52 protein-coding genes, 1 tRNA gene and 1 pseudogene (1 of these 54 running past the window's edge) are annotated in these 57,671 nt (G+C 67.0%); 35 read left to right on the plus strand and 19 right to left on the minus strand.

The genetic code is table 11. From position 1 onward, the window contains the following. The first annotated feature begins 66 nt into the window (after positions 1–66). Positions 67–1,539, plus strand: a complete 1,473-nt coding sequence (locus F8178_RS04400; RefSeq protein WP_317493328.1) for an NAD-dependent succinate-semialdehyde dehydrogenase — start codon at positions 67–69, stop codon at positions 1,537–1,539. 80 nt (positions 1,540–1,619) lie between these two features. Here F8178_RS04400 and F8178_RS04405 read toward each other — a convergent pair whose 3' ends face one another. The 3 genes from F8178_RS04405 to F8178_RS04415 are packed head-to-tail and all read right to left on the minus strand — an operon-like array spanning position 1,620 to position 3,886. Then, a complete protein-coding gene (locus tag F8178_RS04405) occupies positions 1,620–2,333 on the minus strand; it encodes a GntR family transcriptional regulator (protein ID WP_317493329.1) in 714 nt (237 codons plus the stop codon). After that, the gene (locus F8178_RS04410) at positions 2,323–3,063 is read right to left on the minus strand and encodes a maleate cis-trans isomerase (RefSeq protein WP_317493330.1); all 741 of its coding nucleotides are present in this window, start codon (positions 3,061–3,063) and stop codon (positions 2,323–2,325) included. Before F8178_RS04410 ends, F8178_RS04405 begins: the two co-directional genes overlap by 11 nt. Positions 3,064–3,121: 58 nt before the next feature. Beyond that, a complete protein-coding gene (locus F8178_RS04415) occupies positions 3,122–3,886 on the minus strand; it encodes an Asp/Glu/hydantoin racemase (protein ID WP_317493331.1) in 765 nt (254 codons plus the stop codon). Positions 3,887–4,338: 452 nt separating this feature from the next. Between F8178_RS04415 and F8178_RS04420 the strand changes: the two genes are divergently transcribed. Beyond that, the gene (locus tag F8178_RS04420; protein ID WP_317493499.1) at positions 4,339–5,265 is read left to right on the plus strand and encodes a D-2-hydroxyacid dehydrogenase; all 927 of its coding nucleotides are present in this window, start codon (positions 4,339–4,341) and stop codon (positions 5,263–5,265) included. 46 nt (positions 5,266–5,311) lie between these two features. After that, the gene (locus F8178_RS04425; protein ID WP_317493332.1) at positions 5,312–6,724 is read left to right on the plus strand and encodes an amidase; all 1,413 of its coding nucleotides are present in this window, start codon (positions 5,312–5,314) and stop codon (positions 6,722–6,724) included. Between the two features lie 33 nt (positions 6,725–6,757). Here F8178_RS04425 and F8178_RS04430 read toward each other — a convergent pair whose 3' ends face one another. Together F8178_RS04430 and F8178_RS04435 are read right to left on the minus strand one after the other, a co-directional pair. After that, complete coding sequence (locus tag F8178_RS04430; RefSeq protein ID WP_317493333.1) at positions 6,758–7,717, minus strand: alpha/beta hydrolase fold domain-containing protein; 960 nt, start codon at positions 7,715–7,717, stop codon at positions 6,758–6,760. Between the two features lie 103 nt (positions 7,718–7,820). Beyond that, positions 7,821–9,182, minus strand: a complete 1,362-nt coding sequence (locus F8178_RS04435; protein ID WP_317493334.1) for a wax ester/triacylglycerol synthase family O-acyltransferase — start codon at positions 9,180–9,182, stop codon at positions 7,821–7,823. 311 nt (positions 9,183–9,493) lie between these two features. Here F8178_RS04435 and F8178_RS04440 point away from each other — a divergent pair, with 311 nt between their 5' ends. After that, the gene (locus F8178_RS04440) at positions 9,494–11,086 is read left to right on the plus strand and encodes a peptide chain release factor 3 (protein ID WP_317493335.1); all 1,593 of its coding nucleotides are present in this window, start codon (positions 9,494–9,496) and stop codon (positions 11,084–11,086) included. 6 nt (positions 11,087–11,092) lie between these two features. Here F8178_RS04440 and F8178_RS04445 read toward each other — a convergent pair whose 3' ends face one another. Then, complete coding sequence (locus tag F8178_RS04445) at positions 11,093–12,559, minus strand: NAD(P)/FAD-dependent oxidoreductase (RefSeq protein ID WP_317493336.1); 1,467 nt, start codon at positions 12,557–12,559, stop codon at positions 11,093–11,095. 129 nt (positions 12,560–12,688) lie between these two features. Between F8178_RS04445 and F8178_RS04450 the strand changes: the two genes are divergently transcribed. The 7 genes from F8178_RS04450 (at position 12,689) to F8178_RS04480 (ending at position 24,531) form a co-directional block, all read left to right on the plus strand. After that, on the plus strand, positions 12,689–13,738 hold the full coding sequence (locus F8178_RS04450; RefSeq protein ID WP_317493500.1) for an AraC family transcriptional regulator: 1,050 nt from the start codon (positions 12,689–12,691) through the stop codon (positions 13,736–13,738). An 815-nt stretch (positions 13,739–14,553) separates the two neighbouring features. Further along, positions 14,554–16,275 carry a methyltransferase domain-containing protein gene (locus tag F8178_RS04455; protein WP_317493337.1) on the plus strand — a complete coding sequence of 574 codons (1,722 nt, stop codon included), beginning with the start codon at positions 14,554–14,556 and terminating at the stop codon, positions 16,273–16,275. A 145-nt stretch (positions 16,276–16,420) separates the two neighbouring features. Then, positions 16,421–17,623 carry a methionine adenosyltransferase gene (metK, locus tag F8178_RS04460; protein WP_317493338.1) on the plus strand — a complete coding sequence of 401 codons (1,203 nt, stop codon included), beginning with the start codon at positions 16,421–16,423 and terminating at the stop codon, positions 17,621–17,623. Positions 17,624–17,746: 123 nt separating this feature from the next. Beyond that, on the plus strand, positions 17,747–18,724 hold the full coding sequence (locus F8178_RS04465; protein ID WP_317493339.1) for a carbohydrate kinase family protein: 978 nt from the start codon (positions 17,747–17,749) through the stop codon (positions 18,722–18,724). Between the two features lie 68 nt (positions 18,725–18,792). Continuing rightward, positions 18,793–22,341, plus strand: a complete 3,549-nt coding sequence (metH, locus tag F8178_RS04470; protein ID WP_317493340.1) for a methionine synthase — start codon at positions 18,793–18,795, stop codon at positions 22,339–22,341. Positions 22,342–22,392: 51 nt separating this feature from the next. Next, entirely contained in the window at positions 22,393–23,862 is a 1,470-nt protein-coding gene (ahcY, locus tag F8178_RS04475; RefSeq protein WP_317493341.1) for an adenosylhomocysteinase, read from the plus strand. Between the two features lie 231 nt (positions 23,863–24,093). Beyond that, positions 24,094–24,531 (plus strand): DUF4282 domain-containing protein, encoded by a 438-nt coding sequence (locus tag F8178_RS04480; RefSeq protein ID WP_317493342.1) that lies wholly within the window; start codon positions 24,094–24,096, stop codon positions 24,529–24,531. 74 nt (positions 24,532–24,605) lie between these two features. On the opposite strand, the gene F8178_RS04485 is transcribed toward F8178_RS04480, so the two are convergent. After that, a complete protein-coding gene (locus F8178_RS04485; RefSeq protein ID WP_317493343.1) occupies positions 24,606–25,229 on the minus strand; it encodes a PadR family transcriptional regulator in 624 nt (207 codons plus the stop codon). Positions 25,230–25,358: 129 nt separating this feature from the next. Between F8178_RS04485 and F8178_RS04490 the strand changes: the two genes are divergently transcribed. The 6 genes from F8178_RS04490 to F8178_RS04515 all read left to right on the plus strand — a co-directional run bounded on the left by F8178_RS04490 (position 25,359) and on the right by F8178_RS04515 (position 32,623). Further along, positions 25,359–26,048: a DUF4386 family protein gene (locus F8178_RS04490; protein ID WP_317493344.1), complete on the plus strand. Its 690-nt coding sequence runs from the start codon at positions 25,359–25,361 to the stop codon at positions 26,046–26,048. A 59-nt stretch (positions 26,049–26,107) separates the two neighbouring features. After that, positions 26,108–27,109, plus strand: a complete 1,002-nt coding sequence (locus F8178_RS04495; protein ID WP_317493345.1) for a glutathione S-transferase C-terminal domain-containing protein — start codon at positions 26,108–26,110, stop codon at positions 27,107–27,109. A gap of 320 nt (positions 27,110–27,429) precedes the next feature. Next, entirely contained in the window at positions 27,430–29,691 is a 2,262-nt protein-coding gene (locus F8178_RS04500) for a hypothetical protein (protein WP_317493346.1), read from the plus strand. A gap of 21 nt (positions 29,692–29,712) precedes the next feature. Further along, a complete protein-coding gene (locus F8178_RS04505; protein ID WP_317493347.1) occupies positions 29,713–30,027 on the plus strand; it encodes a hypothetical protein in 315 nt (104 codons plus the stop codon). Between the two features lie 171 nt (positions 30,028–30,198). Beyond that, positions 30,199–31,107 carry a diiron oxygenase gene (locus F8178_RS04510; protein WP_317493348.1) on the plus strand — a complete coding sequence of 303 codons (909 nt, stop codon included), beginning with the start codon at positions 30,199–30,201 and terminating at the stop codon, positions 31,105–31,107. A gap of 4 nt (positions 31,108–31,111) precedes the next feature. Continuing rightward, complete coding sequence (locus F8178_RS04515; RefSeq protein ID WP_317493349.1) at positions 31,112–32,623, plus strand: FAD-dependent oxidoreductase; 1,512 nt, start codon at positions 31,112–31,114, stop codon at positions 32,621–32,623. Between the two features lie 50 nt (positions 32,624–32,673). Here the strand turns inward: F8178_RS04515 and F8178_RS04520 are convergent, their stop codons facing one another. The 4 genes from F8178_RS04520 to F8178_RS04535 form a co-directional block, all read right to left on the minus strand. Next, positions 32,674–33,426, minus strand: a complete 753-nt coding sequence (locus F8178_RS04520; protein ID WP_317493350.1) for an alpha/beta fold hydrolase — start codon at positions 33,424–33,426, stop codon at positions 32,674–32,676. A gap of 102 nt (positions 33,427–33,528) precedes the next feature. Next, positions 33,529–34,026: a general stress protein gene (locus tag F8178_RS04525; protein ID WP_317493351.1), complete on the minus strand. Its 498-nt coding sequence runs from the start codon at positions 34,024–34,026 to the stop codon at positions 33,529–33,531. A 114-nt stretch (positions 34,027–34,140) separates the two neighbouring features. Next, entirely contained in the window at positions 34,141–34,596 is a 456-nt protein-coding gene (locus F8178_RS04530; RefSeq protein WP_317493352.1) for an Hsp20/alpha crystallin family protein, read from the minus strand. A 538-nt stretch (positions 34,597–35,134) separates the two neighbouring features. After that, positions 35,135–36,505, minus strand: coding sequence for a peptidoglycan DD-metalloendopeptidase family protein (locus tag F8178_RS04535; RefSeq protein ID WP_317493353.1), 1,371 nt, complete (start codon positions 36,503–36,505; stop codon positions 35,135–35,137). Positions 36,506–36,849: 344 nt separating this feature from the next. Between F8178_RS04535 and F8178_RS04540 the strand changes: the two genes are divergently transcribed. Together F8178_RS04540 and F8178_RS04545 are read left to right on the plus strand one after the other, a co-directional pair. Then, the gene (locus tag F8178_RS04540; RefSeq protein ID WP_317493354.1) at positions 36,850–37,812 is read left to right on the plus strand and encodes an ATP-binding cassette domain-containing protein; all 963 of its coding nucleotides are present in this window, start codon (positions 36,850–36,852) and stop codon (positions 37,810–37,812) included. Continuing rightward, a complete protein-coding gene (locus tag F8178_RS04545) occupies positions 37,809–38,642 on the plus strand; it encodes an ABC transporter permease (protein ID WP_317493355.1) in 834 nt (277 codons plus the stop codon). The genes F8178_RS04540 and F8178_RS04545 overlap by 4 nt, the downstream gene beginning before the upstream one ends. Positions 38,643–38,663: 21 nt before the next feature. Here the strand turns inward: F8178_RS04545 and F8178_RS04550 are convergent, their stop codons facing one another. From F8178_RS04550 to F8178_RS04560, 3 genes are all read right to left on the minus strand, one after another. Next, positions 38,664–38,933, minus strand: a complete 270-nt coding sequence (locus tag F8178_RS04550) for a GlsB/YeaQ/YmgE family stress response membrane protein (RefSeq protein ID WP_317493356.1) — start codon at positions 38,931–38,933, stop codon at positions 38,664–38,666. 83 nt (positions 38,934–39,016) lie between these two features. Next, on the minus strand, positions 39,017–39,394 hold the full coding sequence (locus F8178_RS04555) for a hypothetical protein (protein WP_317493357.1): 378 nt from the start codon (positions 39,392–39,394) through the stop codon (positions 39,017–39,019). Positions 39,395–39,597: 203 nt separating this feature from the next. Continuing rightward, on the minus strand, positions 39,598–40,308 hold the full coding sequence (locus tag F8178_RS04560; protein WP_317493358.1) for an MBL fold metallo-hydrolase: 711 nt from the start codon (positions 40,306–40,308) through the stop codon (positions 39,598–39,600). A gap of 632 nt (positions 40,309–40,940) precedes the next feature. Between F8178_RS04560 and sfnG the strand changes: the two genes are divergently transcribed. The 9 genes from sfnG (at position 40,941) to F8178_RS04605 (ending at position 49,757) form a co-directional block, all read left to right on the plus strand. Beyond that, positions 40,941–42,074 (plus strand): dimethylsulfone monooxygenase SfnG, encoded by a 1,134-nt coding sequence (gene sfnG, locus F8178_RS04565; RefSeq protein ID WP_317493359.1) that lies wholly within the window; start codon positions 40,941–40,943, stop codon positions 42,072–42,074. Continuing rightward, entirely contained in the window at positions 42,071–42,226 is a 156-nt protein-coding gene (locus F8178_RS04570) for a hypothetical protein (protein ID WP_317493360.1), read from the plus strand. The genes sfnG and F8178_RS04570 overlap by 4 nt, the downstream gene beginning before the upstream one ends. After that, positions 42,223–43,440: an SfnB family sulfur acquisition oxidoreductase gene (locus F8178_RS04575; protein WP_317493361.1), complete on the plus strand. Its 1,218-nt coding sequence runs from the start codon at positions 42,223–42,225 to the stop codon at positions 43,438–43,440. The genes F8178_RS04570 and F8178_RS04575 overlap by 4 nt, the downstream gene beginning before the upstream one ends. An 11-nt stretch (positions 43,441–43,451) precedes the next feature. After that, complete coding sequence (gene ssuE / locus F8178_RS04580) at positions 43,452–44,003, plus strand: NADPH-dependent FMN reductase (RefSeq protein WP_317493362.1); 552 nt, start codon at positions 43,452–43,454, stop codon at positions 44,001–44,003. A 20-nt stretch (positions 44,004–44,023) separates the two neighbouring features. Continuing rightward, the gene (locus F8178_RS04585) at positions 44,024–45,184 is read left to right on the plus strand and encodes an LLM class flavin-dependent oxidoreductase (protein ID WP_317493363.1); all 1,161 of its coding nucleotides are present in this window, start codon (positions 44,024–44,026) and stop codon (positions 45,182–45,184) included. Then, entirely contained in the window at positions 45,181–45,786 is a 606-nt protein-coding gene (locus F8178_RS04590; protein WP_317493364.1) for an alpha/beta hydrolase, read from the plus strand. The genes F8178_RS04585 and F8178_RS04590 overlap by 4 nt, the downstream gene beginning before the upstream one ends. A gap of 59 nt (positions 45,787–45,845) precedes the next feature. Then, entirely contained in the window at positions 45,846–46,619 is a 774-nt protein-coding gene (locus tag F8178_RS04595; RefSeq protein ID WP_317493365.1) for an IclR family transcriptional regulator, read from the plus strand. A 567-nt stretch (positions 46,620–47,186) separates the two neighbouring features. Continuing rightward, the gene (locus F8178_RS04600) at positions 47,187–48,683 is read left to right on the plus strand and encodes an MFS transporter (protein ID WP_317493366.1); all 1,497 of its coding nucleotides are present in this window, start codon (positions 47,187–47,189) and stop codon (positions 48,681–48,683) included. A gap of 63 nt (positions 48,684–48,746) precedes the next feature. Next, positions 48,747–49,757, plus strand: coding sequence for a sigma-70 family RNA polymerase sigma factor (locus F8178_RS04605; RefSeq protein WP_317493367.1), 1,011 nt, complete (start codon positions 48,747–48,749; stop codon positions 49,755–49,757). Between the two features lie 224 nt (positions 49,758–49,981). On the opposite strand, the gene F8178_RS04610 is transcribed toward F8178_RS04605, so the two are convergent. After that, positions 49,982–50,146 carry a hypothetical protein gene (locus F8178_RS04610; protein WP_317493368.1) on the minus strand — a complete coding sequence of 55 codons (165 nt, stop codon included), beginning with the start codon at positions 50,144–50,146 and terminating at the stop codon, positions 49,982–49,984. A 276-nt stretch (positions 50,147–50,422) separates the two neighbouring features. Continuing rightward, positions 50,423–50,766, minus strand: a pseudogene (locus tag F8178_RS04615) (winged helix-turn-helix transcriptional regulator). 88 nt (positions 50,767–50,854) lie between these two features. Between F8178_RS04615 and F8178_RS04620 the strand changes: the two are divergent. From F8178_RS04620 to F8178_RS04635, 4 genes are all read left to right on the plus strand, one after another. Then, positions 50,855–51,037 carry an NAD(P)-binding domain-containing protein gene (locus F8178_RS04620; protein WP_317493369.1) on the plus strand — a complete coding sequence of 61 codons (183 nt, stop codon included), beginning with the start codon at positions 50,855–50,857 and terminating at the stop codon, positions 51,035–51,037. 86 nt (positions 51,038–51,123) lie between these two features. Continuing rightward, complete coding sequence (locus F8178_RS04625; protein ID WP_317493370.1) at positions 51,124–51,765, plus strand: hypothetical protein; 642 nt, start codon at positions 51,124–51,126, stop codon at positions 51,763–51,765. 31 nt (positions 51,766–51,796) lie between these two features. After that, positions 51,797–52,231, plus strand: coding sequence for a VOC family protein (locus tag F8178_RS04630; protein WP_317493371.1), 435 nt, complete (start codon positions 51,797–51,799; stop codon positions 52,229–52,231). Between the two features lie 48 nt (positions 52,232–52,279). Further along, a complete protein-coding gene (locus F8178_RS04635; protein WP_317493372.1) occupies positions 52,280–52,402 on the plus strand; it encodes a hypothetical protein in 123 nt (40 codons plus the stop codon). Positions 52,403–52,530: 128 nt separating this feature from the next. Here F8178_RS04635 and F8178_RS04640 read toward each other — a convergent pair. Further along, positions 52,531–52,603 (minus strand) — tRNA-Arg (locus F8178_RS04640). Between the two features lie 210 nt (positions 52,604–52,813). Between F8178_RS04640 and F8178_RS04645 the strand changes: the two genes are divergently transcribed. After that, positions 52,814–53,728, plus strand: a complete 915-nt coding sequence (locus tag F8178_RS04645; RefSeq protein WP_317493373.1) for a cation diffusion facilitator family transporter — start codon at positions 52,814–52,816, stop codon at positions 53,726–53,728. A gap of 18 nt (positions 53,729–53,746) precedes the next feature. On the opposite strand, the gene F8178_RS04650 is transcribed toward F8178_RS04645, so the two are convergent. Together F8178_RS04650 and F8178_RS04655 are read right to left on the minus strand one after the other, a co-directional pair. Next, positions 53,747–54,469, minus strand: a complete 723-nt coding sequence (locus tag F8178_RS04650; RefSeq protein WP_317493374.1) for a DUF305 domain-containing protein — start codon at positions 54,467–54,469, stop codon at positions 53,747–53,749. A gap of 42 nt (positions 54,470–54,511) precedes the next feature. After that, entirely contained in the window at positions 54,512–55,381 is an 870-nt protein-coding gene (locus tag F8178_RS04655) for a DUF3105 domain-containing protein (RefSeq protein ID WP_317493375.1), read from the minus strand. 250 nt (positions 55,382–55,631) lie between these two features. On the opposite strand from F8178_RS04655, the gene argS reads away from it, so the two are divergent. Both argS and lysA read left to right on the plus strand, forming a co-directional pair. After that, a complete protein-coding gene (gene argS, locus F8178_RS04660) occupies positions 55,632–57,302 on the plus strand; it encodes an arginine--tRNA ligase (RefSeq protein ID WP_317493376.1) in 1,671 nt (556 codons plus the stop codon). 4 nt (positions 57,303–57,306) lie between these two features. Further along, positions 57,307–57,671 carry the beginning of a diaminopimelate decarboxylase gene (gene lysA, locus F8178_RS04665; RefSeq protein WP_317493377.1) on the plus strand. It continues 1,072 nt past the right edge of the window, so 365 of the gene's 1,437 nt are visible here — the first part of the coding sequence; the start codon lies at positions 57,307–57,309; its stop codon lies off the right edge, out of view.

The raw sequence follows: 57,671 nt of genomic DNA on the forward strand, positions 1-57,671 counted from the left end.
GAAAGCCACGGGCGCGCGGGCCGAATGAGCGGGTGAACGAGCACGGCGAGGACGAGGAGGTCAGTCATGACCGGCGCGGCGGCTGAGACCAAGGTGATCGACGGGGTCGCCAAGGAGCTGTATATCGGCGGGGCTTGGCAACCCGCCTCGGGGGGTGGCACGTTCCCGGTGCTCGATCCCGCGACCGGGGCCGAGCTGTGCTCGGTGGCCGACGCGTCGCCCGCGGATGGCATCGCCGCGCTGGATGCAGCGGTCGCCGCGCAGCGCTTCTGGGCGAAGCACCCGCCGAGGGAGCGTGGCGAGATCCTGCGCCGTTCCTACGAAATCATCACCGAGCGGGTGGACGACTTGGCGTTGCTGATGACGCTGGAGATGGGCAAGCCGCTGGCCGAGTCGCGGGGCGAGGTCGCCTACGCCGCGGAGTTCTTCCGCTGGTTCGCCGAGGAGGCCGTGCGGATCGACGGCGGCTACGCGGTGTCGCCCAACGGCACCGGCCGCGTGCTGGTGACCAGGCAGCCGGTCGGTCCGAGTATCTTGATCACTCCGTGGAACTTCCCGATGGCCATGGGCACGCGCAAGATCGGCCCGGCCATCGCGGCAGGCTGCACCTCGGTGATCAAGCCCGCCGCGCAGACGCCGCTGTCGATGCTCGCGCTCGCGGGCATCCTCGCCGAGGCAGGCCTGCCGGACGGCGTGGTCAACGTCGTCACCACCAGCAGCTCAGGTGCGGTCATGGAGCCGATGATCCGCGACGGGCGGGCACGCAAGCTGTCGTTCACCGGTTCCACCGCCGTCGGGCGCACGCTGTTGCAGCAATCCGCCGATCAGGTGTTGCGGACCTCCATGGAACTCGGCGGCAATGCCCCGTTCATCGTCTTCGACGACGCGGATCTGGACGCCGCCGTGGAAGGGGCGATGCTGGCCAAACTGCGCAACATCGGGGAGGCCTGCACGGCCGCGAACCGCTTCTACGTCCAGCAAGGGGTGGTTGACGAGTTCGCGCGCCGGATGACCGAGCGGATGGAATCGCTGGGTATCGGTCGGGGCACCGAAGAGGGCGTGACCATCGGACCGCTCATCGACCAGGCCGCTGTGGACAAGGTGGACGCACTGGTGAGCGATGCGGTCAACCGGGGTGCGACGGTGCTCACCGGTGGTTCCGGGCTCGACGGTCCAGGCCACTTCTACCGGCCCACGGTGCTGACCGGCATCCCGGACGACGCACGGATGACGGACGAGGAGATCTTCGGCCCGGTCGCCCCGATCTCGTCGTTCGCCACCGAGGAGGAGGTGCTGGCCAAGGCCAACGACACCCAGTACGGGCTGGTCTCCTACGTCTACACCACTGATTTCGACCGAGCGCTGCGCGTGTGCGAGCAGCTCGAGGTCGGCATGGTGGGGTTGAACCAGGGCCTGGTGTCCAATCCGGCCGCCCCGTTCGGCGGGATCAAGCATTCCGGCGTCGGCCGGGAAGGCGGCACCGTCGGCATCGACGAGTTCCTCGAGACCAAGTACCTGGCGGTGGGCTTGCGCGAGTAGCCGCGGGGGTGCGAGCCGAAGGACTCCTTCGGTACATATTCGGCACCGGAGAGGCCCTTCGGCTCGCACCCTGCGACCGCTCAGCCGGGGATGTCCATCCCGCCTTCGGATAGCGTGGGTGCCGCTCCGGAGCGCAGGCTCGTGCCAGGGGCGAGCCTGCTGACGGCGTCTTCCATGTGCGCCTCGATGCGGGACTGCGCCGCGGCCTCGTCGCCGTGGCGGATGGCCTCGACGATGGCGGCGTGCTCCTCGACGCGTGACGCCGGGTCCGGGTAGTGGTGCTGGAGCGCAGCCAGGCACATCCGGGTCTCGATGAACAGCGTCCTCGCCACGCGGCTCAGTCGTCTGCTACCGGACTCGTGGACGAGCACCTCGTGGAACCGGAAGTCCGCATCAGACAGCGCGCGCGGCTCGTCACGCTCGGCGGCCTCGCGGATGCCCTCCACTGCCGCCTCCAGCGCTGCCACGGCGTCAGTGTGGTGGCTGCGGATAATGCGCACCGCCGCGGCGTGCTCGATGGCAGCGCGGGTGGCGTAGATGTCGTAGACGTCGCCGGGATCCAGCTCGATGACGAACAGCCCGCGATGGCGCTCGCTGCGCAGCAGACCTTCCGAGACGAGGCGCTGCATGGCCTCGCGCAGCGGGCCCCTCGACACCTGGAACCGCGCGGCCAGCTCGGCCTCGCCGAGCTGCTGGCCCGGTTCGAGCACACCGGAGGTGATCGCCTCCCGCAGCTGCCTCGCGATGATGGCCGCGGTCGATTCGCGTGCGATGGGCCGGATGTCACCAGCCATGCGGCGTCCCGTCGTCGGGCCAGTGGCGAAACAGCTCGCCGAGCGCGTCCGAGCGCGCGGCGACGCCTGCAATGCGCAGGCCTTCCCAGATGCTGACCTGGTTGGCGGTCAGTACTGGTTTGCCGAGCGCGTCCTCCATCGCGCCGACCAGGCTGATCGTGCGCATCGCCGTGTCCGGGATCAGCACGGCGTCGGCGTCGGGGTGGTCGCCGCTGAGGGCCAGGTCGAGCACGTGCTGGTCGGTGAGACCGCCGACCTCGGCTGCGGTGTCGAAGCCCGCGCTGGACATCCTGATGACGTCGATGCCCTCGACCGTCAGGAACTGCACGAACAGCTCGGCGATGTCGTTCGGGTAGCTGGCGGTGACGGCGACCCTGCGTAGCCCGAGCCGCTGTGCGGCGCGGACGAAGGCGAACGAGGTGCTGGAAGCGGGGGTTCCGCTGGCGCGGGACAGCTTGGTCACCTGCTCGGCCGCCCCGTCGTGACCGAAGACGAAGCTGCCGCTGGTGCAGGCCCACACCACGGCACTTGGCGAGTGGGGGGCGAGTTTCGCCGCTCCCTCCGCCAGCCGCTGCTCGCTGCCGAGATCGCGGAGCTCGTCGACGGCATGCAGGTCGGTTCCGTAGATGTGGGCGACCGGTAGTTGCGCGACCTCACCGAGCAATCGCTGCGCGAGTGGGTAGTCGTCCTCGGCCGCGTGGTCAGGGTAGATGAACCCGATGGTGGTCATCGGCGCGCCTCCGGATCGCATGGGGTGTGGGATTGTCGACAATCCGAGTCAAGTCTACCTACTCGGGCGTAACCGTCTCGGTCATGCCGTGATGCCAGCTACCCGGTCCGACGATCGGTAGCCCCATCCGGTCCAGCGAGGCCCACATGGTGAGTTGGTTCGCGGTCAGCACGGGCTTGCCGAGCATGCTCTCCAGCGGGTCGATCAAGTCGAAGGTGGGCAGGTTGGTGCAGCTCACGAAGATGGCCTCCGCATCGGGGTGGTCGGCGTTGAGGATGTGTTCGGCGATGGTCCGGTAGTTCACCCGCCAGATGCCGCCGCCGAGGCCGAGATGATCGCTGGATACCGTCGCGACCCCGAGCTCGGCGAGGAACTCGTGGAGCTTGCCGGTCAGGTCGGCGTCGTACGGCGTGAGCACCGCGATCTTGTGCATGTTCAGGTGATGCAGCGCCTCGGCCAGCGCACCGGAAGTCGTGACCGCATCGGGCGCCCCCGCGTCACAGATGATCTTGCGCAGCTCGCGCTCGGCGTCGACGCCGTTGATGAAACTTCCCGATGTGCACAGGTAGGCCACCACCTCAGGCTCGACGTGCAGCACGGTCTTGGTCGCCGCCTCGAGATGCTGCTCGTTGCTGACCAGTCGGGCCATCTCCATGCTGACCGGAACCGGCTCGTACGGTGTCCGCGCCAGGTGCAGGGAGACCTCGACGGGAACCCATCGCCACAGTTCGCGTTCCAACGCGAGGTCGAACGGGGCGATGATCCCGATGCCGCGTTGCGCGAGCGGACCCTCGAACGGCAGGTCCAGCGATGAAAGTTCCACGTCGGTACTCCCACGACTGCCACATAGACGGTGCAGGGTCGGGCATCGGTAGCGGTACGGCGGTGCGCGCTATCCACGCATTCTCCCTACCGGCGCTGATTGTTGACAATCATACGATTCACTCCTACCGTGTCAACGCAACTCTGACGACCTCGGCGATGTCGCCCGCACAGTCACCGGCGCCCATCGCGACTCGCCCGCGGCCCGCGGACGGGCCGGTCGGCAGGCTCCCGACTCGTGTTCGGCCGTGCGGCCACGTAGGGTCGGGCGCGGGCTCGGGCAGCGGTGAGATGTGCACAGGAGTCAAGGTAGGGGATGAGCGGATCGTGCAGCGTCCGGATAGCGACACCGGTTCCGACGAGTCGACCGCGGCTCGTGGTGATACGCGAAGTGACAGGCAGGATGCGCGGCCGGTAGTGGCGGTGCTCTGCGGTGAGCATCGGCCCGCTGGGATGGACCGGGTGGAGCGCGCCGCGGAGGTGCGCTACGCGTCGGCGGCCGAGCTACCCGACGCGTTGCGTGGCGCCGACGCGCTCTTCGTCTGGGACTTCCTGTCCACGGCGGTGCCCGACGCCTGGCACGCGGCCGACCGGCTGCGGTGGCTGCACATCGCCAGCGCCGGGGTGGACCCGGTCATGTTCGACGAGCTGCGCGCAGGCGACGTCGTGCTGACCAACTCTCGCGGCGTCTTCGACACCCCGATCGCCGAGTACGTCCTCGGGGCGATCCTGGCACTGGCCAAGGACCTGTTCCACACCAGGGACCTGCAACGCGAGAAGCGCTGGGTGCACCGGGAGACCGCGCGTGTGGCGGGCACCAGCGCCGTGGTCGTCGGTACTGGTCCGATCGGCAGGGCGATCGCGCGGCTGCTGCGCGCCGCCGGGATCCGGGTGAGCGGCGCGGGCAGACGTTACCGCGAGCACGACTCCGACTTCGGCGTGGTGTACCCCAGTGACAGCCTCAGCGAGCACGTCGGCGGGGTGGACTACGTGATCGCGGTGGCGCCACTGACCGAGCAGACCAGTCGCATGTTCGACCGGCACGTCTTCCGGGCGATGCGCAACGACGCGTGGTTCATCAATGTCGGTCGCGGCGAGCTGGCCGAGACGTCTGACCTGATCGAGGCGCTGGACACTGGGCAGTTACGGGGCGCGGTGCTCGACGTTTTCGACACCGAGCCGCTGCCTGCGAGCAGCCCGTTGTGGACGATGCCGAACGTGCTCGTCTCGCCGCACATGTCGGGGGACGTGGTGGGATGGCGCGACGCGCTCGTGGAGATCTTCACTGATAACTTCGCCCGGTGGGTCGACGGCAAGCCGCTGCGCAACGTGGTCGACAAGGAACTGGGATACGTGCCGAGCGAGACGCCGTCAGGGTGATCGGACGCGGCAGTAGTCGGTGTGGCACGCACGAAGGAGTGAGAACATGGCACTGCTGACGGCCAGCGAGTTGGCTTCGGCCTACGCCTCAGGGGAGCTGTCCCCCGTCGAGGCCACCACGGCCGCGATCGACGCGATCGAACAGCGCGACGGCACCTGCAATGCGTACTGCCTCGTCGACGCCGAGACGGCGCTGGATCAAGCGCGGGCCTCAGAGGCACGGTGGCGTGAGGGGAACCCGATCGGCCCGCTGGACGGCGTGCCATCGTCCATCAAGGACATGTTTCTCACCCAGGGGTGGCCCACGTTGCGCGGATCCCGCTGTATCGACCCGCAGCAGCCGTGGGAGCTCGACAGCCCGATCACGGCGCGGATGCGGGAAAGCGGGCTGGTGCTACTGGGCAAGACGACCACGCCCGAGCTCGGCTGGAAGGGCACCACGGACAGCCCGCTGACCGGCATCACACGCAACCCATGGGACCCGACGAAGACGGCTGGTGGATCCAGCGGTGGCTCCGCGGCGGCGGTGGCCGCTGGCATGGGGGAGCTGTCGGTGGGCACCGACGCTGGCGGTTCGGTCCGTATCCCGGCGTCGTTCTGCGGCATCGTCGGGTTCAAGCCGACCTACGGCAGGATCCCGCTGTTTCCCGCGAGCCCGTTCGGCATGCTCGCCCATGCCGGGCCGATGGCCAGGACCGTCGATGACGTGGCATTGCTGCTCGACGTGCTGGCGTTGCCCGACTACCGCGACCCGACCGCGCTGCCTCCGCCGTTCGGCGCCTACCGGGAGGCTACCCGCCGGGACGTGCGCGGCATCAACGCGGCGTACTCGCCAACGTTGGGCTACGTGGACGTCGACCAGGAGGTGGCCGCGCTCGTCGACGACGCGGTGCGGCTGCTCGGTGAGACCGGGGTGCACGTGGACGAGGTGGATCCCGGCTTCGAGGACCCGCTCGAGCCGTTCGACGTGCTGTGGAGCGCGGGCGCGGCGAAGTGGCTGAGCAAGTTCCCCGAGGGCTCGGCCGAGAAGGTCGATCCGGGGTTGCGCGCGTTGTGGGATCGCGGCCTGACGCACTCGGCACTGGACTACCTCGGGGCGAACGAGGCTCGTGTGGAGCTGGGGATCGCCATGGGCGAGTTCCACTCCCGTTACGACGTACTGATCACACCGATGATGCCGATCCGGCCCTTCGAGGCTGGACACGATGTGCCGCCGGGGTCCGGCTACCGGAGCTGGCCGGAGTGGACCCGGTTCAGCTACCCGTTCAACATGACGCAGCAGCCGGCGATCAGCGTGCCCACCGGTTTCACCTCCGACGGACTGCCCGCTGGGTTGCAGATCGTTGGTCCTCGCCACTCCGACGACCTGGTGCTCGCGGTCGCTCGGCTGGTGCAGGAGATCCACCCATGGCCGACAGAGCGCGCCGCCCCGGTGGCAGGCGAGGGCAGCCGAACGTGACGTCCAGCGCCTGCTACGGAAGGAACGTGGCGTTCAGTGCCTTCCCGCGTCGACAGTCTCGCGCACGAAGCGGGTGACCTCGGTCAGGGCGGCCTTGCTTTCCGGCAGCATGTGGCCGAGGACGGGGAAGGCGTGGATCTGCCCTCGCCAGAGGTGCAGCGTGCAGGGTACGCCCGCCTCGGCCAGCCGCTGGGCCATCAGCTCGGAATCCAGCCGCAGGACCTCGGATTCGGCGGCGACGAGCAGCGTGGGTGGCAGCCCGGTCAAGTCGGCGTCCACGGGGGACAGGGCAGGGCGTCGGTCGCCTGCCGCGAGCTCGCCGTCGCCGGACCACCAGCGCGACAGGGTGGGTAGGTGCCGGATCGGGATGTAGGTCTCGCTGCGGGTGTTGGCGTGCAGTAGGCGAGCGGTCGAGTCGATCTCGAACAGCGCGGACATCGCCACGATGCCCGCGGGAACGGCCAGACCGGCCTCGCGGGCACGCAGCGCGGTGGCCACCGACAGGTAGCCGCCAGCCGAGTCACCCGCGAACACGATCCGGTCCGCGCGGTAGCCCTGATCGAGCAACCAGCGGTAGGCGGTGAGGCAGTCGGTGATCGAACCGTGCAGGTCGGTAACGGGCAGCTGCCGGTAGGCCACGTTGAGTACGGGCATCCCGCTGCCCGCTGAGATCCGGGCGGCGCAGCGGCGGTGGGTGTTGAGTCCGCAGAAGAAGAAGCCGCCTCCGTGGAAGTACAGCACCACGCCCTCGCCGGTAGCCCGGTGGCCGCGTACCCACTCACCGTCGAACTCGCCGAACGAGACCGGGCGGGTGTCCGCGTACCGGGGACGCGGCGCCCGCCCGGCCAGCGGGTCGATCCGCTGCGCGGCGTGCATGCCACGCTCGTCGAGCGGGAGCATCCGAAGTACCGATCGGCCTGCCACCCAGGCCGCCGCGTAGACCAACCGCGAGCGGTAGCTCGGTCGTTCGGGTGTGTGCACGGTGTCTGGCATCCGCGGTAACCTCCTGCCGGACCATGCGCGCGGCCCCGCGCATCGGTCACTCGGATCTATCGGTGGGTACCTACGGTATGCCAGGTACTGCTAGTATCTCAACTTATCGCGTGGCGCAATCGAGCTCGGTCAGCGCGGTGTCCAGGTGCAGTAGTAGGCGCTGCAAGTGGGGAACGCTGTGCCTGCAGCCGATGATGCCGAAGTCGATCTCCTCGGCCCGGTTGGTGAGCGTGATGTTGAGGGCCTGCCCGTCCAGCAGCAGCGATGCCGGGTAGACGCCGTCGAGCTCGGCACCGTTCCAGTACATCGTGTTGCGCGGCCCTGGGACGTTGGAGATGACCAGGTTGAACGGAGGGGGCATGTAGTTGGTCATGCCGGGCACCGGCGAGAGCGCGAGCGGGGAGACGTTCATCGCCGACAGCAGCAGGATCTCCGCGGGGCTCAGCCCGGAGAACAGCTGCTTGCCGTCGGCCATCGAGCGAGCGATGCGTTCCAGCCTCCGCGCCGGATCGGGTTCGTTGGTCGCCAGGTCGCAGAGGATCGCGCCGATCGCGTTGCCGCCGCGTTCGGCCGCGGCCGGCTGGCGGAGGGTGACCGGCACCATGGCGGTGAGCGGAGCGTCCGGCAGCGCGCGTTGCTCGATGAGGTAGTCGCGCAGCGCCCCCGCGCACATCGCCAGAACGACGTCGTTGACCGTCGTGCCCGAGGCCTTCTTGATCGCGCGGAAGGTCTCCATCGGCCAGGACTGCGCGGCGAACCGCCTCGCCCCGCCGATGGGCACGTTGAGCATGGTCTTGGGTGCCTGCATCGGCAGCGTCAGCCGCTGTTCTCGGAAGGCCTGGTTGGCGGTCTTGACGGCGGCGCGGGGGAACGAAGCCAGGTCGGCGACGGTGCGGCCCGCGGTGCGCGCGAACGCCAGCGGGTCGGCCGAGGTGGGCTTGCGCCGTTCGGCGGGCATCGCCCACGGTGCCGGGCAGTCGCGGGCGTCAGGGTCCTCGGTCAACGCCGTGGTCATGTGCCGCAGCGCCGAGATCCCGTCGAGAACGGCGTGGTGCACCTTGGTGTACACGGCGAAGCGGCCGTCGGACAGCCCTTCCACGAAGTGCGTCTCCCACAGTGGCCGGTGCCGATCGAGGAGCGTGCTGTGCCAACGCGAGGTCAGTTCGAGCAGCTCCCGGATCCTGCCGGGGTTGGGCAGCGCGGACCGCCGCACGTGGTAGTCGAGGTCCAGGTGGGAGTCCCTGGTCCACATCCACTGGCCGAGACTGTTCACCGGGGCCGCTGGGCGCTTGGTGAACAGCGGGCGCACCTCGGCGGTGTCGATCAGCTCCCGGTACAGGTTCTGTACGTAGTCCTCGCCCGCGCCTTCCGGTTTCTTGAACAGCTGGAGGCCGCCGACGTGCATGGGGTGTTCCCTGGTCTCCAGCAGCAGGAAGATGGAGTCGGTGATGGGCATGAACTGCATGGGCTCCCGCCTTCGTGCTCGGGTGCTTCTCGGACCTGGCTGCGTCCCCTGTCGGTGTGGTCTGAGCAACACCGAATGAGTGTACGCACTTGCCCGGTTCAACGAACCCGCTTCGTGGGGGAAACTGCGAGTCGCGACACATCGTGACGGTAGGTGGACGCACAGTTGTAACCGGCTTCATGTGCGCTCCGGCGCCGCATGGCCCGTGCGGCAATCTCCGGCCGTGTGGCACGCGCGCGACCACGGTGTGAGACCGTGGACCCGCAGGTGAATCGCCGGAGAGTCGCGAAATCGGTCGAGGAGGGCGCTGGGTGCCGGATCGTGTGCTCGACGAGGCGGCGCGCAGGCGAACCTTCGCGGTGATCAGCCATCCCGACGCCGGTAAGTCCACGCTGACCGAGGCGCTCGCGCTGCACGCGCGGGTGCTGACCTCGGCGGGTGCGGTGCACGGCAAGGGAAACAGGCGCGGGGTCACCTCGGACTGGCTGGAGATGGAGCAGGCACGTGGGATCTCGATCACCTCGGCCGCGCTGCAGTTCGAGTACCGGGATACGGTGATCAACCTGCTGGACACCCCGGGCCACGCGGACTTCTCCGAGGACACCTACCGAGTGCTCGCCGCGGTGGATTCCGCGGTGATGTTGCTGGATGCGGCCAAAGGGCTCGAACCGCAGACCCTGAAGCTGTTCGATGTCTGCCGTCATCGTGGGATCCCGGTGCTGACCTTCATCAACAAATGGGACCGTCCCGGGCGGGACCCGCTGGATCTGTGCGAGGAATTGACCCAGCGCATCCAGCTGCCACCGATGCCGCTGACCTGGCCGGTAGGGATCGCAGGCGCATTCGACGGCGTACTCGACGTCCGCGAGGGCGGCATGGTGCGCTACGAACGCACCGCGGGTGGGGCCACCGTCGCGCCGGAGGAGCGACTCGCCGGGCAGCAGGCGCACGCGGAGCACGGCGACGAGTGGCAGCAGGCCACCGAGGAGTCCGAGCTCGTGCTCGCCGACGGCGGCGAGTTCGACTACGACCGGTTCCTCGACGGCTCGGCCACGCCGTTGCTGTTCGGCGCGGCGATGCTCAACTTCGGCGTGCGCCACCTGCTCGACTCGCTCATCGAGCTGGCGCCGCGCCCGCAGCCGAGGCTCGACACCGGGCAGCGCCCGCGCGAGCTGGACGCACCGTTCTCGGCGTTCGTGTTCAAGATGCAGACGGGCATGGATCGCGCGCACCGGGACCAGGTCGCTTTCGCCAGGGTGTGTTCCGGCCGGTTCGAGCGGGGGATGACCGTCACCAACGCCCGCACCGGCAGGGCTTTCGCCACCAAGTACGTGCAGCAGGTCTTCGGGCAGGAACGGTCCACCGTGGACGAGGCCTACCCCGGCGACGTGATCGGGCTGGTCAACGCCAGCGCGTTGCGGGTGGGCGACACGCTGCACGACGGCAAGCCCTCGGTGCGGTTCCCCGGCCTGCCGAGCTTCGCACCGGGACATTTCGCGGTCGCGCGCCCGAAGGACCTCGGCAGGGCGAAGCAGTTCCGCAAAGGCGTCGAGCAGCTGGAATCAGAGGGCGTGGTGCAGGTGTTGCGGTCCGAACGCCGAGGGGAGGGGACGCCGATCTTCGCGGCGGTGGGCCCGATGCAGTTCGAGGTGGCCGCGCACCGGCTGGACGCGGAGTTCGGTGTCGCGATCGAGCTCGACCGGTTGCCTTACCGCACGGTGCGGCGGTTGACCGATCCCGCCTACCGAAAGGTGATCGAATCAAGCAGGCGTGGCGAGGTGCTGACCAGGACCGACGGTACCGATCTCGCGTTGTTCACCGACGAGGTCGCTCTCGGTGCGCTGCAGCGCCAGCATGCCGGTCTCGCCGTGACGCGTCTGGTCGCGGGCGCCATCGAGGAGTGAGGCGGGTTACCACTTCAGGTAATCGGCCGGGTCCAGCCGTTTCGTCCTGCGGTGGTACTCGCTGACCAGCCCCGGCCAGTTGGTGGCGATCCTGCCGTTCGCGTCGCGGTACCAGCTGGCGCACATGCTCCATGCGCTGCGTTCCAGCCGCCGTTGCATCTCGGCGTCGAAGGTGCTGGCGACGTCGTGGCTGACCTCCAACGCGCGTGTACCCGAGGTGGCGAGCTGCTCGACGGCCTGCCGGACGTAGCGGGCCTGGCGCTCCAGCATGTAGATGATCGATCCGGAGCCGAGGTTGGTGTTGGGGCCGTACATCAGGAACATGTTGGGGAAGTGCGGTACGGCCATGCCGAGGTAGGCGTACGCGCCGCTCGCCCACTGCTCGGTGAGCGCGACGCCGTCGGCGCCGGTGACCTTCAGCGGTGCCAGGAAATCGGTCGCGGCGAACCCCGTGCCGTAGATGATCACGTCGACTTCGTGCTCCGTGCCGTCCTCGGTGCGCACGCCAGCTGCCGTGATCTCGGAGATCCGATCGGTATTGAGTACCACGTTGGGCCGGGTGAGCGCCGGGTAGTAGTCCTCGGAGAGCAATCCGCGCTTGCATCCGACCGGGTAGTCGGGGGTGAGCTTGGCGCGGAGCTCGGGATCGGGCACCTGCCTGCGCAGGTGCCACTTCGCGAGCGCGCCGAAGACCTTGGTGACAGGCCGGTTGCCGATCAGTCCCGTGGTGACGAACTCGAAGAACAGCCAGCACAGCAGCCGCTCAGCGGCTTGCAACGGCGGGAACGTCGAGAACAGCTTGTGGTGCGTGGTGGAGTAGACCCGGTCTGGCTTGGGAATGATGTAGGGGGCTGATCGCTGGAAGACGGTGAGCCGCCCCACCTGCGGCTGGATCTCGGGCACGAACTGGATGGCGCTGGCGCCCGTACCGATCACCGCGACGCGCTTGCCGGTCAGATCGCAGCCGTGGTCCCACTCGGCGGAGTGGAAGGCCGTGCCCCGGAAGGTGTCCCGTCCCGGGATGTCGGGCCAGGAGGGTCGGGATAGCTGCCCGAGCGCAGGGACCAGCACGGTCGCTTCGAAGATCTCGCCGGTGTTCGTCTCCACGCGCCACAGTCCGCGCTCGCGGTCGAATGAGGCTCCGGTGGCTTTGGTGTGGTAACGGATGTGCGGTTCGACCCCGTACTTGATGGCCACGCGCCGCATGTACTCGTGGATGTCGGAGCGCAGCGAGAACCGCATGGGCCAGGTCGGATTCGGGGCGAACGAGAACGAGTACAGCGGTGACGGGATGTCGCAGCCGCAGCCTGGGTAGGTGTTCTCGCGCCATACCCCGCCGAGATCGCCGGAGGCCTCCAGCACCGTGATGTCGTGCCATCCGGCGCGCTTGAGCTCGAGTGCGCAGGCCAGCCCGCCGAATCCGGCGCCGATGATCAGAACGGAGGGACCAGTTCGCCCTTCTGCGGTGGTCATATCGGTACGGTAGCCGCGACCGGGCGCCGTGCGAAGAGACAGGCGGTCACCCGATCCATAGTTCCGGCCACACGATCACTCACCCCCGCGCTGGTGCGTCCGGCCGTTGTGCACAACACTTTGCGCATGATGGCTGAGCTACCGCAGCCCGTCGTCGGTCAGTGGGACTTCCCGCGCAGCGCCGCCAGCGTGCTGCTGATGGTGAAGTTCGCGGCCGAGCACGGCGTCGCCGCGCATCACCTGTTGCGTCGAACGGAGATGACGGGCCGGACGCTGACCGACCCCGAGGTGCAGATCGGGGCGGAGCAGGAACTGACCGTGATCAGGAACCTGGTGGAAACTCTCGGTCACCGACCGGCGCTCGGCATCGAGCTCGGGCGTAGGTACCGGGTCTCGACATTCGGCGTGTTCGGCTTCGCGTGTGTGAGCAGCCCCACGCTTCGGGATGCCTTGGCATTCGCGCTGCGGTACCTCGACCTGTCGTTCACCTTCTGTATCCCTACGGTGAGCGAGGTCGACGGGCGGTTCAGGCTGCAGTTGCACGACGAGCGAGTCCCCGAGGACGTTCGGTGGTTCCTGGTGCAACGCGACCTCACCGCGATCTACACGGTCGGCTGCGACCTGCTCGGTAGCACCTTGCCGCTGGCCGGGTTGGAACTGCGCGACCAGCAGCGGGCCGGGCCCGAGCCGTTCATCGAGGCGTTCGGCGTCGTCCCTGCGCTCGGGTCGGCGCGCAACGCGTTCGCCGCAGAGCGCCACTATCTGGACCGCCCGCTGCCGCAGGCCAACGAACACACGGTCGCACTGTGCGAGGCGCAGTGCCGGGAGCTGGTCACCCGCAGGCGCAGGCGGAGCGGGGTGGCCGAGCAGGTGCGGGACCGGCTGACCAAGCTCGGCGCGATCACTGCGGGGATCGAGGTCGTCGCGAGTGAGCTCCATATGAGCGAGCGCACGCTGCGACGCAAGCTCGCGGAGGAAGGCACGAGCTACCGCGCCTTGCTGGACGAGGTGCGCCAGGCGCTGGCGGAGGAGCTGCTGGCCACCGGGGCGCTGTCGGTGTCGGACGTGGCGATCCGCCTGGGATACGCCGAGGCCACGAGCTTCATCTACGCATTCCGGCGGTGGCGGGGAGAAACGCCTGCGGCCTACCGGCGCCGCGTCAGGCGGGGCCGGTGCTAGCCGGTCGTTGTGGCACAGCCACGGCAAGGGTCGGTGGGCGCGGCGCGGTAGGCGAGAAGGCTGCAGCGGTGTCGAGCCCGTCCGGGAAAAGAGATTCGATCTTGCATTTCGTTGCGTTCGCAGCAACTGTTGCGTGATTTGCTCATTGTGAAAGTTGCAGCGGCGCAGAATGTATGAATCGTGCGCCATGCGGCCGGGGTCGTGCCGGTGTGATACGCCACGGTAGTCGCCGGTCAGGGGGGTTGACATCGGTACTGGGTGAGATCAACCACCTGTGACGTGATCCGCCTTGCGGGCGAATACTGCACCTGCTCGTGCCAATGAAGCTACTCTATGTAATATTCACTCCGCCAATTGGGTGAACGTTGAGGCGTTGCAAGGGTAGCGGATGGGGCAGCGTGATGCGGTGTGTCGTTCGCGCGGTCGCAGGCGCTCCGACCTCCGGAAACGGCACCTGTAGCGGTGTGCCGGGGCGCTCGAACAGCGGCTGTCGAGTGGTCCAGGTCATATACGAAAGGTGAAATTTCAGAGTCATGCCAACGACGCATTGAAATCTCGAGCCAAGTTCCCTATGTTGCTATGAGGAAGGCCTGCGGGCGGTCAACGACGATCTGGCCCCAGGCGGCTCGGCGATTGTGGAATGCGCCCGAGCTGAGCAGAGTCGTCGCCGGTGAAGTTGCTGAACCGCGACTCCGCGACATTGCAGCGCCGCCGGATCAGACGGTGGAGCGCGGTCGGACACGGTTTGGGGCGGACTCTGGAACGGCGCGTGAGCTGCGCAGCACAGTATCGGACGCATCGCGGGAAGGAGTGCAATGAACGATTCTAGGTCGGTGCGTAGTAAGGACAAGACGGATGATCGGGGTGATTCCCGCGAGGCGGTAGTCGAGAAGTCCATCGAAGCGCATCCGGCGCAATCGTTCGGCGACGATCCCCTGGAAGTTCGGGATACCGATCATTACACCGAGGAGTACGTCGGCGGTTTCGTCGACAAGTGGGACGACCTGATCGACTGGAAGAAGCGTTACGAGAGTGAGGGTAGCTTCTTCGTCGACCTGCTGAAGTCGCACGGAGTGCAGTCGGTGCTGGACGCCGCCGCGGGAACCGGGTTCCATTCGGTGCGCCTCATCGAGGAAGGCTTCGACACGGTCAGCGTGGACGGCAGCGCGGAGATGCTGGCGAAGGCCTTCGAGAACGGTAGGGACTACGGCGGGCACATCCTGCGTACGGTGCACGCCGACTGGCGCTGGCTCAGCCGCGACGTCGAGGGCAAGTTCGACGCCGTCATCTGCCTCGGCAACTCGTTCACGCACCTGTTCTCCGAGCGGGACCGGCGCAAGGCGCTGGCTGAGTTCTACTCCGTGCTCAAGCACGACGGGATCCTGATCATCGATCAGCGCAACTACGATGCGATCCTGGACAACGGGTTCTCCAGTAAGCACACCTATTACTATTGTGGCGATTCCGTATCGGCGGAGCCGGAATATGTGGACGAAGGGCTCGCCCGATTCCGATACAGCTTCCCCGACAAAAGTCAATATCACCTCAACATGTATCCCCTCCGCAAAGATTACACGCGGAGGCTTTTACGTGAGGTCGGCTTTCAGAACGTGGACACCTATGGTGATTTCCAGGAGAGCTTCGCCGATGAGGAGCCCGACTTTCTCGTGCACGTCGCCGAAAAGGCATATACGCAACAGGAGGATCGGGTGACCAAATATTCCTCCGCGGTGAACACCGCGCGCGACTATTACAATTCCTCGGACGCGGACAACTTCTACTACGTCATCTGGGGTGGCGAGGACATCCACGTCGGGCTGTACGAGTCGGACAGCGAGGAGATCAAGGCGGCCAGCCGCCGCACTGTCGAGCACATGGCCAGCAAGGTCAAGATCGACGCCAACACCCGCGTGCTCGACGCCGGTGCGGGCTATGGGGGCGCTGCGCGCTACCTGGCCAAGACCTACGGCTGTCACGTCACCTGCCTGAACCTCAGCGAGGTCGAGAACGAACGCAACAGGCAGCTCTCCGAGGAGCAGGGCCTGTCCCACCTCATCGAGGTCACCGACGGTTCGTTCGAGGACATGCCCTACCAGGACAACAGCTTCGATCTGGTCTGGTCGCAAGACTCGTTCCTGCACAGCGGTGACCGGGCGCGTTCATTGCAGGAAGTCGACCGGGTGCTCCAGCCGGGCGGGCAGTTCATCTTCACCGACCCGATGGCCGTCGACGGTGCGGAGAAGGAAGCCCTGCGGCCGATCCTGGATCGCCTCCACCTCGACAGCCTCGGTGCGCCGGGCTGGTATGAGAGCCAGCTGAAGCGACTCGGCATGAGGGAGGTGACTTTCGAGGACCACAGCCCCCAGCTGCCTGCTCACTACGGTCGAGTGCTGGCTGAACTCGAGCGGCGCGAGAAGGAGATCGCCGAGCACGTCAGCCAGGCTTACATCGACCGTATGAAGCAAGGCCTCCGCAACTGGGTCAACGGAGGAAAGGCAGGGAACCTGGCTTGGGGAATCTTTGTGGCACGGTCCTAGCCGCGCCCGAGTACATCCCCGAATAGTCCCCGGATAGTCCCTGAAGAGACAGCGGAAGCAACGTTCGACGTCATCGTCGCCCGTCGGCACGGATCGATCGGCGGGCGGCGGCGACGGCACTATACGACAGGTGAGGACGAGAAACGTGAGTGCAATCAACCGCAGGCTGTTCACCAGCGAGTCGGTAACGGAGGGCCACCCGGACAAGATGGCGGACGGGATCAGCGACAGCATCCTGGACGCCCTCCTGGAGCAGGACCCCAACAGCCGGGTCGCGGTGGAGACCATGATCACCACCGGCCAGGTCCACATCGCGGGTGAGGTCACCACCCAGGCGCAGGTGTCCATTCCCGAGATCGTGCGCAACAAGATCCTGGACGTGGGATACGACTCGTCTGCGAAGGGCTTCGACGCGGAGACCTGCGGGATCAACGTCGCGCTCGACGCGCAGTCGCCCGACATCGCCCAGGGTGTCGACGAGGCGCACGAGAAGCGCGTCGGCGGCACCGATGAGGAGATCGATGCCCAGGGTGCCGGTGACCAGGGCCTGATGTTCGGTTACGCCTCCACCGACACTCCTGAGCTCATGCCGTTGCCGATCGCGCTGGCTCACCGGCTTTCGCGCAGGCTCACCAACGTCCGTAAGGACGGGACGCTGCCCTACCTGCGTGCCGACGGTAAGACCCAGGTCACCATCGAGTACGACGGCGAGAAGCCGGTCCGGCTGGACACCGTGGTCATCTCCACGCAGCACGCCGAGGGCATCGACCTGGACAAGACGCTGGCGCCCGACCTGACCGAGCACGTGATCAAGGCCGAGGCCGACAACCTGGGTCTGGACGTCAACGAGCCGACCATCCTGATCAACCCGACGGGCCGGTTCGTCGTCGGCGGTCCCATGGGTGACTGCGGGCTGACCGGCCGGAAGATCATCGTCGACACCTACGGTGGCATGGCCCGGCACGGTGGTGGCGCCTTCTCCGGCAAGGATCCGTCGAAGGTCGACCGCTCCGCGGCTTACGCGATGCGCTGGGTCGCCAAGAACGTCGTGGCGGCCGGTTTGGCCGAGCGTGCCGAGATCCAGGTGGCGTACGCTATCGGTAAGGCGGCACCGGTGGGTCTGTTCGTGGAGACCTTCGGCACCGAGAAGGTCGATCCGGCCAAGATCCAGAAGGCCATCACGGAGGTCTTCGACCTGCGGCCCGCGGCGATCGTCAAGGAGCTCGACCTGCTGCGCCCGATGTACGCGCCCACCGCGGCGTACGGTCACTTCGGCCGCAGCGACGTCGACCTCCCGTGGGAGCGCACCGACCGCGCCGCGGCGCTGAAGGACATCGCGACCTCTTGATCTCGTGCCGGCGGGACCCTCGAACCGATCGGGGGTCCCGCCGGCCAGCGCCGTTACGGACCACGCAGAGTCAACGGCCTCTGCGACGAACTCGCCTGATCTGAGATTAAGGTGGTATCAGCGATGCGCATTGCCGTCACCGGCTCAATCGCGACCGACCATTTGATGGCCTTTCCCGGTAAGTTCGCCGACCAGCTCGTCGCCGACCAGTTGGAGAATGTCTCGCTGTCGTTCCTGGTGGACGAGCTCGAGATCCGCAAGGGCGGGGTCGCGGCCAACATCGCCTTCGGGCTCGGGTCGCTGGGGATGTCGCCGGTGCTTGTCGGCGCCGTCGGTGCTGACTTCGAGCAGTACCGCACGTGGTTGGAGGACCACGGGGTGGACACGAAGTCGGTCCACGTCTCGCAGAACAAGCACACCGCACGTTTCGTGTGCACCACGGACCAGACGCAGAATCAGATCGCCTCGTTCTACCCGGGCGCGATGGCCGAGTCGAGCAGCATCGAGCTCGGGCCGATCGCCGACCGCACCGGGGGGCTGGATCTGGTGATCGTCTCGCCGAACGATCCCGACGCGATGGTCAAGCACACCGAGGAGTGTCGGGCGGCGGGCTACCCGTTCGCTGCCGATCCCTCGCAGCAGCTGGCCCGGCTGGAAGGCGAAACGGTACGGACCCTCGTCGAGGGTGCGTCCTACCTGTTCACCAACGAGTACGAGACCGCACTGCTCAAGCGCAGCACCGGCTGGTCACACGATGAGGTGCTCCAGCGCGTCGGCACCTGGGTGATGACCCACGGTGGGGAAGGTGTCGTCATCGAGAGCACCCAGCACGACCCGGTGCGGGTGTCCGCGGTACCGGATGTATCCGAGGTCGAACCGACCGGTGTCGGCGATGCCTTCCGTTCCGGCTTCCTGTGGGGGCTGAGCGTGAAGCTGCCCACCGAGCGGGCGGCGCAGGTCGGCAGCACGCTGGCCTCGTTCGTGCTCGAAACGATCGGTACGCAGGAGTACGTTCTGCAACGATCCACCTTCTCGGATCGCGTGGCGCGAGCCTACGGCGCCGACGCCGCCGCCGAGATCGAGTCGAAACTCCGTGTCTGAGGCCCGTACAGGCGACGAAGTGAATGTCGTCACCTCATACACACTGTTTACAGGAGGTAGGTAGTCCAGTGGATAGCTCGTTCCTGACCGAACTCGAGCGCCGTGTGCTCGTCGCAGACGGTGGAATGGGGACGGCACTCCAAGCTCACGACCTGTCGCTGGACGACTTCGATCATCTCGAAGGCTGCAACGAGGTTCTGAACGACACCCGCCCGGACGTCGTTCGTGCGGTCCACCGCGGCTTCCTCGAGGCGGGTTCGGACGCGATCGAGTCGAACACCTTCGGTACGAACTTGGCCAACTTCGCCGAGTACGACATCACCGACCGGATCCGCGAGCTCGCCCAGAAGGGCGCGGCCCTGGCACGGGAATGCGCGGACGAGTACTCCACCCCGGACAAGCCGCGTTTCGTGCTCGGTTCCGTTGGGCCGGGCACGAAGCTGCCCACCTTGGGGCACGCGCCGTATGCCGACCTGCGGGACGCGTACGAGGAGAGCGTCCGCGGGCTGATCGACGGCGGTATCGACGTCGTGCTTGTCGAGACCTCACAGGACCTGCTGCAGACCAAGGCCGCGATCGTCGCGGCCAAGCGGGCCATGGAGCAGGCAGGCGTCAGGCTGCCGATCATCGCGCAGGTGACGGTGGAGCAAACCGGCACCATGCTGGTCGGTTCCGAGATCGGAGCCGCGCTGGTCGCGCTCGAGCCGCTCGGCATCGACATGATAGGCATGAACTGCGCCACCGGCCCTGCCGAGATGAGCGAGCACATGCGGGTGCTCGCCGACCACGCGAGTGTGCCGATCTCGGTGATGCCGAACGCGGGACTGCCCGAGCTCGGACCGAACGGTGCCGTCTACCCGCTACAGCCGAACGAGCTCGCCGAGGCGCTGGCAGGCTTCGTCACCGATTTCGGCGCGCGCCTTGTCGGTGGCTGCTGCGGCGCCACGGACGAACACGTCGCCGCAGTGGCCAACGCCGTGTCCGACCTGCCGGTTCCCCGGCGTACGCCGGAGGTCGTGCCCTCGGTGTCGTCGGTTTACCAGGCGATCCCCTTCGATCAGGAAGCCTCGATCCTCAACGTGGGTGAGCGCACCAACGCCAACGGTTCGAAGGCCTTCCGGGAGGCGATGCTGGAGGAGCGCTACTCCGACTGTGTCGAGATCGCCAAGGGACAGACCCGTGAGGGCGCGCACATGCTCGACCTCTGCGTCGACTACGTCGGCCGGGACGGTACCTACGACATGCGGGAGCTGGCCTCGCGGCTGGCCACGGCATCGACGTTGCCGATCATGGTCGACTCCACCGAGCCGGATGTGATCGAGGTCGGTCTGGAGCACTTCGGCGGCCGGTGCGCGGTGAACTCGGTGAACTACGAGGACGGCACCGAACCTGGTGGGCGCTACGACCGGATGATGCGGATGATCCGTGAGCACGGCGCCACCGTGGTGTTCACCTGTATCGACGAGGAGGGGCAGGCGCGTACCGCCGACTGGAAGCTGCGCGTCGCCGAGCGGGCGATCGAGGACGCGACCACCAACTGGGGCCTCGACAAGTCCGCGATCATCATCGACCTCCTGGTCTTTCCGATCACGACGGGGCAGGAAGAGGTCCGCAAGGACGGGATCGAGACGATCGAGGCGATCCGCCGGCTGTCCGAGCGTCACCCGGACGTGCAGACCACCCTCGGGCTGTCGAACGTCTCGTTCGGCCTCAACCCCGCTGCGCGGCAGGTCCTGAACTCGGTGTTCCTCCACGAGTGCCGCGAGGCCGGGCTGAAGTCCGCGATCGTGAACTCGTCGAAGATCCTGCCGATGAACAAGATCGACGAGGAGGCCAAGCAGGTCGCGCTCGATCTCGTTTATGACCGCCGCAGCGAGGGTTACGATCCACTGCAGAAGCTGATGGGGCTGTTCGAAGGCGTGTCGGCCTCGTCGACGAGCGAGTCGCGCGCCGAAGAGCTGGCCAAGCTGCCGCTGTTCGAGCGGTTGGAGAAGCGCATCGTCGACGGTGAGCTCAACGGGCTCGAGGACGACCTCATGGCGGCCATGGAGGAGAAGAAGCCGCTCGAGATCGTCAACGAGAACCTGCTCGCCGGGATGAAGGTTGTCGGTGACCTGTTCGGCTCCGGGCAGATGCAGCTGCCGTTCGTGCTGCAGTCGGCCGAGGTGATGAAGACCGCCGTGGCCCATCTGGAGCCGTACATGGAGAAGGACGACTCCGGTGGGAAGGGCAAGCTGCTGCTGGCCACGGTCAAGGGCGATGTGCACGATATCGGGAAGAACCTCGTCGACATCATCGTCTCGAACAACGGCTACGACGTGGTCAACATCGGTATCAAGCAGCCGATCAACAACATCCTGGAAGAGGCGGAGAAGCACGAAGTCGACGCCATCGGGCTCTCCGGGCTGCTGGTGAAGTCCACTGTGATCATGAAGGATGATCTGCAGGAGATGAACTCCCGGGGACTCGCCGAGAAGTATCCGGTGATGCTCGGTGGGGCGGCGTTGACCCGCACCTATGTGGAGAACGACCTCGACGAGGTCTACGAGGGCGAGGTCTACTACGCCAAGGACGCCTTCGAGGGCCTGAAGTTGATGGACCAGGTCATGGCCCGCAAGAAGGGCGAGGTCCTCGAGGAGGACGATCAGGAGCAGGCCAAGCGGGCCGAGCGCAAGGCTCGCCGGGAACGCTCGCTGCGGATCGCGGAGCAGCGCAAGGCCGAGGCGGGCGAGGAACCGGACGAGTACGACACCACACGTTCGGACGTCGCTGCCGACGTGCCGGTGCCTGCTGCCCCGTTCTGGGGCCCGAAGGTGGTCAAGGGTGTGCCCGTCGCCGAATACTCGAAGATGCTGGACGAACGGGCGACATTCTTCGGCCAGTGGGGCCTGCGCGGTACCAAAGGCGGCAACGGCCCCACCTACGAGGAGCTCGTCGAAAGCGAGGGGCGGCCCCGGCTGCGTGCCTGGCTCGACGAGCTGACCACCAAGGGCATACTGGCGCACGCCGCGGTGGTGTACGGGTACTACCCGTGCGTCTCCGAGGGCAACGACCTGATCGTGCTCGAGGAGCCGAAGCCGGACGCCGCGGAGCGGTGCCGGTTCACGTTCCCGCGCCAGCGCCGGGATCGCAGGCTCTGCTTGGCGGACTTCTTCCGTTCCCGCGAGATGGCCGAATCCAATGGTTCCGTGGACGTGTTGCCACTGCAGCTGGTCACCATGGGCGAGCCGATCGCCGATTACGCCAACCAGCTGTTCGAGGGCAATGCCTACCGTGACTACCTCGAAGTGCACGGCCTGTCCGTGCAGTTGACGGAGGCGCTTGCCGAGTACTGGCACCGCCGGATCCGTGAGGAGTTGCAGTGGGAATCCGGCAAGGCGGTCGCCAACGAGGATCCTGACGACGTGCAGGAGTTCTTCAAGCTCGGCTACCGCGGCGCCCGTTTCTCACTGGGTTACGGCGCGTGCCCGGACCTCGAGGATCGGAAGAAGATCGTCGATCTGCTGGACTCGGAACGGATCGGTGTCCAGCTGTCGGAGGAGTTCCAGCTCCACCCGGAGCAATCCACCGACGCTTTCGTTGCCCATCACCCCGAAGCGAAGTATTTCAACACCTAAGACGGCCGGCAATCGGACCGATGACGGCAAGATAAGGGGACAAGAGAGAGAATGGCTCTGGAAACGACGGACAAGCTGCAGACCCGCAACGGTATCGACTTCGCCGTTGCCGACCTTGAGCTGGCCGAGTACGGCCGGAAGGAAATCCGGCTGGCTGAGCACGAGATGCCCGGGTTGATGGCGCTGCGGCGCGAGTACGCCGATGTCAAGCCGCTGAAGGGCGCGCGCATCTCCGGCTCGCTGCACATGACCACCCAGACGGCTGTGCTGATCGAGACGCTGACCGAGCTGGGCGCGGAGGTGCGTTGGGCCTCCTGCAACATCTTCTCCACGCAGGACCACGCGGCTGCTGCGGCGGTGGTCGGCCCGTACGGCACCCCGGAGAAGCCGCAGGGTGTGTCGATCTTCGCTTGGAAGGGCGAGACGCTGGAGGAGTACTGGTGGTGCACCGAGATGATGCTCACCTGGCCCGACCAGCCCGCCAACATGATTCTCGACGACGGTGGGGACGCCACCGTGCTGGTGCACAAGGGCACCGAGTGCGAGAAGGCCGGTGTGGTGCCACCTGAGGAGGAGGACGACCCGGAGGAGTGGAAGGTCGTGCTCGGCAGGCTGCGTGCCTCGCTGGCCAAGGACGCGAGTAAGTGGACCAAGATCGGTGAGAGCATCCTCGGCGTCACAGAGGAGACCACCACCGGTGTGAACCGGCTGTACCAGCTGGCCGCGCAGGGTGAGCTGCTGTTCCCGGCGATCAACGTCAACGACTCGGTCACCAAGTCCAAGTTCGACAACAAGTACGGCATTCGCCACTCGCTGATCGACGGTCTCAACCGCGCCACCGACGTGATGATGGGCGGCAAGGTGGCCGTGGTCTGCGGCTACGGTGACGTCGGCAAGGGCTCGGCGGACTCGCTGGTCGGCCAGGGCGCTCGTGTGATCGTCACCGAGATCGACCCGATCAATGCGCTGCAGGCGCAGATGGACGGCTACGAGGTGGCCACGCTGGACAGCGTGGTCGACAAGGCCGATGTCGTGATCACCACGACCGGTAACAAGGACGTGGTGACCTTCGAGCACATGAAGCGCATGAAGCACCAGGCGATCGTCGGCAACGTCGGCCACTTCGACAACGAGATCGAGATGGTCGCCCTGGAGCGCAGCAAGGACGTCAAGCACGTCAACATCAAGCCGCAGGTGGACGAGTTCATCTTCCCTGACGGCCACTCGATCATCGTGCTGAGCGAGGGCAGGCTGCTCAACCTGGGCAACGCTACCGGCCACCCGTCGTTCGTGATGTCGAACAGCTTCTCCAACCAGACGATCGCCCAGATCGAGCTGTTCACCAAGCACAAGGAGTACGACAACGAGGTCTACATGCTGCCCAAGGCGCTCGACGAGAAGGTCGCCCGGGTGCACGTGGAGGCGCTCGGTGGCGAGCTGACCAAGCTCACCAAGGACCAGGCCGAGTACATCGGCGTGGACGTCGAGGGTCCGTACAAGCCGGAGCACTACCGGTACTGATCACCGGCGTCACCGTCGCGACAGTGCGACGGCGGCTCGACCGGATCGTCATCCAGCGGCGGCGTGCCGGGGACAAGGTCTCCCGGCACGCCGCCGCTGTGTGTATGCGCGTCCGTTTGGTACGTCGGCTGTGGCCCATTGGGTCGACGGGGCATGTCGCGCCAGTGGAGCTCAGGGGGAAGCCGGTAGGTTAGGGGCTCTGGATGTCACTTCAATCAAGGGACAGTTGACATGGGAGCCTTGTTCGACTTCAGCTTCAGCAGGTTCGTCGCACCGACGATCGCCAAGGTCGTCTACATCCTGCTGATGGTCTTCATCGCGCTCGGCTACATCTTCGCGGTGATCGCCGCGTTCACCGAAGACGTCCTCTTCGGGTTGCTGATGTTGGTGATCATCGGTCCGCTGGTGGCGTTGCTGTACGTGGTCCTCATCAGGGTCGGCCTCGAGTCGTTGCTCGCGACCATCTACACGGCCCAGAACACCGGGGAGCTGGTCCGGATGCAGGGTGGCCCGCAGGGCCCACCGCCCGGGCAGGGTATGCCGCCGCAGGGGCCGCCGCCGGGGCCGCCGCCGGGCCAGGGTCCCCCGCCGGGGCAGGGTATGCCGCCGCAAGGACCCCCGCCGGGGCAGGGTGGATTCCCGCCGCAAGGACCGCCACCGAACTACTGACGGCAGCCGTAGGGGTGGCCTCCGGCGGGGTGACCGGGGCGCCACCCCTGCTGGCGGTCGCGGGCAATCGCGGCTCAGCCGCCGGAGTCGGGCGTGGATCGGGACCAGGCCAGCAGTTCCACGGTGTCCCACCACAGTGTTCCCGACTCGATCTCGGCGATCAGCGATCGCACCCAATCCGACTCCGCCACCGCCATCGCTCGGCGGTATTCTTCCTCGATTAACAGCACTCGAGGTACCTGGGCGCGTTCCAGTTCCGCATCCAGCTCGGCCACGACCCGTTCCAGCGCGTTCGCCCGCTCGCCGAGCCGCGCCACCACGTCCTCGGGGGAGTGAAGCCCGAGCAGTGAGAGCGCTGCCGGAAACTCCGGGAACTCCCGCGCAGGCCGGGCGAGCATCTCGGCCATCCATCGCTGGAGCAGCTCCCGTCCGGTTCCGGTGATGCTATAGACGATGCGTCGTGGTCGTCGTTGGTGGTACTGCTCCTCCATCTCCTCGACCAGCCCCTCACGTCGCAGCCGGGCGAGCGTTTGGTGGATGCTGTTGCGCTGTGCGATGTTGACCACCCGATCCTTCCCTCGTTCTGCGATCAGCCGTTGCATCCGGTAAGGGTGCATCGGCGACTCGGCCAGCAGCGCGAGAACAACGAGGGCCAGGGGTGAGCGGCGTGGTTCTCGCTCGGTCGCCTCGGAGGTCATGCGGTCATTCAACCAGCTGTCGTGTGAGTTCGGTTGCACCCTCGCATAGTTAATATATAATTAGTTATGTCATAATCTAAAGCGCGTTGGGTCATCCGGCCGCGCGCGATGCGAAGGGAGCCCGGCACCATGCGGGTCGAAACGGGGACGGCAGCCGCCGTGGACACCGTCACGTTGCGCGCGGGCGCTGTCGCCGCGCTGCTAGGGACCGTGCTGTACGTGGTGGTTTCCGTAGCGCACGGCAACCCACCGATCACCGACTCCGCGGCCACCCTGGATCATGTCGCCGAACGTTCCTGGTGGCTGCACGCCCATCTGGCGAACGTTCTCGCCGTCGTGCTCTGGCTCGTGGCGCTCGTGGTGGTCACCAGGGTGTTGCGACACGACCGTTCGGCGGGATTGGCCAGCCTCGCGGCAGCCACCATGTCCGTGGCGACCGCGGTATACGCCGTCTATTTCGGTGTGCACGGGGTCGGCCTCACGGCGCTTGCCGACCAGTGGGCAGCAGCGGAGCCCGGTGCGGAGCACGGGACGGTGATCGCCGCCGATGCGGTGCTCGCCGTGCTGGGTAGCACGGCCTTCGTCGCTCAAGGCCTGCTCGGATCGTCGGTGCTCGTTTACGGCGCGGTGCTCGCTTACAGTCGAGCGTTGCCTCGGTGGCTGGGGACGTTCGGCATGGTGACAGGGGCGGGCTGGCTTACCGGCGCGGTCGCGTTGTCGTTCGCCGTGATTGTCCCGTTCACCGTGCTCGGCTGGCTGTGGATGATCGCGATCGGGATCGTGCTGTGGCGGCGGGCGAACACGGCGAGCCGAGGGTAGGCTCGCCCGTGCGAAGACCTGACGCCGTTCATGCGTGACAGCACGGGAAGGAGCCGGTGATGGCCGCGACCGCTCCGTTCGCCACGGATCCCGAGACTGGCGAGTTCATCCGCTCCGGCAGCCAGTTCGATGAACGGATCCGCAACGCACCCGACGCGCGGTGGCCGGTGGAGCCCAACCGTTACCGGTTGATCGTCAGCCTCGCCTGCCCGTGGGCGAGCCGCGCCGTGATCGTCCGGCGGTTGCTGGGGTTGGAGGGCGTGTTGTCGTTGGGGATCGTCGATCCCATCCAGGACGCCAGGAGCTGGCGCTTCACGCTGGATCCCGATGGGGTCGATCCGGTGCTCGGGATCAGCTTCCTCTATGAGGCTTACTACGCGGGCAACCCGCACTATCATGGCGGGATCAGCGTACCGGCCATTGTGGATATACCGACGTGCAAGCTGGTAACCAACGACTACCTGCAGATGACGCTGGACCTATCCACGGAGTGGACGGACTGGCATCGGCCCGGCGCGCCTTCGCTATATCCCGAGCCGCTGCGCGAGCAGATCGACGCGATCAACGAGGACGTTTTCCACAACGTCAACAACGCCGTGTACCAGGCGGGCCTGGCGAGCACCCAGCAAGCCTACGAGCGGGCCTACGACCGGCTGTTCACCCAGCTGGACGCACTGGAGGAACACCTGAGCAAGCAGCGTTACCTTGTGGGTAGCTCCATCACCGAGGCCGATATCCGGCTGTTCACCACATTGGTGCGGTTCGACCCGGTGTATCATGGGCATTTCAAGTGCAACCGCCACAAGCTCGCGGAGTTCCCGGCGTTGTGGGGCTATGCCCGTGACCTCTACCAGACCCCCGGATTCGGCGACACGGTCAACTTCGACCACATCAAGCGGCACTACCACCAGGTCCTCGACCGGAACAACCCGCTGCGGATCGTGCCGAAGGGGCCGGACCTGAGCGAGTGGCTGGCTCCGCATCACCGCGAGGAGCTCGGCGGCAGTCCTTTCGGGCAGGGCAGCCCGCCGGACACCGACCCCGACCTGAGCCGCTACTGAGTCGCGGTGACCCGCGAGCAGTCGCAGGTCACGTCCAGCGCGTCCGTTCGGGTGATAGTTGTAACGATTCCCGGCTACCGCCGACTAACTGAGTGCCGTATCTCGCAGGCGGGCCCTACCAGGAGGGAAGCCACCGCGCTCGTCTGGATCGGATGCGAGCACGACGCGTGACTCGATGCGCGGCTCGGTCGGTGCGCGCGCCCTGTATGCGAGCCACCCGAACGAACGTTCCCGGCTCCAGCCGGTAGGCATACGTCGAGGGAAACGGGACCCCGGTGCCCCTCCTGCGAGCTCCCTACGGCACTGAGGAGCGAACAGCCATGACTGTCATGGAACCCAATGCGCCGGCCCCGGGAACTGGACCCGTCGACGACGTGGAGGACGTAGCCAAGGGTGTCTCCGGTGCGGGCACGGAGGAGCAGGGGATCACGGTGGCCGAGGGCTCGAGCCCGGCGGCTGATCCCAGCGCACCCGCAGCGGCACCACAGGATCTCGGTGGTGAGATGCCGCCGACCGCCGAGGAGTTGTTGCGGCAGATCAACGGCCTGCCGGGTGGGCAGTCGTGGTACGGCGATGTCGCCTCCGAGGCAGGCGACGCCTCGGTCGCGCCGCGGCCGATCCCGATGCCACTGCCGTTCCCGCTGCCTTACCGGGCAGCCAGCGGTCGGTACCGGTCTCGGCCCGGTGCGTTCCAGCTCGAACTGCGTGTCGACGTCGACGGCAGGCGGCCGCTGCGCAGGCTCAGCGGTGACTACTACCGGGTATCCGGCTCGACGACGAGCTATTTCGGCTCGTGGACCGTCGACGCTGTGACGGCGCGCGTCACGGACACCGCGGTGACTGTCGTGGGCACGGCCAGGACGACCTGGCAGACGACGTTCACCGTCGCCAGGGTCACCATCCCCCGTACCAGGATCGGCCGTCCGGCGGCCGCAGCCACCATCCGGTGGTTCACCCCGAGCGGAGCCAGCGGTGCCACCTACGTGTGCGCGTGGGAATCGGCCGCGTTCCGCACAGTGGAGCTCGAGGAGGACTGCGAGTCCGGGGTCACCCCGTTCGCCTCGTACAACACGGCGACGCTGCCGAGTGGCGGGCCGGCTCGTACGCTGACCACGGCGGGCGCGTTCGGTGAGGCCGGTATACAGATGGTCGACACCGGCGGGGCGAATGTCGTCCGTGCCCCTTCGGGGCACGTCTGGAACAACGCGAGCCTGCACAACGCCATGCAGCGGCACTTCTCGCGCTGGCGGGACGTGCCGCAGTTCAGGGTGTGGTTGCTGCACGCGATGCGTCACGAGTTCGGCAGCGGCCTCCGCGGCATCATGTTCGACCAGCAGGGCCCACAACGTCAGGGTTGCGCCAGCTTCTATCAGGTGATGGGTGAACGCAACGCCAGGAACCTCCGTGAGCAGCTCTACGTCAACGTCCACGAACTCGGCCACTGCTTCAACCTGTTCCATTCCTTCCACAAGGACCGGATGACGCCGCCGTTGCCGAACCGTCCTGGCAGTCTGTCGTGGATGAACTACCCGCGGTTCTACAACCCGGGCGGGGGTGCGCCGAGCGGTGAGGCTGCGTTCTGGGCGGCCTTCCCGTTCCAGTTCGATGATCTCGAGCTTGCTCACCTGCGGCACGGGTTCCGCGATGCGGTGATCATGGGTGGCAACGCGTTCGGCAGGGGAGCCGCGTTCGAGGCGGGCGATGAGTACGGCGATCCGGTGTCGGACACCAGCGGGCTGCAACTGCGCATCGCGCCCGCCGAGCCGACCGTGATGCTGGGGACGCCTGTTGTCCTGAACATCAGCCTCATCGCGGAGCGCAGTCAGCAGATCGATCGGCGCGAACAGTTGCATCCGAAGTTCGGTTTCGTCAGCGTCGCGGTGAACCGGCCCGGTGGCGACATGCTGATTCACCGGCCTCCGGTGAAGTACTGTGTCGAACCGGAGTTGGTAACGAGTGGCCGCGCGGAGGAGCAGCCGGTCAGTGCCTACATCGGATACGACGGATCTGTCGGGCACATCTTCACCGAGCCTGGGACCTACCGGGTGCGTGCCAGCTACACGGCACCGGATGGCACCGTCATTGCGTCCGATGTGGTCTCACTGCGCGTCGCATCGCCGCGTAACGAGGAGGACGAGCACATCGCCGACCTCATGCTCGGTGAGCAGACGGGTATGGCGCTCACGCTGCTCGGCTCCGACTCGCCTTACCTCGCAGCGGGCACGCGTGCACTGGAATCGGTGCTGTCGGAGCACGCGGGGCACCCGATGGCGGTGTATGCCCGGCTCGCCCTCGGCACGAACGCGGCGCGGCCGTTCGCCGCTGTCACCGACGACGGTGACGTCAGAGTCCGGGAGCGGGATCTGTCCCGGGCCGACGAGCTGCTGACCGAAGCGATCGACGCCTCGCGCGGTGCCGCTGGTCTCGACGACCTCACCGTCTACGAGACGATGAGCTACCTCGCGGATTGCCACCAGGCCGCCGAGGACACCGAGACGGCGCGGACGATGCGGCAGGATGCCCTCGAACTGGCACGGTCGAAGGGTGCACCGGATTCGGTGCTGCGGTCGCTGCAGGAGTGACGAATTCACCGGGAGGCCCGTATGACCGAGGAGGAGCGGCTGGCTGTGGAGCTCGGTGAGGGATTCTCCGGTGACCGGGTCACGCTGCTGATCGACGGCAGCGAGGTGTGGCACGGCACGGCGGTGACGACGAACTACTCCGTCGGCATCGCCGATGTCGTGTACCTGGCGGCGGCTCCTCGCGGCGCTACGGTCGAGGTCCGCGCCGGGAACCGATCGGCTCAGCTGCGGCTACCATCGACCCCCGGCACCCCCGACAGGGTCCGATTCCGCGCCGCTATCGCCCTCGATGGCACGCTGACTCTCGATCTCGTCGACGAGGAGCCGCTCCTGTAATGGTGTGGAGCCGAACGTGACGCTCGGCGTCGCAGACGGAATGGACGTCACGTTCGGCTCGGCAGAAGCGTGATTCGAATCACATCTCCGCCCGGTGTGCGTTACCTCGCAGCTTAGTGTTACTCTCATTAACGCGTTACCTTGAGTAACACCTAGGGGAAGGAGAAGCCCGTGGTTGCCACCGAGCAGACGGAAGCCGCGACGGAGGGGCGCGAGGACGTGGCCCGCAGGCTGCTGCACTCGTCCGAGACGCTGTCCTATGACCCCGTCGAGGAGGTCGACTGGGAGACCCCGCTCGACACGAGCTACCACGGGGCCAGCCCGGAGTGGAGCACGCTGTACGGTACGTCCTATTGGCAGGAGATGTCGCCGGAACAGCAACGCGAGCTCACGCGCCAGGAAGCGGCGTCGGTGGCCAGCACCGGGATCTGGTTCGAGATGATCCTGCAGCAGATGGTGCTGCGGGACTTCTACGCGAAGGACCCGACCGACCCGGCGTTCCAGTGGGCGCTCACCGAGATCGCCGACGAGTGCAGGCACTCCATCATGTTCGCTCGCGGCGCCGCCAAGCTTGGCGCGCCCGCCTACCGGCCGCGGCGCACTGTGGTCGAGCTGGGCAGGCTGTTCAAGACGCTGGCATTCGGTGAGTCCGCCTACGCCTCGATCCTGGTGGCCGAGGAAGTTCTCGATGTGATGCAGCGCGATTGGATGCGTGACGATCGGGTGGTTCCGTTCGTGCGCACGATCAACAACATTCACGTGGTTGAGGAGTCCCGCCACATGAAGTTCGCCAGGGAGGAGACTCGGGAGCGGCTGCAGGGTGCGGGCAAGCTGCGGCGGCAGCTCAACGCATTGGTGGTGGCTGTGGCCTCGTACTTCATCGTGACCAGCATGGTGAACAAGAAGGTGTACGCTAACGCGGGCCTGGACGCCAAGCGTGCCCTCCGCGAGGCGAAGGCCAATCAGCACCACAAGCAGATGATGCGGTCGAGCTGCGCGGGACTGATGGAGTTCCTCAACTCGGCAGGGCTGCTCACCAAGCCGTCGATGTGGTTCTACAAGCGCGCGAACCTCGTCTGAGGCCATGGCATTCGCGATCACCCAAACCTGCTGCAGCGACGCGTCCTGCGTGGCGGTCTGCCCGGTCAACTGCATCCACCCGACTCCGGACGAGCCGGATTTCCGGACCACAGAGATGCTCTACATCGACCCCCAGGCATGTATCGACTGTGGTGCGTGCGCGGACGCCTGCCCGGTCGATGCGATCTTCCCGGTCGAGGACCTGACCGGTCCGCTGCAAGCCTACGCCGAGGTCAACGCCGCCTACTACGCTGACCGGGATCCGATCACGGCGGCGAGCGATCCGAGTCCGAACTTCCATTCCTGGAACCGGCCGGTGTTCGACCGTGTCATCCCGCCGGACCTGGACCCGCTCGACGTCGCTGTGGTCGGCACCGGCCCCGCCGGGATGTACGCGGTGGAGGACCTGCTGCTGCACACCAACGCCAAGGTCACACTGATCGACCGGTTACCGGTTGCCGGCGGCCTGGTGCGCTACGGCGTGGCACCGGATCACCCCTCGACGAAGAAGATCGGTGAGACCTTCGCCCGCTTCCACGATCATCCCCGACTGCGGCTGCAGCTCGGCCTGGAGGTCGGGCGGGACGTCACGGTCGACGAGGTCGCCGAGCACCATGATGCGGTGATCTACGCGGTCGGCGCCTCCTCTGCGCGCGGGTTGAACCTCCCCGGGGAGGACCTGCCTGGCAGCCTCGCGGCGACGACGGTGGTGGCCTGGTACAACGGCCACCCGGATGTGCCCGCCGACGCCGTCGACCTCGCTGCCGAACGCGTGGTCGTGGTGGGCAACGGCAACGTGGCTCTCGACGTGGCCCGCATCCTGACCACCGACCCTGCCGTGCTGGAGGGCACCACGATCGCCCCCGCGGCGCTGGAGCGTCTCAAGGCCAGCAAGATCCGCGAGGTCGTGCTGCTCGGGCGCCGCGGCCCCGAAGCCGCTGCCTACACCGAGCCGGAACTGCGCGCACTCATCGAGCGCGACGACATCGACCTGGTGGTCGACGCACACGACCCGCGAGTCGGTCGGGCCATCGATACCGCACCGGCAGGCGACAAGGCTCGCCTGCTCAAGGGCCTCGAACGGAAAGCCGTCGACTGGTCGGCACCGCCGAGGCACGATGGCCGCCGTATCGTGCTGCGGTTCCATTCCGCACCGGTCACGTTCCTCGGCGAGTCCCAGGTTCGCGGACTCCGGACGACCGGACCGGCGGAGGACGTCGAGATCGCCACCGGCGAGGTGATCCGCGCTGTGGGCTATCACGGCACGCCCGTCGACGGGCTGCCCTTCGACGAGCGGAGCGGTACCGTCCCGCACACCGGCGGTCGCGTGGCGGATCAGCCAGGCACGTACGTCGTGGGATGGATCAAGCGTGGGCCGTCCGGTGGTATCGGTGCCAACCGGGAGTGTGCGAAGGAGACGGTCGGCTCGTTGCTCGACGATGCCGTCGCGGGCAGGCTCGGCACACCTCCCCGGAAGCGCAAGCACTTCTTCAAGCTGGCAGCCCGCCGCACCTAGGCGGTGCCGCGTCGTATCATCGCGGGCCGCCCGCGATCATCCGGCGGCTGTCACTTCCCGGAAGCCTCGTCGCCCGCCATAGCGACCATCGCCGATTCGACCAGGTCGGCGACGGTCTCCGGCTGGGTCAGCAGCGCGAGGTGATCGGCGTTGGTCCGGAACACGATCCAGCCACGACGCTCGGCTGCGACACTCGCGTCGCGGTATCCCTCACTCAGCTGCACGTAGGTGCAGTGCCGCTGCGGCAGTGGCGGATCGTGCGGCGCACGCTCGTGGAAGTAGGCGAGTGGCAGTGCCGGGATCTCAGCGAGGAAGCGGTCCCGCAGCGTGCCACCCGGCAACAGCGGGTCGAGCATCTCGGGTGGGAACCACTCGTGCCAGGGCGGAAGGTACCCGTCCACGGTGAGCTGGCGAAGCCCCTCGGCCAGCTCGACTGGTGCGGTGTCGAACCAGCTCCGTCCGGGATGCGGGAGGAGCGCGTCGACGTACACCGCCCCGCTCACCGTGCCACCGTAAGCACCGGCGATGGTGGGCAGTAGGGCCCCAGCGCCGCTGTGCCCGACGAGCAGCACCTCCGCCGGGGGGATCTCGGTCACCCCGGTCGCCGCGAACTCGTCGATGATCCGGGTGGCCACGGTGCCTGCCATGGCTGGATAGTAGGGCGGTTCACCGCCGACGGCGTCGATCATCGACGGGACCGCGGTGGTGAACCCGCGCTGGCGGAGCACGAGCGCCACCGGCTCCCAACTGCACGGCCCGAGTAGCGGGCTGTGTACGAGTACGATCCCCCGGTGTGCTGGCATGGGGTCAGTCTGCCCCGTACTACCCGCATACGCGAGGGCGTGCGGGCAGGTGCGTTCGCTTCCCGTGCCGAGCGTCGTCGCGCTTGTACCGCTACCTGCCGCTCACTGCATGGCCAGCCTGGCCAGCAGGTCCCTGCCGCGCTCGGCGTTGCGTGGCTCGCAGAGCACGTCGTAGCGGCCTGCGACGAACTGGGTGTTGGACATGAAGCCTCGCTGGCCCTTCAGCGACGCGTACCCCGTTGCGGCGAACGCCGCGCCGAAAGCGACTCCGGCGATCGTGCCAAGCAGGATCGGTGCCATCGCGGGGTATTCGGGCGTGAACAGGCTCAGCAACAGTCCGATCAGTAGTCCGAACCACGCTCCGGACAGCGCGCCGGAACCCAGTACCCGTGGCCAGCTCAGCCGCGCCGTGACGCGCTCGACGATCAACGGCTCCACCCCGACGATGGTCACGTCGTGTACCGGGAAGTCGTTCTCGGCCAGATAATCCACGGCACGCTGTGCTTCGGCGTAGGTGTCGTAGGAGCCGATCGGCCATCCGGTGGGTGGGGTCGGTAGGTTGGCCAGGCCGCTGGGACCGGGTGTTGCCGTTGTTATCACTGCGGCTCACCTCCCTGTGTTTCGGCTGGGCGCCGGACCGGTGCCGCTGCCGGAACCCGGGCCCGCGGGGTGGTGGTCGCGGGCCCGACGCCCGGGCTGCGGCGGTGCCGCCGGTTACTTGTTGGAGATCTCGATGCGGCGCGGTTTCGCCGTTTCGCTCTTGGGAACGCGAACCGTCAGTACCCCCTGGTCCAGGGTGGCTTCCACTCGTTCCGCATCGACGTCGTGTGGCAGCGTCACCTGGTAGTGGAACCGGCCGGTCCGGCGTCCCCGCTGGCGGAGCCGCCCCTTCTGCTCGCTCTCGGTCAGTTCGCCGTTGACGGTGAGCTCGGAGCCGACGAGGTCGATGGTGATGTCGTCACGCTTGACTCCCGGCAGCTCCACCTCGACGTGGTACGCGTCCTCGGTCTCGGCTAGGTCGGCCGCTGGCCACCAGGAACCGCTGTCCGGCTCGAGCCTGCCGACCACCGATTCCATCCACCGGCTCATCTGGCTGTAGAGGTCTTCGAACTCGCGAAACGGGTCCCACCGGCCCGGGGTGTTCGAGGACCGAACCGTTGGCAGTGCCATGGCTCTCACCTCCCTGACCGGTGTCCTTATTGGTGTCCCTCACCGATGTCGTCGACAGAATCCCACGCAGGTCCCGTATGGGGCCGTCACCGTAAATGACGAACGTGTGCCGCTCCTTGTTCCCGAAGCTGAGTCGAACGGACTCAAAAAACCTTGTGCATACACCGGAGAGTGGGGAACATCTCGTCGGTCGAGATGCGTTGAACATCGGTGCCGGGGTCACGCACCGGTGAGTTGCGGCATCGGTGCGCGACCGTCGGCTCGTGCGGCTAGCCGTGCAGGCGGCCGGTCAGCTGCGCAGTGTCGGGGATGTCAGCTGGCCGGTCCGTCATCTGCGCCGTCGGCAGGTGCTGTGCGGTAGTCCCGCGATCGGACGGTGCTGGTCGGCTCCTCGTGGTGCGATGAGCTCGTGGTGCGATGAGCTCGCGTGCCGTCCCTCCCAGCCGGATCCGTTCGAACCGCACGAGCACACGACGTTTCGCTGTCCGGCGGGGCACCGTGCTCGGCCTGCTCGGGCCGAACGGAGCGGGAAGGACCCCTACTGCCGCCCTGCGGTGAACCAGCCGCGGATCCAGCCGCGTTGGCCGCCATAGTCGATCCGGTACCAGCCGTTCCTGGTGCCGGTGACGGTGACCATGCTGCGGATCGGTAGCGTCCCCAGTCTGACCGAGGTGTCGGGCCTGCTCCTGCCGCTGACCACGCGGTCGCCGTGCACAGTCAGCCCGTGGACACGGGTGCGAGTCGGGAAGTACGACGTGGGGTAGCTGACGTTGCCGCTGACCCAGCCGTACTTCGTGGACTGGCCGCGGCGCAGCCCGGGGCAGCCACCGACCTCCCGGCCACGATCGGCCGTGACCGTGCTGCGGTTGGTGGTACTGGTGCATCGCCATTGCACCCGGTACCAGGTGCCTGCCTGGTTGGTGCCGAAGGCGGTGACCCGAGCCCCGCCCGGCACCACCCCGATCACCGGGCCGCCCGGTGAGCGGCGCACGTTGACCCGCGTGTAGCGGGGGCTGATGCGAACCCCGAACGCAGGCGAGGCAGCAGGCTGCGTGCCGGAATGGGCGATCCAACCGGTGCGACCGCCGTAGCGCACCCGGTACTGGCCGCGTTCGCTGCCGACGACGGTGAGCACGGTGCCCGCCGGTATCGCGTGGAGCAGTTCGGAGCCACGCCGCCGGGTGCTGGCGTACATGCCGGTCCCGTCCCGGTCGGTGACCCGCACATCGAAGCGACCCGCCGTCTCCAACACCTGCGGGGTGAGTCCTTCGTACCGGCCGCGCTTGAAGCTGCCGCCGCGTACCCAGTCGCCGATGGTCAAATCAGGGATACGGAGGATCTCGCTGCGCCCGGTCTCCTTGTGGATGCGCCGGATGGTGAAGTGCACGTGCGGGCCGCTGAAGTCGGCGTTGCCGGTGCGGCCGACGTAGCCGAGCACGGTACCCCCGCGCAGGGTCGAAGTGACGAGCTGACCGCGCCGGACGCGGGGCTCTTCGACCAGGTGCCCGTAGCTCGTGTGGTAGTTGTAGGCTCCGAGTCCGCGATGTTCCACGCGTACGAACCAGCCGCTGACGTCGTTCCAGCCGGTGGCGACCACTCGGCCGGAGCGTGCGGCACGGACCGGGGTGTAGTGCGGGGCGGCGATGTCGGCCGATCCCGGGTGGTGCGCACCCGTCACGTAATGGTCGGTCGCGGCGATCCAGCCTGGCGTGTGCCAGGCGAATGACTGATCGTTGCCATCCGGTACGGAACTGTGGCTGGCGTGCTGGACGGAACCAGCCGCGGCTGCGCCTGCCGGGGTGCCGTCCGGTGCGGTCGCCGCCGCCAGAACGGTGATGAGCAGGATGGAGAGCAGGGCGGTCAGCAGGGTGGGCGCGCTCGGCTTGCCGTCGCTGTGACGTGGGCTCAATCGATCTCCCAGCGAACGGTGGGCGCACCGAGGATGCGGGCGCCCCTTGATCGGGAATTTTCCACGGAGCATCGTCGGTAAAGCCACCTTTACGCTTCAGCAGTTATCAAGTTGTGAGCGTTGCCCGCGTTGCGGTGGCCGGGGCGACCGCAGGCACGGCGCAGTGACCGCCGTGCCGGAGGGAACCCGCCGCGACGTGGCATCGCGCGCTTCGCGGTGACTTCGGGTGGCGTGGCAGGTCGGTACGGATAGCACGCACAGTGTCGGTCCCCACCGGCATGCTAGGGACATCGGGTCGGGACGGAGCACGTCCGCCTGGCTTCCACATGACAGGAGCACACACGATGGATCACGCGATCGTGGCCGACGGCCTGATCAAACGTTTCGGGGATACCACCGCGCTGGCCGGGGTGGACCTCGCTGTCCGGCAGGGCACCGTGCTCGGCCTGCTCGGGCCGAACGGCGCGGGAAAGACGACGGCCGTGCGGGTGCTGGCGACGCTGCTGCGGCCGGACGGTGGGCGTGCCACGGTCGGTGGCTACGACGTCGTGACCCAGTCGCACCAGGTGCGCCAGCTCGTCGGGCTCACCGGCCAGTACGCCTCGGTGGACGAAACGCTGACCGGGGCCGAGAACCTGCTGCTGATCGGCAGGCTGCTCGGCATGCCGCGGCGGCGGGCCAAGCACCGTGCGCGGGAGCTGCTCGCCGAGTTCGACCTGGCCGGAGCCGCCGACCGCGCGGTGAAGGGCTACTCCGGCGGTATGCGTCGCCGGTTGGACCTGGCGGCCAGCCTGGTGGGCAGGCCACCACTGCTGTTCCTGGACGAACCGACCACCGGCCTCGACCCGCGGGCGCGCAGCGAGCTGTGGGAGCTCGTCCGGCGTCTCGTGGCCGGCGGGGTAACGGTGCTGCTCACCACGCAGTACCTTGACGAGGCCGATGCGCTGGCAGACGAGATCGTGGTGATCGACCACGGCAGGGTCATCGCCACGGGTACCCCGCAGGAGCTCAAGGCCAAGACCGGCAGCAGCAGCCTGGCCGTGCGCCCGGCCGACTCGGACCAGCTTCCCACGGTGGTCTCGGTCGTCGGCGAACTCGCGGGGATGGCGGCCGAGGTGTCCGGGGACCTGGTTTCCGCGCCGGTCTCCGATCCCCAGGTGCTGCCCGCGGCGGTGCGCAGGCTCGATCAGGCAGGCGTGGTGGTCGCCGAGCTCGCGCTACGCCGTTCCAGTCTCGACGAGGTGTTCCTGACCCTGACCGGGCATCCGGCCGAGGACGCCGATGCGACCGAGAGGAGCCCGGAATGACCGCCCCCGCGCTTCCGTCACCGCTGACCGACTACACACCGAAGCCTCGCGTCGGGCCGATCGAAGGGCTACGGCAGAGCCTCACCCTGGCGTGGCGCACCGTGGTGCAGGTCCGGCACAACCCCTGGGAGCTGAGCGACTTCAGCATCCAGCCGATCATGTTCGTGCTGCTGTTCACCTATGTCTTCGGTGGCGCGATCGCCGGGTCCACCAGCGAGTACCTGACGTTCATGCTGCCGGGCATGGTCGTCATGAACATGCTCTTCGTCACCCTGTACGTGGGGCAGGGCCTGAATACCGACCTGACCAAGGGCGTGTTCGACCGGTTGCGATCGCTGCCGGTGGCCCGATGGGCTCCGCTGGCGGGGCGGATCGCGGCCGACCAGGTCAAGCAGGCGTGGTCGATCGTGCTGGTCCTCGGCGTCGGGATGGCGCTCGGCTTCCGGATCGGCACCTCGGTGCTCGGGCTGCTGGCCGCGGTGGTGCTCCTGCTGGTGTTCGCGCTGGCGTTCTCCTGGGTGGCGGTGCTGGTCGGGGTGCTGGCCAAGGATCCGGAGCGGGTGCAGATCTTCGGTTTCACGGCGCTGTTCCCGCTCACGTTCGTCAGCAACGTGTTCGTGCCCGCCGAGACCATGCCCGGCTGGCTGCAGGCGTTCGTGGACATCAACCCGGTGAGCGTCCTCGCGGATGCCTGCCGGGGGTTGATGCTCGGCGAGCCCTGGTTCACCGGCAGCCTCACCGCCGCGATCCTGCAGGTGCTCCTGTGGGCGGCGGTGGTGCTGGCCGTGTTCGCGCCACTGTCGGTATGGGCACTGCGGCGCAAGGTGTGACCGGAACCGGACCGGTTCCGGTCACACGCGGCGGCTGGGGGAGCCGATCAGCAGCCGATAGGCCGCGAGGATGATCATCGAGCCCACGATCGCCAGTCCCCAGGTGCGGGGATCGTAGAAGGTGCCGAGGTGGATGTTGAACAGCGTCCCGCCGAGCCAGCCGCCGAGGAGCGCGCCTGTGATGCCCAGCACGACGGTGAGGATGCAGCCGCCGGGATCGCGACCCGGCATCAGCAGTTTCGCGATCAGCCCGGCCACCAGGCCGAGCACGATCCAGCTCAGGATACCCACGGGCGGGGTTCCTCCTTTCGTTGTCGCGATACCTCACGAGCCTACGTGCGGACACACGGGTGCACGCACCCCTCGGCGGGCGGTCACCGGCGGCCGGGACGTTCGGGGCCTGGCAGCACGACTCGGGACAGGAACGTGGTCAGCAGCACCCCGATGATGAGCCACAGGATGGCGGCCAGACCCTGGTTCAGCGCGATCTGGAGCTTGTGATGTCTGGTGAGGAAGAGATTGTCCAATCCCAGGCTGACGCCGCTCGCCCATTGGGAGACGAACTGGGCGAACGGATTGCCGAAGTTCGCATTGGCGGCAACCAGGACGATATTGATAGCGAGGATCGCGGCGAAGAGTCCACACACGATTCTGATGATGCCGTTGACCCGGCGAACCGCGTTGATCCGGCCGTCCGGATCCTCAATGTACTCGGGATATTCTCGACGGTTTTCAGGTTCGTATCGTTGCATGCTCGGAAGTGTCTCACCTTAACGGTGTGTGACTGACCGGCCCCACAATTCTGTGCGGAAAAACGGAAAGCAATGGAAATCATGTGCTGGTGATCGCATAGCGAAGAAAGGTGCACCGGGAACGGGAAACGGGACCTCCGTGACGAGTTACCCCCGCCCGAGCCGGTGCCCACCCGCCCCGGTGCACCGCCGACGGCGGCCGGTCAGCCGGCGAACAGCCTGCGCCACTCCTCGAGCGAGCGCGGCCGGTACACGACGTTGTTCTGCCGTACGGAGGACAGCGGGGCGGAAGCGTCCGTGGAGTACTGGTGACCCGGGTACACCACTGGGTCGCCTTGCAGACCGGCGAGTTGCTGGAGGCTGCGATACATCGCGTCGGCGTCGCCACCGGGAAAGTCGGTGCGTCCACAACCTTCGAGGAACAACGTATCGCCTGCCACCAGCCGGTTGTCCACCAGGAAGCACTGGCTGCCCGGGGTGTGTCCCGGGGTGTGCAGCATCCGGATGCTGATCGCGCCGACCTCGAGCACGTCGTCGTGATCGTGCCCGGTCAGATCGGTCTCCGACAGGTTGGTGACACGACGCACCCACTCGGCCTCATCGCGATTGACGTGCACCGGAACCGGTTGCTGGGCCAGCAGCTCGGCGAGTCCCGGCAGCTCGAATCCCATCATGCTGCCGCCGACATGGTCCGGGTGGTGGTGTGTGGCGAGCACGCCCACCAGACGCATGTCGTCGGCGGCCAGCACGTCCAGCAGGTCACCGACGGCGTAGGCAGGGTCGACCACGACGGCCTCTCGTGTCTCGCGGTCGCCGATCAGGTACGCGAAGTTCACCATCTGTGTGGCGACCGGGTCGCCCACCGCGAAATCACGCCCGGAGAGCAGTTGACGGAAATACAATCGTTCGGACATATATCGAGCGTATCCCGCTGCCGAAGTGGGTACGGGAGGCCATGGGCGAGGTGTCCGCGGTGCCATCGACGTGGCGTCGCCGGGGACTCGTGCGGGCAGCGCGGTGTGGAGGCGTCGATGTTCCAGGAATCATGCGGGTTTCCGTTCGCCTACCTGTCTGCGGGTGGGCAGACGTGGCGGTGGTCCGCCGTGCTGAGCACCAGGGCGATCTCGGGTGCGTGACACCCGATAGGCGGTCCCGCAATATGGAACTTTATCCCGCAAAATTGACCAGGGGGTACCCACCTGGGACGGTCGAGCTATGTCCAGTCCCTCGGGCGCCGCTCACGTACGGGGTGTCGCCCAGCCCGACGTCGAAACCGACCGAGCGCCTGCCCCGGCGCTCCGGACGGTCGATGCCCTCAGTGCGGTGACCGATACCGGCACGGGATCGGCGACGAGACCGAGCCGGTCGTCAGCACCGACATCGGACCTGTCGCCCGCTCCCTCTTGGAACATGGGCGAGCCGAGCAGGCCCACCTCGTTCAATGCCCTGACTCGGCGCCGGTACATAGACCTGGCCTTGACGAGCTCGCAGTACTGCCCACGCTGAACGCCGATCACCCGAAAGCAGCCGATCTCGGAGGAAACCTGTGTCTATCAACACCCCATCGCAACCCTTGAAATTCGCCTACTGGGTCCCGAACGTCAGCGGTGGCCTTGTCACCAGCGACATCGAGCAGCGCACTGACTGGGGCTACGAGTACAACGTCACGCTCGCCCAGCTCGCGGAGAACAACGGCTTCGATTACGCACTCTCGCAGGTCCGCTACACCGCCAGCTACGGCGCGGCCTACCAGCATGAATCAACCGGCTTCAGCCTGGCATTGCTCCTGGCCACGCAGCGGCTGAAGGTCATCGCGGCGATCCACCCCGGCCTCTGGCATCCCGGCGTGCTGGCCAAGTTCATCGCCAGCGCCGACCAGCTCTCCGGCGGACGCGCGGCGGTGAATGTGGTGTCGGGCTGGTTCAAGGACGAGTTCACCGGTCTCGGCGAGCCCTGGCTCGAGCACGACGAACGCTACCGTCGGGCAACCGAGTTCATCCGCGTGCTCAAGGAGCTCTGGACCGATGACCACGCCGAGTTCCTCGGCGACTTCTACCGGATCCACGATTTCGACATCAAACCCAAGCCGGTGACGTCCGCGGACCGGCCCCACCCGGAGATCTTTCAGGGTGGGAACTCGACCGCGGCACGCAAGCTCGCAGGCACAGTATCCGACTGGTACCTCAGCAACGGCAAGGACTTCGACGGTTTCGCCGAACAGGTCGACGAGGTTCGGGCCCATGCGGCGGCGAACAGCCACACCGTCCGGTTCGGGCTCAACGGGTTCGTCGTGGCTCGAGAAACCGAGTCCGAAGCCCGGGCCGTCGTGCGGGAAATCGTCGACAAGGCCAACGTCGAGGCGGTCGAGGGTTTCCGCTCCGCGGTGCAGCAGGCAGGGAACTCCACATCGGACAATAAGGGGATGTGGGCCGACTCGGAGTTCGAGGATCTGGTGCAGTACAACGACGGATTCCGTACCGGGTTGATCGGCACACCGGAGCAGATCGCCCGACGGGCCATCGAGTACAAACGCCGGGGCGCGGACCTGCTACTGCTGGGGTTCTTGCACTATCACGAGGACGTCGAGTACTTCGGCAAGCACGTGTTGCCGATCGTGCGAGAGCTGGAAGCCGAGCTGGACCGGACCGGCGACCCGGTCGCGGTGGGGGCGACGTCATGACGGTTATCGAGGCTCCGCATCACTGGACCACGCGGCCGACCTCGGCCGAGGCCGAGACGCGGATTCGCTGCGCCCGCGTGGTCGCCAAGGTCGACCAGCGGATGGCAACCCTGCCGCACACCGAACACCCGGAGCCGACGTGGTACCCATGAACGCGTCCCGGGAAACGACCGACACCGAGTGGGCGACCGCCACGGTGATCACCGGTGACGGGGATGCACTGACCACGGCGCGACGGCTCGCTGAACAGTTCGTGTCGGGTGCTGCCGAACGTGACGCCCAGCGTAGGCTGCCCCTGGCCGAGCTGGATGAGCTGGCTGCCAGTGGCCTGCTGGCTATCACCGTGCCGCGAACGTATGGCGGCGCTGACGTGTCGGTGCGCACGTTGACCGAGGTGTTTCGCCTGTTGGCGTGGGCCGATCCGAACATCGCCCAGATCCCACAAGGTCACTTCGTCTACGTCAATGTGCTCGAGGAGAACGGTTCGGTAGAGCAGAAGCGGTTCTTCTACCGTGAGGTGCTCGCGGGTAAACGGTTCGGCAATGCCCAAGCGGAATCCGGTCGCAGCGCATTGGACATCCATACGCGGTTGACTCCCGCCTGGGACGGTGGATTCGTGCTGTCGGGGACGAAGAAGTACGCCACCGGCGCGCTGGCCGCGCAGTGGATCGGCGTGCTGGCCAAGGACGCCGATGATCGGCAGGTCGTGGCGTTCGTGCCGGGTGGTTCGCCGGGCGTGCAGGTGATCGACGACTGGGACGGCATGGGCCAGCGCACCACGGCCAGTGGCAGCGTGTGGTTGTCCCACGTCTCCGTGCCTGCCGAGCACGTCGTTCCGCACTACCGGACGTTCGAACGTCCGCAGGTACACGGCGCATTGGCGCAGCTGTTGCATGCGGCGATCGATGTCGGGATCGCGCGAGCGGCGTTGGATGACGCGGGGGAGTTCGTTCGCACGCGAAGCAGGCCGTGGAAGGACTCCGGTGCCGCGTCCGCGGCCGAGGAGCCGCTGGTCATCCACCAGTTCGGCGAGATGGAGATCCAGCTACGGGCCGCTGAGGCGCTGCTGGCCACAGCCGCCGATACCGTTGACCGGGCACGGCCGGAACCGTCCAACGGCTCCGCCGCCGAGGCGTCCATCGCGGTGGCCACCGCCAAAGCGTTCGGCGGGCGTACCGCCGTCGAGGCCGCCAACGCCCTGTTCGAACTCGCAGGCACCAGCTCGACGAGCGCGTCACTGAATCTCAACCGGCACTGGCGCAACGCCCGGACGCATTCACTGCACGATCCCGCGCGTTGGAAGGTGCAGCACATCGGCCGCTACGCCCTCAACGCGACACGTCCTCCCCGTAGCGGCCAGATCTGACAAGGAGCGAAATGACTTCCATTCTGGTGCTGACCGGGAGCCCATCGGCGGCGTCGCGTACCGCGGCGCTACTGGGACACCTTGCCGACCGGTGGCGCTCGGACGGCCATGATGTCCACTCCATAGCGGTGCGTAACCTACCGGCCGAGGCGTTGCTGTCGGCGGATGCCACCCACCCCGAGATCACGACAGTGACCGAAGCGATCGCTGCCGCCGACGGGATCGTCGTGGCCTCGCCGGTGTACAAGGCGGCGTACTCGGGTGTCCTGAAGGTGTTGTTGGACCTGCTGCCCCAGTACGCGTTCGCAGGCAAGACCGTACTCCCGTTGGCCACCGGCGGCACATCAGCGCACGTACTGGCCATCGATTACGCGATGCGTCCGGTGCTCAACTCACTGGGTGCGCATCACATCGTGCAGGGTTACTTCGTCCTCGACCGCCTGATCACCGTCACCGCTGACGGGGTCGCGCTCGACGAACATGCCGAGCGGGAACTCACGGCCATTGTGGATGAATTTTCCATGGTCATACACCGTGATGATCGGCTGATTACTGCTTCGTAGCGATTGTCGTGGAGGCGACGATGTCTCTGACGTTCCACTGGTTCCTGCCGACATACGGCGACAGCCGCTACCTCGTCATCGGCGGGCATGGCCTGCGGACGGCTGCCACCGGCAGTTCCCGGCCTGCGACCCTGGAGTATCTCGGACAGATCGCCCGCAGCGCCGAGCAACTCGGGTTCGTCGGCGCATTGACGCCGACCGGGGCCTGGTGTGAGGACGCGTGGCTGTCCACCGCGATGCTGACCGAGGTCACCAAACGGCTGAAGTTCCTGGTGGCCTTCCGCCCCGGACTGGTCTCGCCGACACTGGCCGCGCAGATGGCGGTCACGTTCCAGCGCCATTCGAACGGCAGGCTGCTGCTCAACGTGGTCACCGGAGGTGAGAGCCACGAACAACGTGCCTATGGCGACTTCCTGTCCAAGGAGGAGCGGTATCGGCGGACCGGAGAGTTCCTGCGGGTCGTCAGATCGTTGTGGGACGGCACGTTGGTCAACTTCGCAGGCGAGTACGTTCGGGTTGAAGGAGCGCAGCTCAGCCGCGTGCCGGATCCAGTGCCGCCGGTATACTTCGGCGGATCCTCGGAGGCCGCCGTCACCATCGCCGCTGAACACGTCGACGTGTACCTGACCTGGGGTGAACCACCTGAGGCGGTAGCCGCCAAGATCCACAGGATCCGCACGCTCGCCCGCGCCGCGGGGCGGCGAGTGCGGTTCGGGATCCGCCTACACGTCATCACGCGGGACACCTCCGAGCAAGCGTGGGCAGAGGCCCACCGGTTACTGGACGCCCTTGACCCGAGCACTATCGAGCGGGTCCAGCGGGGTCTGGCCCGCAGCGAGTCGGAGGGCCAAAGCCGCATGCTCGACCTTCACGGGGGCGGTACCCGCGACCTCGAGGTCTCCCCGAACCTGTGGGCAGGTGTCGGCCTGGTGCGAGGTGGAGCCGGAACCGCGCTGGTGGGAAGCCACGCTGAGGTCGCCGACCGCATAGCCGAGTACCAAGAGCTGGGGATCGACGAGTTCATCCTCTCCGGACATCCACATCTGGAGGAAGCGTACTGGTTCGGAGAGGGTGTGTTACCACGCCTCCAGCGTCGTGGTTTGTGGTGCCATCCCGGATACGAGGAACAACCCGACGACAGGATGACCCCGTCCGTTCCGTTCGCAGGAGTGAGCCGATGACGATGGAATCAACGGCCGGAACGGTGACGGCGTCCTGGTCACCGTCGAACGAGCATCGTCGTGGCAGCGTGCTGATCCTTCCTGCCCTGGCCGACACCGCAGCTGCCTATGACGGCATAGGCGCGATCCTCGCCGGCGCGGGCTACGACGTCTGCGCGTTGGCCGAAGGCGACGACATCGATACCGCGGTGACGGTTCTCGGCCGTTTACCGGTGGATCGGCGGATTCCCCGGGTGGTTCTCGGGTCCGATACCGGCGCGGTGACGGCTATCCGCATGGCTCGCACCCCTGGAATCTCGCTGGACGCATTGGTGTTGGCCGGACTGCCGGGGCCGCTGAATCGACGGGATATCGAGGCGGGCCCTGGAGCGGTCCCGGCGCTGGTCGTGCATGGCGCGTTGGACGGGGAAGCGCCGTCATTGGAGGCCCGCTCGCTGACGGCGTACTGGAAGGCGGCGAGATTCGTCACCGTCGCCGACAGCGCGCACGACGTTCTCCACGGCCCCCATCACCGCAGCGTGGCACTGGAGGTCACCCAGTTCCTGGAGACAGTCCGTACCGGCAAGAACCCCTTGCGGGTGTCCATCCGTTCGACCTGGTGATCGGCCGGGGGGACGCGTCGCGCGGGGTATGCGAAGATTCCCGCGTGTCTGATGGGAGCGTGAGCCAGAGTCGCTCAGGTGCGCAGTCGGTGCAGCGAGCGCTGGCCGTGTTGCGCGCTGTCGAATCCGCCGACGACTCGGTCAGCGTCACGGAGCTCGCACAGCGGACCGGACTCACCGTCAGTACCACGCACCGGCTGGCGCGGGCGCTGACCGAGGGCAGCCTGCTCAGCCAGGATCCGCGCAGCGAGCGCTACCGGCTCGGCCCCGGACTGGTAGCGCTGGGGCGTAACGCGGCGGAGCGCCTTGGCTACAACCGGGCGTTGCCGGCGCTGCAGGAGTTATCCCAGGCCACAGGGGAATCGGTCAACCTGGGCGTGCGGGCGGGCAACGAGGTCCACGTGATCCTGGACGCGGCTTCTCACCAGCCATTACGGTTCGATCAGGCCTCCGGAACGCGGGTGCCGATCCATACCTCGGCCATGGGCAAATGCCTGCTCGCGTTCACCGGCGACATCTCCGAAACCATCGAGCAGCTCGGTGAGCTGGTCGCGGTAACCGACCGCACTATCACGGACCCGCAGCGGTTGTATGACGAGCTCCACCTGGTTCGGCAGCGCGGGTGGGCGCTCAACGACGAGGAACGTAACGCCGGTGTTCGAGCGGTCGGCGCACCGGTACTCGGTCAGGGTGGCCACGTATTGGCCGCTGTCGCCCTGCAGGGGCCGACCGTCCGGGTGACCGATGACCGCCTGCCGGAACTGGTCAGGGCGCTGCAGCAGGTCACCGCACAGATCGCACCGATGCTGATCGGGTACTCCGATCTCGACTGAGCCTGCTGTTGAACGGCGGGTGCGTGGTGCGGAAGCACCACTGGTCACCGATGTACCGGCGCGTCTCGGCTGGCACGTTGGGCCGTCAGGCACGTGGCCGAAGCCGGGCCACCGCGTGCCTGCTGGGGCCGGGTCGCGCTCGACTGCTGTGCCGCACCCGTGTTGACACCGTGCCGTAGCCGATCGGCCACGGCCGTGCGCCGTCGGGCATGGCAGACCGACCGGTCACGACGACATCGTCCTGATCGATGCGCCCGAGTCGATGGTCACCAGGGGCGTCCGCAGCAGGACTCGAACCTGCGATACCTGCTTCCGAGGGGCAGTTGGTGCGACAGCTAGGGCTGCTACCAGTAGCGGTGGCGAAGCACCCGGCCTATGAGGCCATCAACCACCACGATGGTCCCCACTGTAGCGTGCCCCACACCGTGCCACGTGTATCACTGGATGGAGTGCGTAGGTGGCCAGCTTCCGGCCTATTGATGGTCGCGGCTCGGTCCCGCCGAGGTCGTTTCTCCCCGATTGCCTCGCTTCTGACGAGTTCCGGCCGCGGGCCTGGTCGGTATAGGTATGGAGATACATGGACAGCACGACCGGGCGCGGCTTCTGGCGGCTGCTCCGGAGAACCTCGGTTCGGCCACAGCTGGTTCACGTCGGTGGTTCGCCCTGGCCCTGGTGGCCGCAGCGTTCTTCATGGGCGTGCTGGATTCCACCAGCGTGTACACCGCGTTGCCAACCATCGCGCTGGAACTGAGCTTCTCACCAGGGGCGATCCAGTGGGTCATCACGGCGTACGGGATCACGGTAGCCGGACTGCTGTTGCTTGGCGGGCGACTGGCAGATCGGCTGGGACGGCGGCGGGTGTTCCTCACTGCGGTCGGCGTTTTCGCGGCGGCCTCGGTGCTGTGTGGATTGGCATGGTCGAGCGATGTGTTGGTTGCGGCCCGGGTTGTGCAGGGTGCTGGAGCGGCGATTCTGACACCGGCAGGACTGTCCATCCTGATGACAATCTTCGCCGAGGGCCGTGACCGTAACCGGGCCTTGGGTGTGTGGGGTGGTCTGGGTGGTATGGGCGCCACTGCGGGGTTGATGCTCGGTGGTCCGATCACAGACGGTCTGGGCTGGTCGTGGATCTTCTGGGTCAACGTCCCGGTCTGCGTGGGCGTGTTGGCACTGGGTCCGGTCCTGCTGCCGGAGAGCCGGGCACGTGGACGTTCCTTCGACGTGGCTGGTGCTGTCGCCATCACGGCGGCGCTGGTGCTGATCGTTTACGCGCTGTCCACGGTGCCGGGGCGGGGGTGGTGGGCATTCCACACAGCGGGACCCGCGGTAGCGGCCCTGGTGCTGCTCGCCGTCTTCGTCGCTATTGAGGCCCGCTCGGGGGCTCCGCTGGTACCACTACGCCTCTTCCGATCCAAGGTGCTGGTCGGAGGCAATCTCGTCATGCTGATCGCGGGTATGTCCGTGGACGGCCTACTGATCATCCTCACCCTGTACGCGCAGCGGGTGCTGGGATACTCGGCGATCCAGTTCGGTATGGCCATGGTCGTCATGACCCTCGTATCCGTCGGCGCCGTCATCGTCGGACAGCACTTGGTGACGAGGCTGGGCTTGCGGTTGGTGGCCTCCGGCGGCATGACGCTGATCGGCCTGGCCTGCCTGCTGCTGACGCAAGTCCCGCTCGACGGCCGTTTCGTAGGTGACCTGTTGGTCGGGCTGCTGATCTTTGGGGTGGGGATGGGCGCGGCCTTCGTCGCGTCGCAGATCGCCGCGTTGACAGGCGTGGCAGACCATGAGTCCGGCCTCGCTTCCGGAATCGAGGAGACGTCGTTCGCTATCGGTACCACTCTCGGCGTTGCGCTCGCTTCGGCAGTCGCCGTCGCCCACGCCGACCGGTTGATCGACGCCGGAGCGGCCACGGCGGTGGCCGAAACCGAAGGGTTCCGGTTCGCCTTCGGCGTGTTGGCGGGAGTCACCGTGCTCGGCGTCATCGCCGCACTGACCCTGCTCGGCCGGTCCCAATCCACCCGGGGTGAGCAGGCCGGGTATCCGAAGGCGATGAGTTGACCGGCCCGTGAGGTCGGTACCTGCAGCGGCGGCCGGTGCCGCGGAAACGAGAGGAGCGAACTTGTGATCACCATCGAACAGGATCTGGTGGAGGCATCGCGAGATGGAGATGCGGCCGCCTTCGCCGAGCTGATCGCGCCGTACCGGCGTGAGTTGCACGCCCACTGCTACCGGATGACAGCCTCACTGGACGACGCCGACGATCTGATGCAGGAGGCCCTGCTGCGCGCGTGGCGCGGCTTGACCTGCTTCGAGGGTCGCAGCTCGTTCCGGACGTGGCTATACCGGATCGCGACGAACGTCTGCCTAACCGCGATCGCCAAGCAGGCCAGCCGAATGCTGCCCGCCGGTCTGCCGGGCGCCGCGAGTGAGACTCACGACAGTTCGCCGCCGGAGATGGCATGGATCAGTCCGTACCCGGACGCTGTCGACGGTGCCGGGGGCGAACTCGCCAGCCCCGAGGCCCGATACGAGTGGCGTGAGAGCGTGGAGTTGGCGTTCATCGCCGCAGTCCAGCACCTGTCGGCGAACCAGCGCGCCGCCCTCCTGTTACGCGATGTCCTTGGCTTCACGGCCCGCGAGGTAGCCGACGCGCTCCAGACCACCACGACGGCGGTCAATAGCGCACTGCAGCATGCGCGGAGGACCGTCCAGAGTCGCGTCCACGATCCCAGCCAGCAGGTCACACTCCGGGCTCTCGGCGATGATCGGCTTCGGTCTGTCGTCGCGGAGTACATGGCCGCGTTCGAACGCGGCGACGTGAACGCAATCGCCGCAATGCTGGCCGCCGATGCGACCTGGTCGATGCCGCCGTCTAGCCAGTGCTACCACGGCGTACAGGCGATCGTGGACTTCCTCACCCGCGGCCCGATTCGTGAGCGCTGGAGGCACAGAGCAACAAGTGCGAATGGGCAACTTGCGGTCGGTTGCTATCTCCAGGAAGCAGACAGCGGGATATACCGAGCGACGGTGATCGACGTACTCACGTTGCGCGGAGCCAAGATCCTCGCAGTTACATCCTTTGCCGATGGTCAGCTGTTCAGTCGATTCGGTCTGCCTGAATCACTTCAATAGCTGGCGCTGCCTGATCAAGCTGCGAGGGCAAGGCGATAGCTTCCGGGCTGACCTTCGGTCGGCGCGGTGGCGAGGGGAGCCCCTCGCCACCGCAAGTGGACTTCCACTGTCGCTGGCCTCGTCGGCGGCATACATGTCGTGGTTCGAGTTCACATACAAGCAGATGGACATGACGTGGCCCGATCCGACGGCCATGGCTCGTCGGCCTGTGCCGAGGTGCTCATTCACGTCGTTTCGGTGATGCTGCTGGCGATCCCGAAGGCGTGCCCTGCGGTCGTGGAATCGCAGGGTGCCTCGAGTCGTGCGGCGGCCAGGTCCGGCAGGCGGAAGACGGTGCTGGCGGCGGGGAAATCGGTGGGCCGCCGGGTGGGGACTCGTCGACGGATCACCGCCAGTCACCTCGTGCAGCGTGGACATCCCAGTGGCTGCATGCGGGACGCCCGGCACCGCAGGGACGTCGTCGTACCCCGCTGGCCAGCCACCGGTCGGCAGAGCAGTCCCCGAAGTACCGACGCCATCGCACAACGCCCTGCCCCCTCTCACGGAAACCATGTCCCGCGCCTACGACCTGGTGGCTGCGCTAGTGGCACGAGATCCTGCTCGAGGACGTCCTCTACTGGCAGTACGGCAACCAGACTGTGTGGCCGGGGTCGACCTCGGGACGCTCACTGCGTGGCGCGGGCTCGGATGGCTGAGAGCTCGGCCATATGTTCTTCGCCCCAGCGCCCCAGGTCAGCGAGTGCTTGGTCGAGCGCCTTGCCTGATCCGGTGAGCGAATAGGTGACTTTCGGTGGCACTTCGCGGAACACTTCGCGATGCACGATGCCGTTGCGTTCCAGCTCGCGTAGCAGTTGGGTCAGCACGTGCTCGGTGACCCCGTCGAGTTCGCGCCGGAGCTCGCCAAAGCGGCGCGGCTCCTCGCTGAGTTCCCAAAGGATGAGCGGCTTCCATTTCCCCCGACGACGTCGATCGCCGCGTCGAGTCCACACAGGAAGTTCGGACCAGGCATGCTGCAACCACCTCACTATCCAAAAAGTCAGTACTTGAGAACATAGTGTGTACTTGTACCTGAAGGGGGTTGGTACGACGCTGAAGGCATGATTCGATACGACAACCCTCCCTCAATCACGGTGATCGGACTCGGCCCGACGGGTGCCGCCTTGGCTCGCGCGCTGCTGGCCAACGGCGCGCGGGTCACTTTCTGGAACCGCAGTGCTGAGGCCGCGGCTCGGCTGCGGGCAGCAGGAGCCACCGTCGCGCCGACCCCCGCGACGCGATAGCAGCGTCCGAGTTGGTGCTGGTGTTCCTCCGGGGTCACGACATCGTCACAGACGTGCTCCACGGCATCTCCACCGACACATGGGCGGTGAACTTCACCTCGGCGACACCGACGCAGGCCCGCGAAACGGCGCGGTGGGCCGCGAACGCCGGTCTCGAGAACTACCTGACAGCGGCGATCATGGTGTCTGTCCCGATCACCGGTAAAGACGAGGCCTTGATCCTCTACTCCGGCGACAAAGCCGTCTTCCGGCGGCACCACGAGACGCTGCGTGTGCTTGCCGGGAACGCCGACTTCCTCGGTGTCGACCACGGATTGGCCCCGTTGTTCGATGTCAGGATGCTCGAGGTGTTCTTCGCCGGCATGACCAGCTCCGTGCACGCTGCCGCGATGATGCGCCGCTCCGGCGACGCGTCGGCTCGCACGTTCGTGCCCTATGCACTGGGGATACTGTCTATTTTGCCGGACACGCTCGAGGCGATTGCCGCCGATATCGACACCGCCACCGACTCCGGAGACCAAGATCGTGTCGAGATGGAACTGGCCGCTCTCGAGCATATTGTCGATACGGGGCGAGCTGCCGGGCTGGCCACCACTCTCGCCGAGTCCATGCGCGACCTCGCGGATCGAACGGTCAGCGCAGGCGACGGCCATCTTGGCTGGTCGAAGGTCTTCGACCATATGCCGCGGCGGCTGCGTCTGTCGTGGCATGCCGCGAGGTGGCAATAGGTCTGAGGGTGCTAGGCCCTACGCTGGGTTGATGACTAACGTGAAGCAGGTTCAGGTGACTTTCGATTGCGCGAATCCCCGAGCAGTTGCGCAGTTCTGGAAAACCGCGCTCGGCTATGTCGACCCTCCGACCCCGCCGGGATTCGACTCGTGGGATGCGTTCGATGCCTCACTTCCCATTGAACGCCAAGGCTCGGCGTGGGCGTGCCAGGATCCGGATGGGGTCGGTCCACGATTGTTTTTTCAACGAGTGCCGGAGCCCAAGACAGTGAAGAACCGGCTCCACCTCGACATCCGAGTCGGGATGGGACTGACCGGCGATGAACGTGTCCGCGCGCTCGAGACTGAAGCGGCTCGACTGGAAACGCTTGGCGCTCGGCGTCTGCACCTGCTACCTGCCGATGAGGAGAACGAAGCCTGCCTCGTGATGCGGGACGTCGAGGACAACGAGTTCTGCCTAGACTAGGTCCTGTCTGCTGAGGCCCGCCGGAGCTGACTGGGCTGTGGTGGCGTCATGTCGACACCTTCGGCTTCGGCGAGGGTGGGCGCGTGTTCCACGGCGAGACCCGGGTTCCTCGACGGGGGCGAGGGTGTCGCGCTGTGGCAGATCCAGGCCGCGCTCGGGCATCGGGCGTAGGGGTGGGTAGACATCGGGCACCGACACCTGGAGCTGGCTGGCCGTAGCCGGGTAGTGCCGGATACGACGAGAACCGGCCCTGGCAGCGTTTTCACTGACCAGGGCCGGTTCCAAGAGGTCTGTGGATGCGCCCTCGGCAGGACTCGAACCTGCGACACCTGCCTCCGGAGGGCAGTGCTCTATCCGCTGAGCTACGAGGGCGAATCAAGTCGCCGACCGCGTCGACGTCCTGGCGGTACTTTATCGTACGGCGCGAGCGCGCCGCACAGCGGTCTCCCCCGTGGTGATCGGTGGGCCGTTGCCGGTGGGCAGCGCCCGGTGGTCGGTTGTGTTGCCCACACTCTCCTTTCTCTCTGTTGCAAGTATGCGCATGTCACTATATATTGCTGCTGTGGCGAGAACAGGAGGGGCATGATGGGGCACGTCCACGGCAGCGCCGATGTACCGGCCAGCGCATCCGGTCGCTACGTGAAGCGACTGGCCGCTGCTTTCGCGATCGCTGCGACCTTCATGGTGGTCGAGGCCACGCTCGCGGTGATCACCGGCTCGCTGGCGCTGCTGTCGGACGCGGCGCACATGCTGACCGACGTGTTCGGCATCGGCATGGCACTGACCGCCATCCTGATCGCGCAGCGTGCCCGGCCGAACTCCACCCGGACGTTCGGCATGTACCGGGGCGAGGTGTTCGCTGCCCTGTTCAACGCCCTGCTGCTGTTCGGGGTCGCGGGATACGTGCTGTACGAGGCCGTCCGCCGTTTCGCCGACCCGCCCGAGGTCGCGGGGCTTCCGGTCATGCTGGCCGCGACCGTGGGGATCGGGGCCAACCTGGTCTCGTTCCTGCTGTTGCGTTCCGGCGCCAAGGAGAGCCTCAACCTGCGCGGCGCCTACCTCGAGGTGCTTGCCGACCTGCTCGCGTCGGTCGGTGTGTTGATCAGCGGTGCCATCACGCTACTGACGGGGTGGCGGTACGCCGACCCGCTCATGGGCGTGGCCATCGCGGTGTTCGTGCTCCCGAGGGCGCTCAGCCTGGCCCGTCGCTCGCTACGCATCCTGTTCCAGCACGCACCGGAACGGATCGACGTCGACGAGCTCGCGACCAGGCTCACCGGGCTTGACGACGTGATCGGTGTGCACGATCTGCACGTATGGACGCTGACCTCGGGCATGGACGTCGCCTCGGTCCACCTCACCGTCGCCGACGACGCCGAGCAGCCCGACGTGCTGGAGCGGGCGCGGCAGATGCTGTGGCGCGAGTACGACATCAGGCACAGCACGGTGCAGGTGGAGCCTCCCGAGACCGCCGAGAACTGCGATCCGTTGGCGTGACCGCGGTCCGGCGGGTGGTCAGCCGCCGGACTCGAACGGCAGGGGCTCGGCGTCGCGTTCCGCGAGCATGTTCTCCATGATCTCCAGCTCGGCGCCTTGTGAGTCGAGCATGCTCTGGGCGAGCTGGCGCACCGCGGGTACGCGGGCGTGCTCCACGGCGTACTCCGCCATGTCGACGCCGCCGAGGTGGTGCCGGTGCATGAGCTGCAGGAAGTACACGTCCAGCTCCTCACCCGACAACGACCGCAGCCGGGCGAGCTCATCCGAGGTGGCCATACCCGGCATCGGCGCCTCGGACTCGGCCTCGTCACCGTCGCCGTCGCCGGAGGTGGCGCCGTGGTCGTGCGAGCCGTCATCCATCCACGTCATGTACTCGCCCGTCGCCTGAAGCGGCTTGTCCCAGAGGGTGAGCCAGCCCTCCATGGTGCCCACCTCACCGAGCTGCGCGCTGGCGATGTCGAAGCCGAGCTGCCGCACGTGCGAGTTGTCGCTGTGGTCCCGAACCCAGTTGCCCATCGTCACGGCCTGCAGGTGGTGCACGGACATGTCCTGCGCGAACCCGACGTCGACCGGCCCGGGTTCCGGCGTGGCGCGCTCGCCGAGCACCTCGGCCCGGCCCAGCAGCAGGCCGATGGTGGCTCCGATAATCAACAAGGCCAGCGCGGCACCGCCGTAGATCACCACGCGCGCCCACGTCGGGGTAGCCGAACCGGTGCTGCCGTCCTCGCCGCCCCGTGTCACCTCGCGCTCCGATCACCGGCAGGCCCCGGTATGCCGCCGGTCTTACTCGTCGTCACCGGCATCCCCCTCGCCGTCGGTGGGCAGTTCCTCCTCGTCGTAGTCGGGGAGCTCACCCATGGCGTCCTCCGGGAGCAGGTCCTCCTGCCCAGCGTCCATGGGAACGGCGTCGTCCCCCGGCGGGCTCGGGTCGAACGGCGGCGGGTTGTCCGGGTCGAACTCCGGCGGGCCGAGCGCATCGCAGCTGCCCCTGGTCTCCGGGTAGGTGTTCTGGTTACGGCGCAGCGCGACGATGAACTGGTCGATCCGCTCGTCCTCGGCGTCTTCCACCTTGAGCTGGTGGCCCCAGGACTGCAGCGAGATCGGCGTATCGAGACCGGGGTAGGGCGACATCATGGTGAAGGGCTCGCCGTCGGCCCGGACCTCGAGATGCTGCAGCTCGTTCCCGTCGACCTCCTCCGGGTTGTAGGCGATCCACACCGCGCCGTGCTCGAGCGAGTGCACCATCGCCTCCGAGCGAACCGGCTCGTCGTACACCACGCCGTTACAGGCGGCCCAGGCGGCGTCGTGCGGGCCTCCGATGGGCGGGCTGTGGTCGTAGTCGACACGTTGCGGCGGCTGAACGTGCAGGCCGGGCTCGTACGACTCGCTGACGATGCCTTCGATGTCCAGCGCCGGGTTGGGGTTGTCCGCGGTCGGCGTGAACTGTTCGGCGGCCTCTTCCTCGCGTTGTTCCTGTGCGCGTTGGGGCGCGGACTCCACGAGGTAGTAACCGAACACCACGGCCGCGAGGGCGACGATCGCGACCACCGCGGCGATCGTCCCCCACGGGATCTGCCGGGTGTTGACAAGGCTGGATCTCGCGGCGGCCACACCCGAGCGCAACCCGCCCTTGTTCCGCTTATCTCTGGCCATGATGCTGCGCTGACCTCGTCTCTTGCGGTCTCGTCCGCGCCGCGCTCTGCTCACTGGCGGCGTCGGTATCGCTCCTGACGGGCCCAAGTGTAGGCAGGAGGTGTGTAGCCTCCGTCAACCAGTCGTTCGGCGGGTTCGTGTCCAGCTGCGTGTCCGGTGCCGTCTCGCGGTGCCGGGACGAGCTCGTACCGTGTCACATCGGGAGCGGCCCCTCGACGCGACGCTATCGCCAGCGACATACACTCGCCAGGTGACTCCCTCCGCACTAGCTGACCTGGTTCGATCGACGGCCGCCGCGGTGCTGTCCGCGCGTGGCCTGGACACCGGTGTACTGCCGGATACGGTGCGCATCGAGCGACCGCGCCAGCCCGAGCACGGCGACTACGCCACGAACGTGGCGATGCAGGTCGCCAAGCAGGTGGGGATGAACCCGCGTGAGCTGGCGGAGTCGCTGGCAGAGGCACTCAGCGACACCGAGGGATTGGCCTCGGCCGAGGCAGCGGGCCCGGGTTTCGTGAACCTCCGGCTCGCCGCCGATGCGCAGGGCACACTGGTCCGCCAGGTGCTGGAGCAGGGTGCGTCGTATGGCACCGGGGACGAGCTCGCGGGTCGCTCGATCAACCTGGAGTTCGTCTCGGCCAACCCGACCGGACCGATCCACCTCGGGGGCACCCGCTGGGCCGCGGTCGGGGACGCGCTCGGTCGCGTCCTCACGGCGCGGGGTGCCGCGGTGACCAGGGAGTATTACTTCAACGACGCGGGCTCCCAGATCGACCGCTTCGTGGCCTCGCTGGTGGCGGCCGCGCAGGGTGGCCCGTCGCCGGAGGACGGCTACGGCGGCGCCTACATCTCGGAGATCGCCGATGCGGTGATGCGGGCGGAGCCCGGTGCGTTGGAGCTGCCGGAGACCGAGCGGGACGAGGTCTTCCGGCGTGTCGGTGTCGAGCTGATGTTCGAGCAGATCAAGCGGACCTTGCACGAGTTCGGCACCGATTTCGACGTCTATTTCCACGAGGACTCGCTGCACAGCTCCGGTGCCGTCGATGCGGTGCTGGAGGCGATGAAGGCGGCGGGGAGCCTCTATCAGGCTGACGGCGCGTGGTGGATGCGTTCCACCGACTTTGGTGACGACAAGGACCGGGTGGTCATCAAGAGTGACGGCGCTCCTGCCTACATCGCGGGTGACATCGCCTACCTCAAGGACAAACGCGACCGCGGCTTCGACCTGTGCATCTACATGCTGGGCGCCGATCATCACGGCTATATCGGCAGGCTCAAGGCGGCCGCGGCGGCGCTCGGTGACGACCCGGACGTCGTTGAGGTCCTGATAGGACAGATGGTCAGTCTGGTCAGCGACGGCAAGCCGGTGCGTATGAGCAAGCGGGCCGGGACCGTGGTCACACTCGAGGACCTGGTGGACACCGTTGGCGTCGACGCGGCCAGGTACGAACTCACCCGGTACACGGTGGACTCGCCCGTGGATATCGATCTCGACCTGCTGCGGAAGAACACTGCCGAGAATCCGGTGTATTACGTGCAGTACGCTCACGCACGACTTGCCTCGTTGCAACGCAACGCGGCCGAGATGGGTCTGCCCCCCGTGGCCGGAACCGATGGTTCGAATCTGGACCTCGGGCTGCTGACCCACCCCAAGGAAGGCGAGCTGATCCGCACGATCGGCGAGTTCGGCAAGGTCGTGGCGCAGGCCGCGGAGTTCCGCGAGCCGCACCGGATCGCCCGTTACCTGGAAGAGTTGGCCGGCGCTTACCACAAGTTCTACGACGCGGCCAGGGTTCTGCCTCAGGGTGACGAGGAAGCGACACCGACGACGTTCGCCAGGCTCGGCCTCTGCGAGGCGGCTCGCCAGACGTTGGCCAACGGCCTCGGACTGCTTGGCGTATCGGCTCCGGAACGGATGTAGGAACATGTGTGCTCACCCCGCTGGACCTCGGCACGCCGAGGTACACCCGCACGTGGACACCTCCGGGTATCCACCGACCACATCGGATGAACTCGATCGGCTATATCCCAAGGTATGGCCGCGTAACGCGTACCGGGCCCCGGATGGGGTGGTGCGTATCGCAGGCGTGGACGTGCGCGCGCTCGCCGAGACGTACGGGACCCCGCTGTTCGTCGTCGACGAGGCCGACTTCAAGTCGCGGTGCGCCGAGTACGCCGAGGCCTTCGAGGATCCCAGCCTGGTGCACTACGCCTCCAAGGCCTTCCTGTGCAAGGAGGTCGCTCGCTGGGTGGCCGCGCAAGGGCTCAGCCTCGACATCTGCAGCGGCGG

The organism is Haloechinothrix sp. LS1_15, from assembly GCF_033042135.1.
Taxonomy (GTDB): domain Bacteria; phylum Actinomycetota; class Actinomycetes; order Mycobacteriales; family Pseudonocardiaceae; genus Haloechinothrix.

Excerpts from the sequence above, each read along its gene's own strand:
- F8178_RS04585 (WP_317493363.1), top strand. The coding sequence starts at position 44,024 with ATGTCTCTGACGTTCCACTGGTTCCTGCCGACATACGGCGACAGCCGC.
- F8178_RS04445 (WP_317493336.1), bottom strand. The coding sequence starts at position 12,559 with ATGACCACCGCAGAAGGGCGAACTGGTCCCTCCGTTCTGATCATCGGC.
- F8178_RS04400 (WP_317493328.1), top strand. The coding sequence starts at position 67 with ATGACCGGCGCGGCGGCTGAGACCAAGGTGATCGACGGGGTCGCCAAG.
- F8178_RS04425 (WP_317493332.1), top strand. The coding sequence starts at position 5,312 with ATGGCACTGCTGACGGCCAGCGAGTTGGCTTCGGCCTACGCCTCAGGG.
- F8178_RS04430 (WP_317493333.1), bottom strand. The coding sequence starts at position 7,717 with ATGCCAGACACCGTGCACACACCCGAACGACCGAGCTACCGCTCGCGG.
- F8178_RS04560 (WP_317493358.1), bottom strand. The coding sequence starts at position 40,308 with ATGTCCGAACGATTGTATTTCCGTCAACTGCTCTCCGGGCGTGATTTC.
- F8178_RS04455 (WP_317493337.1), top strand. The coding sequence starts at position 14,554 with ATGAACGATTCTAGGTCGGTGCGTAGTAAGGACAAGACGGATGATCGG.
- F8178_RS04450 (WP_317493500.1), top strand. The coding sequence starts at position 12,689 with ATGGCTGAGCTACCGCAGCCCGTCGTCGGTCAGTGGGACTTCCCGCGC.
- F8178_RS04620 (WP_317493369.1), top strand. The coding sequence starts at position 50,855 with ATGATTCGATACGACAACCCTCCCTCAATCACGGTGATCGGACTCGGC.
- F8178_RS04540 (WP_317493354.1), top strand. The coding sequence starts at position 36,850 with ATGGATCACGCGATCGTGGCCGACGGCCTGATCAAACGTTTCGGGGAT.
- F8178_RS04555 (WP_317493357.1), bottom strand. The coding sequence starts at position 39,394 with ATGCAACGATACGAACCTGAAAACCGTCGAGAATATCCCGAGTACATT.
- F8178_RS04405 (WP_317493329.1), bottom strand. The coding sequence starts at position 2,333 with ATGGCTGGTGACATCCGGCCCATCGCACGCGAATCGACCGCGGCCATC.
- F8178_RS04480 (WP_317493342.1), top strand. The coding sequence starts at position 24,094 with ATGGGAGCCTTGTTCGACTTCAGCTTCAGCAGGTTCGTCGCACCGACG.
- F8178_RS04630 (WP_317493371.1), top strand. The coding sequence starts at position 51,797 with ATGACTAACGTGAAGCAGGTTCAGGTGACTTTCGATTGCGCGAATCCC.
- F8178_RS04490 (WP_317493344.1), top strand. The coding sequence starts at position 25,359 with ATGCGGGTCGAAACGGGGACGGCAGCCGCCGTGGACACCGTCACGTTG.
- ahcY (WP_317493341.1), top strand. The coding sequence starts at position 22,393 with ATGGCTCTGGAAACGACGGACAAGCTGCAGACCCGCAACGGTATCGAC.
- F8178_RS04485 (WP_317493343.1), bottom strand. The coding sequence starts at position 25,229 with ATGACCTCCGAGGCGACCGAGCGAGAACCACGCCGCTCACCCCTGGCC.
- F8178_RS04410 (WP_317493330.1), bottom strand. The coding sequence starts at position 3,063 with ATGACCACCATCGGGTTCATCTACCCTGACCACGCGGCCGAGGACGAC.
- ssuE (WP_317493362.1), top strand. The coding sequence starts at position 43,452 with ATGACTTCCATTCTGGTGCTGACCGGGAGCCCATCGGCGGCGTCGCGT.
- F8178_RS04590 (WP_317493364.1), top strand. The coding sequence starts at position 45,181 with ATGACGATGGAATCAACGGCCGGAACGGTGACGGCGTCCTGGTCACCG.
- F8178_RS04655 (WP_317493375.1), bottom strand. The coding sequence starts at position 55,381 with ATGGCCAGAGATAAGCGGAACAAGGGCGGGTTGCGCTCGGGTGTGGCC.
- F8178_RS04515 (WP_317493349.1), top strand. The coding sequence starts at position 31,112 with ATGGCATTCGCGATCACCCAAACCTGCTGCAGCGACGCGTCCTGCGTG.
- F8178_RS04570 (WP_317493360.1), top strand. The coding sequence starts at position 42,071 with ATGACGGTTATCGAGGCTCCGCATCACTGGACCACGCGGCCGACCTCG.
- F8178_RS04500 (WP_317493346.1), top strand. The coding sequence starts at position 27,430 with ATGACTGTCATGGAACCCAATGCGCCGGCCCCGGGAACTGGACCCGTC.
- F8178_RS04645 (WP_317493373.1), top strand. The coding sequence starts at position 52,814 with ATGATGGGGCACGTCCACGGCAGCGCCGATGTACCGGCCAGCGCATCC.
- F8178_RS04465 (WP_317493339.1), top strand. The coding sequence starts at position 17,747 with ATGCGCATTGCCGTCACCGGCTCAATCGCGACCGACCATTTGATGGCC.
- F8178_RS04520 (WP_317493350.1), bottom strand. The coding sequence starts at position 33,426 with ATGCCAGCACACCGGGGGATCGTACTCGTACACAGCCCGCTACTCGGG.
- F8178_RS04600 (WP_317493366.1), top strand. The coding sequence starts at position 47,187 with ATGGAGATACATGGACAGCACGACCGGGCGCGGCTTCTGGCGGCTGCT.
- F8178_RS04435 (WP_317493334.1), bottom strand. The coding sequence starts at position 9,182 with ATGCAGTTCATGCCCATCACCGACTCCATCTTCCTGCTGCTGGAGACC.
- F8178_RS04635 (WP_317493372.1), top strand. The coding sequence starts at position 52,280 with ATGTCGACACCTTCGGCTTCGGCGAGGGTGGGCGCGTGTTCCACGGCG.
- F8178_RS04420 (WP_317493499.1), top strand. The coding sequence starts at position 4,339 with ATGGACCGGGTGGAGCGCGCCGCGGAGGTGCGCTACGCGTCGGCGGCC.
- F8178_RS04495 (WP_317493345.1), top strand. The coding sequence starts at position 26,108 with ATGGCCGCGACCGCTCCGTTCGCCACGGATCCCGAGACTGGCGAGTTC.
- F8178_RS04505 (WP_317493347.1), top strand. The coding sequence starts at position 29,713 with ATGACCGAGGAGGAGCGGCTGGCTGTGGAGCTCGGTGAGGGATTCTCC.
- F8178_RS04545 (WP_317493355.1), top strand. The coding sequence starts at position 37,809 with ATGACCGCCCCCGCGCTTCCGTCACCGCTGACCGACTACACACCGAAG.
- F8178_RS04575 (WP_317493361.1), top strand. The coding sequence starts at position 42,223 with ATGAACGCGTCCCGGGAAACGACCGACACCGAGTGGGCGACCGCCACG.
- F8178_RS04530 (WP_317493352.1), bottom strand. The coding sequence starts at position 34,596 with ATGGCACTGCCAACGGTTCGGTCCTCGAACACCCCGGGCCGGTGGGAC.